This window comes from Streptomyces sp. 130 (assembly GCF_007096885.1).
Classification (GTDB): domain Bacteria; phylum Actinomycetota; class Actinomycetes; order Streptomycetales; family Streptomycetaceae; genus Streptomyces.
On record NZ_VJNO01000008.1, the window covers coordinates 169,681 to 215,919 of the forward strand.

At 72.0% G+C, this 46,239-nt stretch carries 43 protein-coding genes (1 of these 43 only partly in view); 16 read left to right on the forward strand and 27 right to left on the reverse strand.

What is annotated here, in order from left to right; genetic code table 11:
• Window positions 1-1,626, forward strand: the 3' portion of a protein-coding gene (locus tag FKN01_RS10110) for a phospho-sugar mutase (RefSeq protein ID WP_143618706.1). It extends 21 nt beyond the left edge of the window; only the last 1,626 of its 1,647 coding nucleotides appear in the window; the start codon falls outside the window, past its left edge; it ends in the stop codon at window positions 1,624-1,626.
• A 42-nt stretch (window positions 1,627-1,668) separates the two neighbouring features.
• On the opposite strand, the gene FKN01_RS10115 is transcribed toward FKN01_RS10110, so the two are convergent.
• From FKN01_RS10115 to FKN01_RS10160, 10 genes are all read right to left on the reverse strand, one after another.
• Window positions 1,669-2,493, reverse strand: a complete 825-nt coding sequence (locus tag FKN01_RS10115) for a phosphate ABC transporter ATP-binding protein (protein ID WP_143618708.1) — start codon at window positions 2,491-2,493, stop codon at window positions 1,669-1,671.
• A gap of 24 nt (window positions 2,494-2,517) precedes the next feature.
• Complete coding sequence (locus FKN01_RS10120; protein WP_221939361.1) at window positions 2,518-3,453, reverse strand: sortase; 936 nt, start codon at window positions 3,451-3,453, stop codon at window positions 2,518-2,520.
• A 75-nt stretch (window positions 3,454-3,528) separates the two neighbouring features.
• Window positions 3,529-4,914: an Ig-like domain repeat protein gene (locus FKN01_RS33540; RefSeq protein ID WP_143618710.1), complete on the reverse strand. Its 1,386-nt coding sequence runs from the start codon at window positions 4,912-4,914 to the stop codon at window positions 3,529-3,531.
• Window positions 4,915-5,008: 94 nt separating this feature from the next.
• The gene (locus tag FKN01_RS10130) at window positions 5,009-5,977 is read right to left on the reverse strand and encodes a substrate-binding domain-containing protein (RefSeq protein ID WP_221939362.1); all 969 of its coding nucleotides are present in this window, start codon (window positions 5,975-5,977) and stop codon (window positions 5,009-5,011) included.
• A gap of 214 nt (window positions 5,978-6,191) precedes the next feature.
• Window positions 6,192-8,645 (reverse strand): hypothetical protein, encoded by a 2,454-nt coding sequence (locus FKN01_RS10135; protein WP_143618712.1) that lies wholly within the window; start codon window positions 8,643-8,645, stop codon window positions 6,192-6,194.
• Window positions 8,642-10,351 carry a phosphate ABC transporter substrate-binding protein PstS gene (gene pstS, locus FKN01_RS10140; RefSeq protein ID WP_221939363.1) on the reverse strand — a complete coding sequence of 570 codons (1,710 nt, stop codon included), beginning with the start codon at window positions 10,349-10,351 and terminating at the stop codon, window positions 8,642-8,644. The genes FKN01_RS10135 and pstS overlap by 4 nt, the downstream gene beginning before the upstream one ends.
• The gene (gene pstA, locus FKN01_RS10145) at window positions 10,348-11,571 is read right to left on the reverse strand and encodes a phosphate ABC transporter permease PstA (RefSeq protein WP_143618714.1); all 1,224 of its coding nucleotides are present in this window, start codon (window positions 11,569-11,571) and stop codon (window positions 10,348-10,350) included. Before pstA ends, pstS begins: the two co-directional genes overlap by 4 nt.
• Before the next feature lie 13 nt (window positions 11,572-11,584).
• Window positions 11,585-12,586, reverse strand: coding sequence for a phosphate ABC transporter permease subunit PstC (gene pstC, locus FKN01_RS10150; RefSeq protein WP_143618716.1), 1,002 nt, complete (start codon window positions 12,584-12,586; stop codon window positions 11,585-11,587).
• 61 nt (window positions 12,587-12,647) lie between these two features.
• On the reverse strand, window positions 12,648-13,019 hold the full coding sequence (locus FKN01_RS10155; protein WP_143618718.1) for a hypothetical protein: 372 nt from the start codon (window positions 13,017-13,019) through the stop codon (window positions 12,648-12,650).
• A 168-nt stretch (window positions 13,020-13,187) separates the two neighbouring features.
• Window positions 13,188-13,826, reverse strand: coding sequence for a PH domain-containing protein (locus FKN01_RS10160; RefSeq protein ID WP_143618720.1), 639 nt, complete (start codon window positions 13,824-13,826; stop codon window positions 13,188-13,190).
• A gap of 135 nt (window positions 13,827-13,961) precedes the next feature.
• Here FKN01_RS10160 and deoC point away from each other — a divergent pair, with 135 nt between their 5' ends.
• The 3 genes from deoC to FKN01_RS10175 are packed head-to-tail and all read left to right on the forward strand — an operon-like array spanning window position 13,962 to window position 17,237.
• On the forward strand, window positions 13,962-14,909 hold the full coding sequence (gene deoC, locus FKN01_RS10165) for a deoxyribose-phosphate aldolase (RefSeq protein ID WP_143618816.1): 948 nt from the start codon (window positions 13,962-13,964) through the stop codon (window positions 14,907-14,909).
• A gap of 5 nt (window positions 14,910-14,914) precedes the next feature.
• On the forward strand, window positions 14,915-16,354 hold the full coding sequence (locus tag FKN01_RS10170) for an aldehyde dehydrogenase family protein (protein ID WP_143618722.1): 1,440 nt from the start codon (window positions 14,915-14,917) through the stop codon (window positions 16,352-16,354).
• Complete coding sequence (locus FKN01_RS10175) at window positions 16,344-17,237, forward strand: aldehyde dehydrogenase family protein (protein ID WP_143618724.1); 894 nt, start codon at window positions 16,344-16,346, stop codon at window positions 17,235-17,237. The genes FKN01_RS10170 and FKN01_RS10175 overlap by 11 nt, the downstream gene beginning before the upstream one ends.
• A gap of 70 nt (window positions 17,238-17,307) precedes the next feature.
• Here FKN01_RS10175 and FKN01_RS10180 read toward each other — a convergent pair whose 3' ends face one another.
• Window positions 17,308-17,724: a hypothetical protein gene (locus FKN01_RS10180; RefSeq protein WP_143618726.1), complete on the reverse strand. Its 417-nt coding sequence runs from the start codon at window positions 17,722-17,724 to the stop codon at window positions 17,308-17,310.
• A 141-nt stretch (window positions 17,725-17,865) separates the two neighbouring features.
• On the opposite strand from FKN01_RS10180, the gene FKN01_RS10185 reads away from it, so the two are divergent.
• Window positions 17,866-18,495 (forward strand): uridine kinase, encoded by a 630-nt coding sequence (locus FKN01_RS10185; RefSeq protein WP_260696837.1) that lies wholly within the window; start codon window positions 17,866-17,868, stop codon window positions 18,493-18,495.
• Between the two features lie 129 nt (window positions 18,496-18,624).
• Window positions 18,625-19,251 (forward strand): hypothetical protein, encoded by a 627-nt coding sequence (locus FKN01_RS10190; RefSeq protein WP_143618728.1) that lies wholly within the window; start codon window positions 18,625-18,627, stop codon window positions 19,249-19,251.
• 227 nt (window positions 19,252-19,478) lie between these two features.
• On the opposite strand, the gene FKN01_RS10195 is transcribed toward FKN01_RS10190, so the two are convergent.
• Window positions 19,479-20,222, reverse strand: coding sequence for a SigE family RNA polymerase sigma factor (locus FKN01_RS10195; protein WP_143618730.1), 744 nt, complete (start codon window positions 20,220-20,222; stop codon window positions 19,479-19,481).
• A gap of 221 nt (window positions 20,223-20,443) precedes the next feature.
• Between FKN01_RS10195 and afsQ1 the strand changes: the two genes are divergently transcribed.
• The 5 genes from afsQ1 (at window position 20,444) to FKN01_RS10220 (ending at window position 24,244) form a co-directional block, all read left to right on the forward strand.
• On the forward strand, window positions 20,444-21,121 hold the full coding sequence (gene afsQ1 / locus FKN01_RS10200; RefSeq protein WP_026171255.1) for a two-component system response regulator AfsQ1: 678 nt from the start codon (window positions 20,444-20,446) through the stop codon (window positions 21,119-21,121).
• On the forward strand, window positions 21,118-22,659 hold the full coding sequence (locus FKN01_RS10205; RefSeq protein WP_143618732.1) for a HAMP domain-containing sensor histidine kinase: 1,542 nt from the start codon (window positions 21,118-21,120) through the stop codon (window positions 22,657-22,659). Before afsQ1 ends, FKN01_RS10205 begins: the two co-directional genes overlap by 4 nt.
• The gene (locus FKN01_RS10210; protein WP_143618734.1) at window positions 22,656-23,267 is read left to right on the forward strand and encodes a hypothetical protein; all 612 of its coding nucleotides are present in this window, start codon (window positions 22,656-22,658) and stop codon (window positions 23,265-23,267) included. Before FKN01_RS10205 ends, FKN01_RS10210 begins: the two co-directional genes overlap by 4 nt.
• Before the next feature lie 134 nt (window positions 23,268-23,401).
• On the forward strand, window positions 23,402-23,950 hold the full coding sequence (locus FKN01_RS10215) for a VanZ family protein (RefSeq protein WP_143618736.1): 549 nt from the start codon (window positions 23,402-23,404) through the stop codon (window positions 23,948-23,950).
• Between the two features lie 90 nt (window positions 23,951-24,040).
• Complete coding sequence (locus FKN01_RS10220) at window positions 24,041-24,244, forward strand: PspC domain-containing protein (RefSeq protein ID WP_143618737.1); 204 nt, start codon at window positions 24,041-24,043, stop codon at window positions 24,242-24,244.
• An 86-nt stretch (window positions 24,245-24,330) separates the two neighbouring features.
• On the opposite strand, the gene FKN01_RS10225 is transcribed toward FKN01_RS10220, so the two are convergent.
• Entirely contained in the window at window positions 24,331-24,645 is a 315-nt protein-coding gene (locus tag FKN01_RS10225; protein ID WP_143618739.1) for a hypothetical protein, read from the reverse strand.
• 134 nt (window positions 24,646-24,779) lie between these two features.
• The gene (locus tag FKN01_RS10230; protein ID WP_143618741.1) at window positions 24,780-25,934 is read right to left on the reverse strand and encodes an adenosine deaminase; all 1,155 of its coding nucleotides are present in this window, start codon (window positions 25,932-25,934) and stop codon (window positions 24,780-24,782) included.
• Between the two features lie 222 nt (window positions 25,935-26,156).
• Between FKN01_RS10230 and FKN01_RS10235 the strand changes: the two genes are divergently transcribed.
• Window positions 26,157-26,837 (forward strand): alpha/beta hydrolase, encoded by a 681-nt coding sequence (locus FKN01_RS10235; protein WP_143618820.1) that lies wholly within the window; start codon window positions 26,157-26,159, stop codon window positions 26,835-26,837.
• Window positions 26,838-26,841: 4 nt separating this feature from the next.
• Here the strand turns inward: FKN01_RS10235 and FKN01_RS33095 are convergent, their stop codons facing one another.
• Window positions 26,842-30,714 (reverse strand): hypothetical protein, encoded by a 3,873-nt coding sequence (locus FKN01_RS33095; RefSeq protein WP_260696838.1) that lies wholly within the window; start codon window positions 30,712-30,714, stop codon window positions 26,842-26,844.
• Here FKN01_RS33095 and FKN01_RS10255 point away from each other — a divergent pair, their 5' ends adjacent.
• Complete coding sequence (locus FKN01_RS10255; RefSeq protein WP_143618745.1) at window positions 30,715-30,897, forward strand: hypothetical protein; 183 nt, start codon at window positions 30,715-30,717, stop codon at window positions 30,895-30,897.
• Window positions 30,898-31,036: 139 nt separating this feature from the next.
• Here FKN01_RS10255 and FKN01_RS10260 read toward each other — a convergent pair whose 3' ends face one another.
• The 6 genes from FKN01_RS10260 to FKN01_RS10285 all read right to left on the reverse strand — a co-directional run bounded on the left by FKN01_RS10260 (window position 31,037) and on the right by FKN01_RS10285 (window position 37,526).
• Window positions 31,037-31,759 carry a type I-E CRISPR-associated protein Cas6/Cse3/CasE gene (locus FKN01_RS10260; RefSeq protein WP_143618747.1) on the reverse strand — a complete coding sequence of 241 codons (723 nt, stop codon included), beginning with the start codon at window positions 31,757-31,759 and terminating at the stop codon, window positions 31,037-31,039.
• Window positions 31,756-32,604 (reverse strand): type I-E CRISPR-associated protein Cas5/CasD, encoded by an 849-nt coding sequence (gene cas5e / locus FKN01_RS10265; RefSeq protein ID WP_143618749.1) that lies wholly within the window; start codon window positions 32,602-32,604, stop codon window positions 31,756-31,758. Before cas5e ends, FKN01_RS10260 begins: the two co-directional genes overlap by 4 nt.
• Window positions 32,601-33,947 carry a type I-E CRISPR-associated protein Cas7/Cse4/CasC gene (locus FKN01_RS10270; protein WP_143618751.1) on the reverse strand — a complete coding sequence of 449 codons (1,347 nt, stop codon included), beginning with the start codon at window positions 33,945-33,947 and terminating at the stop codon, window positions 32,601-32,603. Before FKN01_RS10270 ends, cas5e begins: the two co-directional genes overlap by 4 nt.
• The gene (casB, locus tag FKN01_RS10275; protein ID WP_143618753.1) at window positions 33,944-34,513 is read right to left on the reverse strand and encodes a type I-E CRISPR-associated protein Cse2/CasB; all 570 of its coding nucleotides are present in this window, start codon (window positions 34,511-34,513) and stop codon (window positions 33,944-33,946) included. Before casB ends, FKN01_RS10270 begins: the two co-directional genes overlap by 4 nt.
• Entirely contained in the window at window positions 34,510-36,147 is a 1,638-nt protein-coding gene (casA, locus tag FKN01_RS10280; protein ID WP_260696839.1) for a type I-E CRISPR-associated protein Cse1/CasA, read from the reverse strand. Before casA ends, casB begins: the two co-directional genes overlap by 4 nt.
• A 425-nt stretch (window positions 36,148-36,572) precedes the next feature.
• The gene (locus FKN01_RS10285) at window positions 36,573-37,526 is read right to left on the reverse strand and encodes a LysR family transcriptional regulator (RefSeq protein ID WP_143618755.1); all 954 of its coding nucleotides are present in this window, start codon (window positions 37,524-37,526) and stop codon (window positions 36,573-36,575) included.
• A gap of 63 nt (window positions 37,527-37,589) precedes the next feature.
• On the opposite strand from FKN01_RS10285, the gene FKN01_RS10290 reads away from it, so the two are divergent.
• The 3 genes from FKN01_RS10290 (at window position 37,590) to FKN01_RS10300 (ending at window position 40,823) form a co-directional block, all read left to right on the forward strand.
• Window positions 37,590-38,888, forward strand: a complete 1,299-nt coding sequence (locus FKN01_RS10290; RefSeq protein ID WP_143618757.1) for an MFS transporter — start codon at window positions 37,590-37,592, stop codon at window positions 38,886-38,888.
• Between the two features lie 103 nt (window positions 38,889-38,991).
• A complete protein-coding gene (locus tag FKN01_RS10295) occupies window positions 38,992-39,708 on the forward strand; it encodes a L,D-transpeptidase (protein WP_143618759.1) in 717 nt (238 codons plus the stop codon).
• A gap of 98 nt (window positions 39,709-39,806) precedes the next feature.
• Entirely contained in the window at window positions 39,807-40,823 is a 1,017-nt protein-coding gene (locus tag FKN01_RS10300) for a sigma-70 family RNA polymerase sigma factor (protein WP_143618761.1), read from the forward strand.
• A gap of 89 nt (window positions 40,824-40,912) precedes the next feature.
• Here the strand turns inward: FKN01_RS10300 and FKN01_RS10305 are convergent, their stop codons facing one another.
• The 6 genes from FKN01_RS10305 to FKN01_RS10335 form a co-directional block, all read right to left on the reverse strand.
• A complete protein-coding gene (locus FKN01_RS10305) occupies window positions 40,913-41,473 on the reverse strand; it encodes a DUF4265 domain-containing protein (RefSeq protein ID WP_143618763.1) in 561 nt (186 codons plus the stop codon).
• A gap of 281 nt (window positions 41,474-41,754) precedes the next feature.
• Entirely contained in the window at window positions 41,755-42,228 is a 474-nt protein-coding gene (locus FKN01_RS10310; RefSeq protein WP_143618765.1) for a DUF4265 domain-containing protein, read from the reverse strand.
• A gap of 163 nt (window positions 42,229-42,391) precedes the next feature.
• Window positions 42,392-43,234 (reverse strand): FG-GAP and VCBS repeat-containing protein, encoded by an 843-nt coding sequence (locus FKN01_RS10315; protein ID WP_143618767.1) that lies wholly within the window; start codon window positions 43,232-43,234, stop codon window positions 42,392-42,394.
• A 323-nt stretch (window positions 43,235-43,557) separates the two neighbouring features.
• The gene (locus tag FKN01_RS10320) at window positions 43,558-43,860 is read right to left on the reverse strand and encodes a lipid asymmetry maintenance protein MlaB (RefSeq protein ID WP_143618769.1); all 303 of its coding nucleotides are present in this window, start codon (window positions 43,858-43,860) and stop codon (window positions 43,558-43,560) included.
• A gap of 54 nt (window positions 43,861-43,914) precedes the next feature.
• Window positions 43,915-44,511, reverse strand: a complete 597-nt coding sequence (locus FKN01_RS10325) for a Uma2 family endonuclease (protein WP_143618771.1) — start codon at window positions 44,509-44,511, stop codon at window positions 43,915-43,917.
• A gap of 260 nt (window positions 44,512-44,771) precedes the next feature.
• On the reverse strand, window positions 44,772-46,049 hold the full coding sequence (locus FKN01_RS10335) for a thymidine phosphorylase (RefSeq protein WP_143618775.1): 1,278 nt from the start codon (window positions 46,047-46,049) through the stop codon (window positions 44,772-44,774).
• Between the last annotated feature and the right edge of the window lie 190 nt (window positions 46,050-46,239).

Below are 46,239 nucleotides of genomic sequence, written 5' to 3' on the forward strand. Positions count from 1 at the left end.
CTCGCCCGCGCCGGCGCCTGGCTGGCGGAGGATCCCGACCCCGACACCCGCGCAGAGCTCGCCGGGCTCATCGCCGCCGAGGACACCGACGAGCTCACCGCCCGCTTCGCGGGCACGCTGCAGTTCGGCACCGCCGGGCTGCGCGGCGAGCTCGGCGCGGGCCCGATGCGCATGAACCGCTCCGTGGTCATCCGCGCCGCCGCCGGCCTCGCCGCGTACCTGAAGGGTCAGGGGCAGGCCGGCGGGCTGGTCGTCATCGGCTACGACGCCCGCTACAAGTCCGCCGACTTCGCCCGGGACACCGCCGCGGTGATGACCGGCGCCGGCCTCCGCGCGGCGGTCCTCCCCCGCCCGCTGCCCACCCCCGTGCTCGCGTACGCCATAAGGCACCTGGGCGCCGTCGCCGGCGTCGAGGTGACCGCCAGCCACAACCCGCCCCGCGACAACGGCTACAAGGTCTACCTCGGCGACGGCTCGCAGATCGTGCCGCCGGCGGACGGCGAGATCGCCGCGGCCATCGCGGCGGTCGGCCCGCTGGCCGCCGTGGACCGCCCGGAGACCGGCTGGGAGACCCTGGGCGACGAGGTCCTGGACGCCTACCTGACCCGTACGGACGCCGTGCTCGGCGCCGGCTCGCCGCGCACCGCCCGCACCGTGTACACCGCGATGCACGGCGTCGGCACCTCGGTCCTCACCGCCGCGTTCGACCGGGCCGGCTTCCCCGCGCCCGTGCTCGTCGCGGAGCAGGCCGAGCCGGACCCCGCTTTCCCCACCGTGGCCTTCCCCAATCCGGAGGAGCCCGGGGCGATGGACCTCGCGTTCGCCACCGCGCGCCGCGTGAACCCGGACCTCGTCATCGCCAACGACCCGGACGCGGACCGGTGTGCCGTCGCCGTGCCGGACCCGGCGGCGGACGGCGGCTGGCGGATGCTGCGGGGCGACGAGGTCGGCGCGCTGCTCGCCGCGCACCTGGTGCGCCGGGGCGCGACCGGCGTGTTCGCGGAGTCCATCGTCTCGTCCTCGCTGCTGGGCCGGATCGCCGGGAAGGCGGGCCTGGGTCACGAGGAGACCCTGACGGGCTTCAAGTGGATCGCCCGCGTCGAGGGGCTGCGTTACGGCTACGAGGAGGCGCTCGGCTACTGCGTGGACCCGGAGGGGGTCCGCGACAAGGACGGCATCACGGCCGCGCTGCTCGTCGCCGAGCTCGCCTCCGTACTGAAGGAGCAGGGGCGTACGCTCCTGGACCTGCTGGACGACCTCGCGCTCGAACACGGGCTGCACGCGACCGACCAGCTGTCGGTGCGGGTCGAGGACCTGTCCGTCATCGCGGACGCGATGCGCCGGCTGCGCGAGCAGCCGCCGGCCGCCCTGGCGGGGTTGCCCGTGACCTCGGCCGAGGACCTGTCGCGCGGCGCGGACCGGCTGCCGCCGACCGACGGGCTCCGCTACCGGCTGGACGGCGCCCGGGTGATCGTCCGCCCGAGCGGCACCGAGCCGAAGCTGAAGTGCTATCTGGAGGTCGTGGTGCCGGTCGGCTCGGCCGCCGGGCTGCCGGCCGCCCGGGCCCGGGCGGCGGAACTGCTGAACGGCATCAGGCGCGACCTGGCGGCAGCGGCCGGGATCTGATCCGGGCGGCCGGACCGCCCGGACCGGGCCCCGGGCGCGGGGTCATCCGAAGCGGCCGTTGACGTAGTCGGCGGTCCGGCTGTCCTGCGGGCGGTGGAACATGTCGTCGGTCAGACCGTGCTCGACGATGACGCCCGGGGTGCCCTGTTCGGCGAGGAAGAACGCGCAGCGGTCGGAGACCCGGGCGGCCTGCTGCATGTTGTGGGTGACGATCACGATGGTGACGTCCTCGCGGAGTTCGGCGATGGTCTCCTCGATGCGCCGGGTGGAGGTCGGGTCGAGCGCGGAGCAGGGCTCGTCCATCAGCAGCACCCGGGGCCGTACCGCCAGCGACCTGGCGATGCACAGGCGCTGCTGCTGGCCGCCGGAGAGCGCACCGCCCGGCTGGCGGAGCCGGTCCCTGACCTCGCGCCAGAGCCCGGCCCTGGTCAGGCACTCCTCGACGAGGTCGTCCTTGCCGCCCTTCGCGGCCTTGATGCCGTTGAGCTTCAGTCCGGCCAGGACGTTGTCGTACAGGGACATCGCGGGGAAGGGGTTGGGCTTCTGGAAGACCATGCCGATCTCGCGGCGGGCCCGGGTGATGCGGCGGCCCCGGTCGTAGATGTCGTCGCCGTCGAGGAGCACCCGCCCGGCCAGGGAGGCGGAGCCGACCAGTTCGTGCATCCGGTTGAGGATGCGCAGGAAGGTCGACTTGCCGCAGCCCGAGGGGCCGATGAGAGCGGTGACCTGTCGGGCGGGCATCGCGAGCGAGACCCGGTCCAGGACCTTGTGGTCGCCGAACCAGGCCGAGACCTCCTCGGCCTCCAGGGTGGCGGGCGCGGCGGTGACGGTGCGGGCGACGGCGGTCCGGTACAGCGCTTCGGTCATGGCGTTCGGTCAACTCCTGGAATTTCAGAGCAGGTTGGGGAGCAGGCGGGTGGCGGCGCCGGAGACGGCGAGGCCGAGGGCGAGCAGCACGGGCCCGGCGGCGATCCAGGTCTGCCAGCTGCCCCAGACGCGGTACAGCCAGACGGTGAGGAGCGCGGCGATCAGCAGGGCCTGCGACCAGAGGAAGACCGCGAGCCAGGCGCCGGTCTCCCGGCCGAGCGCCTCTTCCGCCGCGCCGGTCCAGCCGAGGCGGAGGGCCCGGGGCGGGTTCGGCTGGACCGGGGTGGTGAGGTCGGCGTCCACGTAGAGCACCCCGCTGGGGGTGTACGGGCCGCCGGAGGCGGTGACGAGGGTCAGCCGGCCCCGGGTGCCGGCGGGTTCGGGGAGGGGGTCGCCGGACCGACGTACGCCCAGCACCCGGTAGACGGCCTTGCCCTGGCCGGTCGTCACCTCGATCGTCGCCCCGGCGGGGAGCTTGCCGAGGGCGTGGAAGGGGCTGCCGTAGCCCCACTGCCTGCCCATGACGACGCTGGTCCCGGCCTGGCCGGGCAGCGGGGTGTCGCGGCGGTGCCCGGGCCCGGACATGAGGACCCCGGAGGTGGTGCCCTCGCCGACGACCTCGCGCAGTCCGAGCGCCGGGATGCGCAGCAGGGCGACGGGGGCGCCCGGGGCGAGGGCCTTGCCGTCGTAGGTGCGCTGGCCCACCGGTGCGGTGCCGAGGGCGAGTTGCTTGCGCAGTTCGGCGTAGCCGGTCCGCTGGTCGCGGGCGTGCTGGAGGTGGCCGACGACGGTGAGGTTGGCCGCGAAGCCCAGGAGTACGGCGGCGAGCACGCAGAGCGCCGCTCCCGCCAGGGCGAGGCCGGGACGGGCGGGCGGGGTGGCGGGCCCCGTCGCGGGCGGGGGTGTGGCGGGCGGGGCGGGGGTCACCGGTGGGGGCGGCGGAGTCAGCACGGTGGTCACGGCGGATGCGCTCCTCGCAGGACGGGCACGGGGTGGGCGGGGGGGGGGCGGAACCTTGCCCCGCCCCCCGGGGTTTCAGAACCGGAGCAGGCCCTTGCGGCGGGCGTGCGTCACGAACGCCGTGCCGAGCCCGCAGAGCGCGAGTGCGGCGGCACCGAGTGCGAGGGCGCTGGTGCCGGTGGAGGCGAGCGAGCCGGTGGCGCCGCCGCCGCCCGTGGAGCCGCCGGAGTCCGCGCCGCCGGAGCCCCCGCCGTCCGCCCCGTCCGTCGTACCGCCGTCGGCGGAGGTGGCGGAGCCGCTCGGATCGGCTCCGGGGTCCGGGGCGTCGCCGACGCTGTACATGAACTCGACGGTGTGGCCGTCCGCCTTGTCCTCGGTGAGGCTGAGCGTGTACGAGCCGTCCTCGCTGTCCTCCGGCACGGTGAACGCGTAGGCGGTGACGGTCCCCTGGCCGTCGGCGGTGGCGTCGGGGAAGGCGGCCTCGCTGTCGGCGAGGGTGACCTTGACCGTGGCACCCCCGGTGTAGCCGCGCGCGGTGAGCAGGACCTTCTGGCCCGGGGTGAGCGTCGGGTTGACGTCCAGGGCGGTGCCGTCCGCGTCGGTGGCGTCGAGGTCGGGGGACGCGGTGGGGGTCGGGCCGGGGCTGCCGGTGTCGTCCGGGTCCGGCGAGGGCGAGGAGCTGGGCGCGGTCACGGTGTACGCGACGGCCTCGGAGACGGACGCGGCGTACGCGGCCGTGTCGGCCGGGGCGAAGGAGGCGGTGAGGGTGTGGGCGCCCTGGGCGAGCGCGGCGGTCTTCAGCGTGGCGGTGCCGGAGGCGGTGTCCGCGGTGCCGAGCTCGGTGGTGCCGTCCAGGAAGGTGACCTTGCCGGCCGCCGCGGCGGGCGTGACGGCCGCGGTCAGGGTGACCTCGGCGCCGGCGGGCGCGGTGGTGGCGGGGGCGGCGGTGAGGGTGGTGGTGGTCGCGGCGACGGGCGCCTGCACGGCCCAGGAGTCACCGGTGACCACGACCTTCGCGGCGAAGTACTGCCCGCCCACGTTGCCCGTGGTGCGGCACATCAGCCGGATGTCGTAGGTGCCGTCGAGCGACCCGGTGGGAATCCAGGCGCGCACCAGCGACTCCAGTGACTTGCCCGCCAGGATGTCCGCGCCGAACGGCCCCTGGTCGAAGGGGGCCCCGACCGTCGTCTTGCCCAGCGTGACGGTTCCGCCGGTCGGCTTGGCCAGGACCAGCGACACCTGTGCGGCGTTCGTGGACGGGCAGGGGCCGTCCGTCGTCACCCGGGGGAACGTCGGGTTGTCGGCGATCTTGCCGGACGTCACGGGAAGGGTCAGCTTGCCCAGCACGTCCTCGGCGTGCGCGGACGGCGCGAGCCCGAGGACGGTCGCGGCGGCGGCGAGCAGGAGAGAGCAGCACAGCAGCAGCGCCGCGGGCGTTCTCGGTGGTGCGAGGTGTCGCATGGTGGTCGGTCCCCCCAAGGGATGTGGTGGTGGATACGCCGGGGGGCCGGGCACCCACGGGGTGCCCGGCCGTCGCGCGGTGGTGAGGTGGTGGTCAGCTCTCGCCCTTGAGGGTCGTGGCGCCGCAGGTGGCGATGGTGCCGAAGCCGTAGGTGTTGATCACGGCGGACTGCAGGCAGACCTTGGACGAGGTCCCGACGAAGGCGGCGGCGATCACCGGGTCGCCGAGCTTCGCGGTCGGGACGACGTTGTAGACGTCACGGTTGAAGGGGAAGGCGGTGTTGAGCGTGCCGTCGGCCAGCTGGGGGTCCACACCGTCGATCGAACCGAGCACGGCGGAGCCGCGCCGGTCGACGACGCCGTCGATCTCGTTGCCCTGGGCGATGTACTGGGCGATGGAGTACGGGGCGATGTCGCCCGCGCTGTCCAGCGCCTCGCCGTTGTGCTCCTGGACCGTGTCGTCGACGCAGGAGCCGAAGGTGTCCTCGGTCAGGCCGAGCTGGGCCAGGAAGAAGGAGCGGGTGCCGGAGCCCGCCTGCGGCAGCAGCGGGGTCAGCGCCACACCGTTGAGGGTGGTCGTGTCACAGGTGTAGATGGAGACGAGCTGGGCCTTCGTGAGCGCCTTGGGCAGGGCGCTGTCGGAGCGGACGGCGAAGGTGACCGCGTCCTTGGCGAACGGAATCCAGGTCAGGTCCGTCGAGGAGGTGTCCGCGACGCCGCGCGAGGAACGCGCGAAGTCCAGGCATCCGGTGTTGTTGTCGACGGCGTTGCGCAGCGCGTTGATACCGGCCGAGGAACCGTTCGGCCGGGGGATCTGACAGCCCGTGGCACGGGTCTTGATGGTGGCCGAGCCGGTGGCGTCGTACGAGGCGATCAGCGTGCCGCTGTCGACCGCGTCGCCGAGGCCGTTGACGACGTCCTGCGTGGTGTCGGAACCGACACCCGCGAGGACCCGGTACTGGCCGGCGGGCGGGTTGGCGAAGGCCGGGGCGGCCATGGTGCCGAGGGCGATGGCTGCGGCGCCGGCGACGGCACCGATGCGTGCGCGGGACTTGACGTTCACTTCTGTTCTCCTCCGTGGTTACGGATACGAGGAATGGAAGGAATGGACGTTCAAGAAATTCGAGCAGGGTTCGGAATTCTGCAGAATTCGAATCCCTTTGCCGCCGACCCGTCGGCCGGCCACCGATTACCTTTCCGGATTCTCATATCGGCGACCACCAACGGCGACGGTTGATCAGGTTACGAATTCCTGTACGAGGTGACACCGGGGGAACTCAGTCCGCCCGGACGGCCTTCCGCAGCGAGAGGCGCAGCAGGACCGGGCCGCAGAGGGCGGCGGCGCCGCCCGCGACCAGGACGCCGAGCAGGACCCAGCGGATGATGCCGAGGACCGTGGCGGGTGTCAGGCCGGCGGACCGGGCGGCGACGTTCTGCTCGGCGGGGTCGCCCGGTCCGCCGGCCGCCTGGGCCGGTGCCCGGGACGCGTCGGGGTCCGCCCCTCCCCCGCCCGCGTCCGCCGCGCCGCCCGCGCCGCCGCCCGCTCCCCCGGAGCCGCCGGACGAGCCCGACGAGCCCGTGGCGCCCGAGGTACCGCCGGTGCTCCCCGGGCCCGACGCCGGGCCGGTGTCCGGGTCACCGGCCGCCGGCCCCGGGTTCTGGAGCCGGTCGGCGGCGGCGAGCGCCCGGGTGCGGAGGGCGGCGGGCAGGGGGGCGTAGCCCGGTGGGAGCTGGCCGGGGGACAGGCCCGGGGTCTGGCCGGCGCCGGCCGCGTACCGGATGAGGGCGGCGTAGTCCTCGCGGTCGGCCGCCGGGAGGGTCGGGTAGGCCGCCGCGTAGACCACCGCGGCGAGCGGGTAGGCCGTTCCCCGGGCGACGCCGGGTGACGGGTCGAGCACGCCCGGCACGGCGGAGTCCTTCATCGCCGCGACGCCGGCCAGCACGGACGCGTCGGTGGGCGCCACGAAGCGGCCGTCGGCGTTGCGCAGGGCCGCCGTCTGCAGCCCGTAGCGCTCGGCCGAGGCGAGGTCGACGAGGGCCAGGACCATGCGCTGGCCGGCCAGGGGCTGGGTGTTCACGAGCTTGGCCGGGGTGCCGTTTCCGCCCAGCGCGGCGGTCGTCGTGGCCCCGTTGTTGCCGCGCCGGGCGCGCAGAGCGCCCTCGTGCATGTCCTGGACGTACGGCGCGACCTCCGTGGTCCCGTACTCCAGCACCTCGTCTCCGATCGTCACCGATGTGCGGGTCGGATCGGCCTTGGGGAAGTCGGACACGGTGGTGTCCGTGGCCAGCCCCAGCTCCTCGAAGTACGGGTTGATCTTCGTGCCCCAGGGGTCCGGGGTGCCGGAGAGGAATTCCCTGGCCTCGGTGTCGGACCTGAGCCATTCCCAGACCAGTGCGGACGTGTCGGAGCTCTCCAGCTGCACCATGAGACTCATGGGCGCGGGCGAGTTCGTCTTCCAGTCCGCGAATGCGGGATTCAGCTGCTGGAATTCCGGGTCGTGGAAAAGGCTGAGGGGATTCTTCGCGATGTGCTCGGGAACCGTTCTCCGGCCCCGGGTCACATCCTTCTGGTAGGAGGAGGTGAGCATTTTCGCGACGAGCCGGGGAGTGAGTTTCATGCTGGCGAGCTGCCCGCTGCCCGGCATCTCGACGAAGAAGCCGATGGCGAGTCCGCCGGCGGCCAGCGGTGCGTGCACGGGGGTCCCGGCCGCTCCGCCGCCCTCGGCCGGTGCCACCGTGAACGCCAGTCCGGGCGCTCCGGAGCGCGGCTGGGCGATCGTCTCCCGGGCGTACTCCTCACCGCCCTGGGTGAAGGCGAACTTCGCCCCGCCCTTCGCCGAGCAGACCGCCGGCTGCCAGGAGCTCATCGCGTCGGTGACCAGTTCCGATCCGATCACCCGCCGCTCGGCCCGGTCGGCCGGGCAGGTGTCGCCGACCGGGAGGAAGTCCAGCGGGACGACCATGCGGGTCGCCCAGTTGGAGGCGCTCAGCGGGGAGGAGCGCAGCTCCGTCGTCGCGCTGTGCACGCCGTCGGTGTCCGTGTCGCCGCGCGGCACGATCACCAGCCAGCAGGACCGTCCGGTGACCTTGCCCTGCTTCGTCACCGGCTCGCCGCAGCCGAGCTGGGACGCCTCCCGCAGGGTCTGCACCGCGAAGGTGAACTCGCCGGTGCCGTCCTGGTGGGTGATGGCGTACGGCTCCTCGTTGGTGTCCAGCGAGCTGAAGTAGGTCCAGTCGCGCGAGCCCGTGGTCGGCTTCCCGCCGTCCGCGGGCCGGAAGGGTACGTAGGACTCGAAGGTGCCGTTGTCGACGTACTGCGTCTCGGCGGGGTCGGCGACCGAGAGCTGGCGCAGATTGGTGAAGCCGGAGGAGGCTCCCGGGTTCTGCGCCGCGCCGAACTGGCACTGCTCGCGGGTGGGGCCGGTCTCGTCGTCGCCCCAGCACTGCATGAGCTGGAGGTAGTCGCCCCGGAAGCCGGTCTGCGTCGGCTTCCCTCCGGTCCAGGTGATCCGTATCCCCTGGGCGCGCAGGTTCTTCGTCTGCCCCACCGTGACCCTCAGGTCCGAGAAGTCGTTGAACTGCCCCTTCTTCCCGCTCACCGTCACCGCTGAGTCGGAGTCGGAGCCGGAGTCGGCGCGGGCGGGGGCCGTGGTGGCCGGCAGCGGCAGCAGGGCGATCACCAGCGCTGCGAGCAGGGCGCCGATCCCGGTCGTGACCCGTATGCGGTTCATCGCCCTCCTCCCGTGCGGCGGCCACGCGCGGCGAGGGCCCGCGCGACGAGGGGTGGTCCGACGACCACGCCGAGGAGCAGCAGGCCGGAGAGCGCCATCAGCGCGCCGCGCAGCCCGAGCGAGTCGCCGGCGGCGAGGGTGACGGGGTTGCCGACGACGGAGGCGTCGCCGCCCTGGCCGCCGCCGGTGGCGTCGAGGAGTTCCCCGGTGTCGGGGTCGACCGCGCCGGTGGCCGCGCCGCCCGCCGCCGCACCGCCGTCGGCCGCCGCCCCGCCGGTCGCCGTGCCGCCCGTGGAGCCGCCGCCCGTGACGCCGCCCGTACCGCCGGTGCCGCCGGAGCCACCGCCCGTACCACCGCCGGTGCCGCCGCCTCCGGAGGCGCCGCCGGTCGCGGAGGAGCTGACCCGGGTCTGCTGCTTGGCGCCCGCCGTGCCGTCCGAGCACTGGGTGCGACCGCGCTTGTCGCAGTCCTTGGGATACGGGGCCTTCTTGGCCAGGGTGTTGGAGCCGTCCGCGGAGAACGTGGGGTTGCGGCACTTCGTGATGTCGACGCTCGACGCGGGCGCGCCGGGGATGCGGCGCACCTGGTTGAAGCCCGCCTGGACGAGGTTCTTCGGCAGCGGCGAGTATCCGAGCTCCTCGGCCTGCTGCTGGCCCTCGCAGAGGAAGTAGTTGGCGAAGGTGCCGAGGGTGCGGCCCTTGGCCGTGGTGAAGGGGGCCTCCGCGGCCGTGGGCACGATCATGTAGCTGTACGAGGAGAGCGGGTAGGCGCGGCGGTCGCCGGAGCGGTAGACGCCGTCGAGGATCTGGGTGAGGTAGTTCTCGGAGCCCTTGTCCTCGTTGATCCGGGCCTTCAGCAGGGCGACGGCGACGCTGGAAGCGGTCGGTTCGACGTAGTAGCCCGAGGCGTTGAGCATCTTGGCGACCGGGAAGCCGGTCTTGATCGCGTACGAGTACTCGACGTAGGTGATCGCCCCCTCGGCGTGCCCCTGCTTGGTGTAGCCGGAGACGCCGAGCGAGCCGGACTTGGCGATGGTGGAGGAACCGGGCACCACGGGGAAGTACGAGGTCATCCCGCAGGGGGTGGAGCGCCCGGCGCGCCGGCAGTACGCGTCCCACAGCCCGGCGTGCTCCTTGGCCAGCCAGGTGGTGAGCTGGGCGGTCGTCCCGGAGCCGTCGGAACGCACCACGGGGATGATGCGGCGGGCGGGCAGCGCGAGCCCCGGGTTGTCCGCCTTGATCTCGGGGGCGTTCCACATGGTCAGCGTCCCGGTGAAGATCTTGGTGATGACCTCGCCGGAGAGCCGCAGGTTGGTGACCTTCTTGCCGCCGATCTTCAGGTTGTACATGAAGGCCGTGCCGCCGGCGACGATCGGCATGTACGCGTATCCGCGCTTGGGCGGGGCGTCGCGCATCCCGGCCTCGGTGAGCCCGTACGGGATCTCGGAGACGGCGAAGTCGGCGGTGCCGTTCTTGAACTGCTCGCGGCCCACGGAGGAGCCGACCGCCGCGTAGTTGACCGTCATGCCGTTGTTGGCGGAGACGTTGCGGCGCCACTGGTCGAGCGCGTTGGAGCTCCAGGTGGAGCCGCCGCCGCTGATCTTCGTGTATCCGGCCGCCTGGGCGGGTGGCTGGTGCAGGGCGAGCAGCGCGCACACCAGTGCCGCCACCGCCGTGGTCAGTCGGGAGACGGTTGCCGGTCTCACTGGTCACTCACTCCTGTGTCGGTGGATATCGGCCGGGCCGGGGCCGGGGGCTCGGGGGACCGGGCCGCGAAGCGCTCGGCGTCCCGGCGCGACGCCAGGACCCGGCGGTGTTCCTGGCGCCTGCTCAGCTGGCCGGGGCCGCGCCCGCCGATGACGCGGGCGATGACGAACAGCACGAGGACCAGGGCCATCAGGACGGCCGCCGTGCCGAAACCGCGGGCGATCATGGTGGGTTCGGGTGACTTGACGAACTCGAAGGTGGCCAGCGGCAGCGAGACCTGGGGCCCGGAGAGCGGATCGCCGTTGATCTCGGCGGTGAATCCGGCGGTGAGCAGCACGGGCGAGGTCTCGCCGACGCCGCGTGCGGTGCCGAGGATGACGGAGGTGGTCAGTCCGGACCGGGCGGTGGGCAGCACGACGTGCCAGACGGTGCGCCAGCGGGAGGTGCCCAGCGCGTACGCGGCCTCCCGCAGGGTGCCCGGGACCAGCCGGATCACCACGTCCGCGGCCCGGATGATGATCGGCAGCATCATCACGGCGAGCGCGAGGGAGGCGGCGAGCCCGGACCGGTCGAGCCCGAGGGCCAGGATCACCGTCGCGTAGACGAAGAGCCCTGCGACGACGGACGGCAGCGCGGTCATCGCCTCGACGACCGTGCGCACGAAGCGGGCGAAGCGGCCCGGGACCTCGTTGAGGAAGACCGCGCAGACCATGCCGCTGGGGACGGTCAGGGCCAGGGCGATCGTGATCTGCTCCAGCGTGCCGAGAATGGCGTGCAGGATGCCGCCGGCGGACAGCGGGTCCAGCGGGCCGGCCTTCGCCATGTCCTCGGTGAAGAAGTTGAGGTGCGGCAGCGCCTTGCGGCCCTGCCACAGCGTGAACACGATGACGAAGCCGAGCGCCACGACCATGACCAGGCCGAGGCTCTGCACGACGACGGCGGCCAGCCGGTCGCGTACGGCGGGGCCGTTCTCGTCGAAGGACACGAGCAGCGCGTACAGGCCGAGGAAGAGCAGGTAGGCGACGACGAGGAAGCCGACCGCGCCGCTGAACGGCAGCAGCCGGGTGAACAGCAGCGCGGTGACGGAGAGCGCGGCGGCTGCGGCGCCCAGCAGGGCGTACACGTCGGTGGCGCGCATCAGGTGCGTGGAGCGGCGCCGCTCCCCCGCCGGCTGCGTCCGCTCCACGGCGGCGGCGGGTCTCTCGGGTGCGAGGGTCATGGGTCTCCAGCCTCTATTCGCTCGCCGCGCCGGAGCGGCTGCGGGCGACAACGGAGGACGCGGCGAAGTTGACGACGAGGGTCATGAGGAAGAGCGCGAGGCCCGCGGCCATCAGGGCGGACATGCCGAACTCGCTGGCCTCGCCGTACCGGAGGGCGATGAGCGCGGCGACCGAGCTGGTCCCGCTCTGCAGTACGTGCCACTGGATCTCGAAGACCGGCGAGATGATCAGGTAGACGCCGATGGTCTCGCCGAGCGCCCGGCCGAGTCCGAGCATGGTCCCGCCGATCATGCCGCCCTTGCCGAACGGGAGGACGACGCTGCGGATCATGCCCCAGCGGGTGGCGCCCAGCGCGTAGGCGCCCTCCCGCTCGCCGACGGGCGCCTGCGAGAACACCTCGCGCATCACCGAGCAGGCGATGGGGGCCACCATCAGCGCGACGACGACTCCGGCGATGAAGGTCGAGGAGGTGTAGACGGTCTCGGGGGCGAGCGGGTCGTCCGGATCGGCGCCCTTCACATGGAGGAAGGGAATCCAGTCCAGGTAGGTCGCCATCCAGCGGGCCGTGGGCAGGATCTTCCCCTCGAAGAAGAAGAGCCCCCACAGCCCGTACACCACGGACGGCACGGCGGCCATCAGGTCCACGACGCTGATCAGGGTGCGGCGCAGCCGGGCGGGGGCGTACTCGGAGATGTACAGCGCGCCGCCGACCGCCAGCGGTACGGCGACGCCGATCGCCACCACCGCGATCAGCACGGTCCCGACGAGCACCGCGGCGATCCCGAAGCGTCCGGCGTCCGGCTCCCAGGTCTCGGTGGTCAGGAACGACCAGCCGGCCCGGGTCAGCGCCTGCCAGGCGCGGTACAGCAGGAACCCGCCGACCAGCAGCATCACGGCGAGGATCAGTCCGCCGCCGCCGCGCGCCACCCCGCGGAAGACGCGGTCTGGCAGCCCGGAATCCGCGTACAGCCGCCGGGGCACTTCGACCTCGGCCCCACTCGTATCTCTCGTCACGCGGCAGACGGTCGCGGGATGCGGTGGCCGGGCTCGCACTGGTGTGTGAACGAGGGGTTCCCTAAGGGCAACTTCCGGTGACGCCGCCCAGCTCGCCCAGGAGCAGCCGGAACCGCTCGCAGGCGGCCCGGCAGGTCGAGTACCGCTCGTACGACCGGGCGGACGCGGCCACGGACCGCCCGTCCGCGTCGCGCAGCACCCAGATCCAGCCGTTGCCGCCGGGGGCGTGCTGCACCCCGCCGCTCAGCTGCCCGGCCCGCGCGCAGACCTCGCCGAATTCGGCCAGACACCGGGCGTACGTGTCCTCGGTCCCCGCGGACACGGCGACCACACGGCCGTTCTGCGCGATCAGCCGCCACTCGTAGCCGCCGTCGGCCCCCACGTCGACCCGGCACCGTGCCCCGCCGGCCTCGGCTCTCGCGCCGTCCGTCATCGCAATCCACCCCCCGCCGCCCGGTCGGTTGCCGGTGCGGCAGGCGCAATGTAAGGAGACGGAGGTGACCGGGGCACCGGAAAACCGCCTACCCGGTCGGGTTTCACCCGTTGGTTGCGCCTAGGCCGCCCGGCATACATCCGGGCGTCGTCCTCGGGCGCCCGTGGCTCAGCCGAGCGCGCCCAGCACCACGAGCAGCACCGCGCCGACCACGGCCGGGGCGATGACCTCGTACGCCCAGCGCACCGAGGCGGCGGGGGCGCCGGCCGCGGGCTTGTCGCCCGCCCGCTCGGACAGCTCGCGCAGGTCGGCGACGGTCTGGTCGGCGACCGCCGTGCGGGCCTTGGCGTCGCGTACGTCGGCGATCGTGGACGTACGGCGGTAGGGGTCGTCCATCGCCTGCCGGGACTGCTGGCGGGCGGCCTTCTTGCGCTGCCGCAGCGACACGGGCACGGACCAGAGCTGGAACTTCTTGCCGTCGTGGGTGAACAGCTCGCTCGAATACCCGGCGCGGACGTCGGCGACGTCGCTCCACGGCAGCGTGATCGTGCGGAACGGGTTGCGGATGCGGATGCGCAGGTCGTTGACGGCCACCACCGGGCGCAGCGTGAAGGCGACGACCAGCGGCACGGCGAGAAGCATCCCGGCGAGCGCCATCCACGGCGTCCGCCCGCTGCCCCGGACCACGGCGTCGCCGCCGATCAGCAGGACGAGCAGGAGCAGCAGGGCGCCCCCGGCCAGCCCGGCGGGCGACCGGAAGGTCCGGTCGGCGTAGGTGGGCTCGTCGGCAGGCGTGGGGCTCGTCATGAGCCCGATTGTGCCTGACGCGGCACGGGGGCGCCGGGGCGGCCGGGCGGACAGCGGGGGCCGGGTGCGGCGCCCCTCGGTGACCTGGGTCCCTGTACAGGCTGCTACGCGCGTAGATATGCTCCTCTGGTGACCATGCCCACCACCCTCCCCGCATTCGCCGACGCGACGGCGTCCGACAGTGCGCTGCGCCGCTTCCTGCACGGGCTGCCCGGCGTCGACCCGGTCGGTCTCGAAGCGCGCGCCGCCGCCCTCGGAACCAGGTCGGTCAAGACGACGGCCAAGGCGTACGCCATCGACCTCGCCATCTCGATGATCGACCTGACGACGCTGGAAGGCGCGGACACCCCCGGCAAGGTCCGGGCCCTCGCCGCCAAGGCCGTCAATCCCGACCCCACCGACCGCACGACGCCGCGCACCGCCGCGGTCTGCGTCTACCCCGACATGGCGGCCACCGCGGCCGCCGCCCTGGCCGGCTCCGGCGTGAAGGTGGCGTCCGTGGCGACGGCCTTCCCCGCCGGGCGCGCCGCGCTCGACGTGAAGCTCGCGGACGTCCGGGACGCCGTGGCGGCCGGGGCCGACGAGATCGACATGGTGATCGACCGGGGCGCGTTCCTGGCCGGCCGGTATCTGAAGGTGTACGAGGAGATCGTCGCCGTGAAGGCGGAGTGCGGGTCCGCCCGGCTCAAGGTGATCTTCGAGACCGGCGAGCTGTCCACGTACGACAACATCCGGCGGGCCTCCTGGCTCGGGATGCTGGCGGGCGCGGACTTCATCAAGACCTCGACCGGCAAGGTGGCGACGAACGCCACGCCCGCGAACACCCTGCTGATGCTTCAGGCGGTGCGCGACTTCCGCGCGCAGACCGGCGTGCAGGTCGGCGTGAAGCCGGCCGGGGGCATCCGGACCTCCAAGGACGCGGTCAAGTTCCTCGTGCTGGTCAACGAGACGGCGGGCGCGGACTGGCTGGACAACCACTGGTTCCGCTTCGGCGCCTCCAGCCTGCTGAACGATCTGCTGATGCAGCGCCAGAAGCTCAGCACCGGCCGTTACTCCGGCCCCGATTACGTGACGGTGGACTGATACCCATGGCATCCGCATTCGATTACGCACCGGCGCCGGAGTCCCGCTCCGTCGTCGACATCGCCCCTTCGTACGGCCTGTTCATCGACGGTGAGTTCACCGACGCGGCCGACGGCAGGGTCTTCAAGACGGTCAGCCCGTCCTCCGAGGAGGTGCTGTCCGAGGTCGCCCGGGCCGGTGCCGACGACGTGGACCGGGCCGTGAGGGCGGCCCGCCGCGCGTTCGAGAAGTGGTCGGCGCTGCCCGGCTCCGAGCGCGCCAAGTACCTCTTCCGGATCGCCCGGATCATCCAGGAGCGCTCCCGCGAGCTGGCCGTGCTGGAGACCCTGGACAACGGCAAGCCGATCAAGGAGACCCGCGACGCGGACCTCCCGCTGGTCGCCGCGCACTTCTTCTACTACGCGGGCTGGGCCGACAAGCTGGACCACGCGGGCTACGGCCCGAACCCGCGTCCGCTGGGCGTGGCCGGCCAGGTCATCCCGTGGAACTTCCCGCTGCTGATGCTCGCGTGGAAGATCGCCCCGGCGCTCGCCACGGGCAACACGGTGGTCCTGAAGCCCGCCGAGACCACGCCGCTGTCCGCGCTGTTCTTCGCGGACATCTGCCGCCAGGCGGGCCTGCCCAAGGGTGTCGTCAACATCCTCACGGGGTACGGCGACGCGGGCCAGGCGCTCGTGGAGCACCCGGACGTGAACAAGGTCGCCTTCACCGGTTCGACGGCCGTCGGCAAGGCCATCGCCCGCCAGGTCGCGGGGACGGACAAGAAGGTCACCCTGGAGCTGGGCGGCAAGGGCGCCAACATCGTCTTCGACGACGCCCCGATCGACCAGGCCGTCGAGGGCGTCGTCACCGGCATCTTCTTCAACCAGGGCCAGGTCTGCTGCGCGGGCTCGCGCCTCCTGGTCCAGGAGTCGATCCAGGACGAGCTGCTCGACGCCCTCAAGCGCCGCCTGTCCACGCTGCGCCTCGGCGACCCGCTGGACAAGAACACGGACATCGGCGCGATCAACTCCGCCGAGCAGCTGGCCCGGATCACCGCGCTCGCGGAGACCGGCGAGGCGGAGGGCGCGGAGCGCTGGAGCGCGCCGTGCGAACTCCCCTCGGCGGGTTACTGGTTCGCCCCGACGCTGTTCACCAACGTCACCCAGGCGCACACGATCGCCCGCGACGAGATCTTCGGCCCGGTGCTGTCCGTGCTCTCCTTCCGCACGCCGGACGAGGCCGTCGCCAAGGCGAACAACAGCCAGTACGGCCTGTCGGCCGGCATCTGGACGGAGAAGGGCTCGCGCATCCTCGCGGTGGCGAACAAGCTCCGTGCGGGCGTCGTCTGGGCCAACACGTTCAACAAGTTCGACCCGACCTCGCCGTTCGGCGGCTACAAGGAGTCGGGCTTCGGCCGCGAAGGCGGCCGTCACGGCCTGGAGGCGTACCTCGATGTCCGATAACCGACTGAGCGTCTTCAAGACCTACAAGCTGTACGTCGGGGGCAAGTTCCCCCGCTCCGAGAGCGGCCGGGTGTACGAGGTGACGGACTCGAAGGGCAAGTGGCTGGCGAACGCGCCCCAGTCCTCCCGCAAGGACGCGCGCGACGCGGTCGTGGCCGCGCGCAAGGCGTTCGGCGGCTGGTCCGGCGCGACCGCGTACAACCGCGGCCAGGTCCTCTACCGCGTCGCGGAGATGCTGGAGGGCCGCCGCGAGCAGTTCGTACGCGAGGTGGCCGAGGCGGAGGGCCTGTCGAAGTCCAGGGCGGCGGCCGTCGTGGACGCGGCGGTGGACCGCTGGGTCTGGTACGCGGGCTGGACGGACAAGATCGCCCAGGTCGTGGGCGGCGCGAATCCGGTGGCGGGCCCGTTCTTCAACCTGTCGACGCCCGAACCGACCGGTGTGGTCACGGTCCTGGCACCGCAGGAGTCCTCGTTCCTCGGCCTGGTCTCGGTCATCGCCCCGGTGATCGCGGCCGGCAACACGGTGGTCGTGGTGGCCTCCGCGAAGTCCCCGCTGCCCGCCCTGTCGCTGGGTGAGGTGCTGGCCACCTCGGACCTGCCGGGCGGTGTGGTCAACATCCTGTCGGGGAAGACCGCGGAGATCGCCGCCCCGCTCGCCGCCCACCAGGACGTGAACGGCATCGACCTCACGGGGGCGGACGCGGAGCTGGCGAAGGAGCTGGAGATCGCGGCGGCGGACAACCTGAAGCGCGTTTCGCGCCCACAGCCTGTGGACAGCGACTGGACGGCCGACCCGGGCACGCACCGCCTGACGGCCTTCCTGGAGACCAAGACGGTCTGGCACCCGACGGGCGCGCTGGGCGCCTCGGGCTCCTCGTACTAACCGCACACGGCGACGGCCCGTTCCCCGGAGGCGCCTCCGGGGAACGGGCCGTCCCGCCGCCGGCGGAAGCTCAGCCGCGCAGCCCCTCCACGGCCGGGCCCACCACGGGCAGGTCCTTGATGGCGCCGCCGCTCGTCAGCGGGTCGGTGACCAGCGCGGTGGACAGCGGCTTGAAGTCGGCGACCTGGGCGCCCACCTCGTTGTCCAGCGGGTCGGTGCCGGTGTCGGCCAGCGGGTCGAGCCGCAGATGGGTGACGGGCGCGACGCTGTGCTTCAGCGACTGCCCGAGCGCCCCGGTGACCGCGCCGCCGGCCGCCTCGGTGGCCTCCGCGAGGCCGACGTCGGCCCCGGTCTCCTGGACGACGGGCAGCGGGGCGGCCTGCGCCGCCGCACCCCCCGCGCCGAGCGCGGCGCCGACCGCGGTGACGGTCAGGCCTGCGCGCAGCAGGGTGCGCCGCCGGGACTTGGAAAGTGCGTGACGTGCCATGGATTTCCCACCTGATCGGGACGATCGGACCATCGGTCGGGTAATCAACCGGACGCAAAGAGTAGTTGAGGTGTGCGGAGTGAGACCAACAGGACCTCCGGGGGGTCCCTTGTTCGGGTCAATGCCTCACACTGGTGTCCTGTGAGTTCCCAAGCGCTTTCGACCCGCGTCGTCCTGTTGACGGGCCCCTCCGGCTCCGGCAAGTCGTCCCTCGCCGCCCGCACCGGCCTTCCGGTCCTGCGGCTCGACGACTTCTACAAGGAGGCCGGCGACCCCACCCTGCCGCTGGTCGAGGGCAGTACGGACATCGACTGGGACTCCCCGGACTCCTGGGACGCCGACGCGGCCGTCACCGCGATCACGGAACTCTGCCGGACCGGCCGCACCGACGTCCCGGTGTACGACATCGCCACCAGCTCCCGCACCGGGCACGAGGTCCTGCACATCGGGCGTACCCCGCTCTTCGTGGCCGAGGGCATCTTCGCGGCCGACATCATCGACCGCTGCCAGTCCCTGGACCTGCTGGCCGACGCCCTCTGCCTGCGCGGCCGCCCCTCCACGACCTTCCGCCGCCGCCTCCTGCGCGACCTGCGCGAGGGCCGCAAGTCGGTCCCGTTCCTGCTGCGGCGGGGCTGGCGCCTGATGCGTACGGAACGCCGCATCGTGGCCCGCCACGTCGCGCTGGGCGCGCACGCCTGCGCGAAGCCGGAGGCGCTGGGCCGCCTGGCGGCGGCGGCCGCGGGGCGGTGCCGTTTGCCGGCGGCGCGGTAGTCCCGGGGCGCTTTCCTCGCGGAGCGGTGCGCCGCCGGTGTCGTCGGACCAGAAGCCGTGCGCCTGGTGGCGGGCCGGGTGACCGGAAACGGTTTGCCCGGCGGTGGAGTTCGGTGTGAAGTCCTGGGCATGCCTGTGGTGTTCTGCGAGCCCGACGCGCTCGACGGTCCGCACAGCACGGTGCGCGGCCACCGTGCTGCTGGTTTCTACGCGGCTCTGGCGGCCCAGTGTGCCGGTGACGGCCCGGAGGGCCTGGCCGAGCCGTGGCGTACTAGCGCACGGCGGGCCGCCGCCCGGATCGCTGAACGAGCCCGGACCGAGGAGGCGTTCAGGGCCACGGTGGTGGCTCCCGATGCCGCTGCCGAACGGCTCCGGCAGGCAGGGCGCCTGCTGTGGGACGGGCCGGAGCAGATCCGTGACGTCGTACGGCGGGCCGTCCGACTGCTGGGGTTCGAGGTGGAGGCCGAGCGGCGGGTCGTGCTGGGCGAGGCCGGGGTCGGGGCGGTCTACGGCGGGGCGGCCACCACCGTGGAGTCCGGGCGGGTCCGCGCCGGCCTCATGCACCACCCGGCCTCCGATCCCGTGGAGGTCTGGCTGCTGTCAGGGCGGCAGGACCCGTGCGTGCTTCAGTGGTGGCAGACGTACGCCCGGCACATGCTCGTGGACCGCGAGCCCGGCGAGCACCCGCCGCGGAACCTGGTCCACGTGTGCGACGGGCCGGACGCCGCCTACCTCGCCGGCCTGCTGTACGGCTGACCGCACCGGCCGGTGAGGTCCGAACCCGGGCCGGGCGGGTAACGAGGCCGGAAACGCCGCGGGGCCGGAAAGGCCCCCCGGCCCGTCCGACCCCGCAGCTTCCCCGTATCCCCGTTGTCCCCCGAGATACCCCCGTATCCCTCGGGCCCCCCGTAGCCTCCCCCGTGACAACACCACCGCGTCCCCCCGGCGCGGCAGCGCCCCCGCCCCCGTTTCCCCCTCAGCCTTCAGGCCACCAGCTCGCCGAAGGACTCCTCCTCGTCACGGCCGAAGCTCAGGACCTCGTCCTCGCGCAGCCGGCGGAGCGACCGCCAGATGCTCGACTTCACCGTGCCGACACTGATGTCGAGGATGGACGCGATCTCGGGGTCCGTACGACCCTCGTAGTACCGCAGGACGAGCATCGTGCGCTGCAGCTCGGGGAGGCGCGCCAGCGCCTGCCAGAGCACGGCGCGCAGCTCCGTACCGCGCATCGCGTCCGTGTCGCCCGCCGTCTCCGGCAGCTCCTCGGTCGGGTATTCGTTCAGCTTGCGCCTGCGCCAGGCGCTGATGTGCAGATTGGTCATCGTGCGGCGCAGATAACCGCCGACAGCGGCCTTGTCGCTGATGCGGTCCCAGGCCCGGTACGTCGAGAAGAGGGCGCTCTGGAGCAGGTCCTCGGCCTCGAACCGGTCACCGGTCAGGTGGTAGGCGGTGGCGTACAGGGAGGCGCGGCGCTCCCGGACGTAGGCCGTGAACGCCGCTTCGGCGTCCCCGGACCGCTCCGGTGCCTTCCGCTCCCCCGAGCCCTCCCCGTACGCGCTTCCCCCGTTACCCGCGTCAACCACCGTCATGAATGACGTGTGCTGACGCCCGGCGCCTCGAACGCACCCCCGTCCGTTCACCGCGGCGCCGGACTTCTCGGTGCTCCGCCCGACATCGTGCAGACGCGTGACAACTGCGCTTGCGTTGATGCTGTGAGTTGCGTTCATCTCGCGCCCCCCATCGGTGGAGTCCGTCCGTTCCTTGTGCCAACGAGCTTGCCGGGGCAGTTTCATGGCGCTGTCCGCCGACTGTCACAGGGCTGTCACAGGGCCCGGCGGTGGCACGAATCCGCGCTTCCGGATGCATGAGGGACGTAAGGGGCACATCTCGGGGGCATCCGGGGGGACCGACTGTCGAACTGGGAGGCCCCATGGGTCAGAATGACCAAGTGCCTTTCCTGTTGCTGATCGAGGACGACGACGCCATCCGCACGGCCCTCGAACTCTCGCTGTCACGCCAGGGCCACCGTGTGGCCACCGCGGCGACGGGAGAGGACGGCCTCAATCTGCTGCGCGAGCAGCGCCCCGACCTGGTCGTGCTGGATGTGATGCTGCCCGGGATCGACGGTTTCGAGGTGTGCCGGCGCATCCGCCGCACCGACCAGCTGCCGATCATCCTGCTGACCGCCCGCAGCGACGACATCGACGTCGTGGTGGGTCTGGAGTCCGGCGCCGACGACTACGTGGTCAAGCCCGTGCAGGGCCGGGTGCTCGACGCCCGTATCCGCGCGGTGCTGCGCCGCGGCGAACGGGAGTCGACCGACTCCGCGACGTTCGGGAACGTGGTGATCGACCGCTCCGCCATGACCGTCACCAAGAACGGCGAGGACCTGCAGCTCACCCCGACCGAGCTGCGCCTCCTGCTGGAACTGAGCCGCCGGCCCGGTCAGGCCCTGTCCCGCCAGCAGCTGCTGCGTCTGGTCTGGGAGCACGACTACCTGGGCGACTCGCGGCTGGTCGACGCCTGTGTCCAGCGGCTGCGCGCCAAGGTGGAGGACGTGCCGTCGTCGCCGACCCTGATCCGTACGGTGCGGGGCGTGGGTTACCGGCTGGACTCGCCGCAGTGAGCACGGCTGTGCGGCGGGGCCTGCGTGCCGGGCTCCGCTGGACCAGCCTGCGGCTGCGGCTCGTCATCGTCTTCGGCCTCGTCGCGCTGACCGCCGCCGTCTCGGCCTCCGGCATCGCCTACTGGCTCAACCGCGAGGCCGTGCTCACGCGTACGCAGGACGCGGCGCTCGGGGACTTCCGCCAGGAGATGCAGTCCCGGGCGGCCTCGCTGCCGCTGCGTCCCACCAAGGAGGACCTGCAGACGGCCGCCGTGCAGATGGCGAGCAGCAGCGCCGGCTACAGCGTGCTCCTGATCGACGAGCGCGACCCGGGCAAGCCCATCGTCGGCAACAGCGACCTGGACACCTTCACCCGCGACAACGTACCGCTGTCGCTGCGGGAGCAGGTGGACCGCAAGCAGCCGGTCAAGGCGGGCAACAAGTACGAGTACCACCTGTTCTGGCAGCGCACCTCGATACGCGGCACGCCGTATCTCGTCGCCGGTACGAAGATCATCGGCGGCGGGCCGACCGGCTACATGCTGAAGTCGCTCGACCAGGAGCGGCAGGACCTCAGCTCGCTCGCCTGGTCGCTGGGGATCGCCACGGCGCTCGCCCTGGTCGGCTCGGCGCTGCTCGCCCAGGCGGCGGCGACGACCGTGCTGCGGCCGGTGCAGCGGCTCGGGGACGCGGCCCGCAAGCTCGGCGAGGGCAAGCTCGACACCCGGCTCGTGGTCTCCGGCACCGACGAACTGGCCGATCTGTCGCGGACGTTCAACCGGACCGCCAGTTCGCTGGAGAAGAAGGTCGCGGACATGAGCGCCCGCGAGGAGGCCAGCCGCCGCTTCGTCGCCGACATGTCGCACGAGCTGCGCACGCCGCTGACGGCGCTCACCGCGGTCACGGAGGTGCTGGAGGACGAGGTCGACAGCCTCGACCCGATGATCGCCCCCGCGGTGAACCTGGTGGTCAGCGAGACCCGCCGGCTGAACGACCTCGTGGAGAACCTCATGGAGGTGACCCGCTTCGACGCGGGCACCGCCCGTCTCGTCCTGGACGACGTCGACGTCGCCGACCAGGTGACCGCCTGCATCGACGCCCGCGCCTGGCTGGACGCGGTCGAACTGGATGCCGAGCGGGGCACGATGGTCCGCCTCGACCCGCGCCGGCTCGACGTGATCCTGGCCAATTTGATCGGCAACGCGCTCAAGCACGGCGGTTCGCCGGTACGGGTCTCGGTGCGCATCGAGGGCGATGAGCTGGTCATCGAGGTCCGGGACCACGGCCCCGGCATCCCCGAGGACGTCCTGCCGCACGTCTTCGACCGCTTCTACAAGGCGAGCGCGTCCCGGCCGCGTTCGGACGGCAGCGGGCTCGGGCTCTCCATCGCCATGGAGAACGCGCACATCCACAACGGCGACATCACCGCCCGCAACTCCCCCGACGGCGACGGCGCGATCTTCGTGCTGCGCCTGCCGCGCGACCCCGGCGCGCCGAGCCGTACCGCCGGGGATCACGACGCACCGATACCGGACCACCAGGAGGACGACGCGACGTGAGGCGCAGCGAACGCCGGGGACACCGAACCGCCGCCGCCCTGGCAGGTGCCGCACTCTGTGCCGTACTGGCGGCGGGCTGCGGCATCCGTACGACCTCGGTGCCGGTGGACGCGGGCGCCGCCCCGTCCCGGGTGCCGTGCGCGATGCCCGCCGAGGACGCCGCGGCCCAGGCCCGGCGGGGCATCCCCGTGCAGGTGTACCTGATCTGCGCCTCGCAGCTGGTGACGGTGGACCGGACGGTGCGGGCGCGGGAGGCCGGGTCGGACCGGCCGGCGATCGCCACGGATCTGCTGGACGAGCTGCGCAGGCAGCCCACGGCGGACGAACGGCAGGCGGGCTTCTCCACCGAGGTGCCCGCATCGCTCCGCGTCTTCGGCCCCCGGGTGGGCGACGCGAAGGACGCGCTGCGGCTCAACGAGCAGCCGGAGGACCTGTCGGCCGAGGCCCTGGCCCAGGTCGTCTGCACCTTCGCGGACAGCGAGTCCCTGACCCCCGGCGACACGGTGACCCTGGGCGGCCCGGGCGACTACCCGGCCCGCGGTTACCTCTGCACGGCGGAGACGAAGGCCAGCCCGAAGGCGGTGCCGAGCACGGTGGGGGTGCCGTAGGGGGCGGTCGTTGGTGAGGCGGCCGTGGCGGGGCGGCCCGTGGCGGGGCAGCCCGTGGCGGGGCGGCCCGGGGTGAGGCAGGTCTCCCCGGGGCCTGCGGAACCGATCCTGCCGCCGCCCGCGTCTAGGGCTTCGTGCGTCAAGGTACGGACGGCCGGGCCGTCATCCGCTTCCGCGCGACCGGGGTGTCGCTGCTCCTCGCGCATCTGCTGCTCGTCGGGTGGCTCACCCTGCGCCCGCTGGACGTGCCGTGGATGGACGCCGCCAATCTGTCACCGTTCGCCGGTATCAGGGCCGACCTGTCGCTCGGCCCCGCCGCCGCGTTCCGCCGGATCGGCGGCGGGCTGTTGCTGCTGGCGCCGCTGGGCGTCCTGCTCCCGATGGCCGGGGGCCGGCTGTACGTGTCCCCGTGGCTCTCGCTGGCCCGTACGGTCGCGGCCGGTTCGCTGATCTCGCTGGCCATCGAGCTGGGGCAGACCGGGGTGCCCGGCCAGGTGGTGGACGTGGACTCGCTGTTCCTGAACACGACGGGCGTCGCCCTCGCCCATGCCTTGGTGGTCCCCGCGTGCCGGGCGCGGCTGCGCCGGCGCGTCGGTCCGGAGCCGCAGGTGGTGCCGCGCGGCGGGCACGAGGCCCCTCAGGGTTCGACCCCGACGATTTCCGGGGTCGGGATGGCCCCGTAGAGCGACGCTTCGCCCGGTTCGCCGCGCGACGATGGAGGCATCGGGAGCACAACGGACTGCTCCCCGCAACGGTTCGCGAAGGAGCTCACCATGGCCGCACTTGCCCGCCCCCGTGACGGACGCATGATCGGCGGAGTGTGCGCGGCGCTGGCGCGGCGTTTCGGCACGTCGGCGAGGACCATGCGCGTCATTTTCCTGGTCTCGTGCCTGCTGCCGGGCCCACAGTTCCTGCTGTACCTGGCGCTGTGGCTGCTGCTGCCCCAGGAGCGGCCGTCGTCCTCGGCCGCCTGGTAGCCGTTCCGGTGCACATGCCTGTGGGCGGGCCCCCGGTCAGGGTGCCCGCCCACAGGGCGTGTTCCGACTTCGGCTTCGGCTTCGGCTCAGCGGCCGATCGGGAGACCGTTGGCGGACAGGCCGCTGGTGGTCAGACCGCCGGCCGGCAGGCCGCCGAGGAGGCCCTTGACGGGGGTGGTGGCGTCGCCGATGACCTTGGTCTGGCTGGTGCCGAGGAGCTGGTCGGCGGTCTCCTGGACCGGCAGCGTCGAGGTGGCGTCGGCCACGGCACCGGCGACGGGCACGACGCTGGTCGCGGTCTCCAGCGGCAGCACGGAGGCGGACGCGGTTCCGGCGGCGGCAGCGGCGAAAGCGGCACCGAGAGCGGCGACACCGAGAGTCCTGGCGGCAGACTGCTTCATATGACATTCATCCTTGGGGAAGGGGATGTGAGCGGCTTCGCAACGTAGTCAGCCGCTACCCCGCTCCGCAAACATCCGCCGCCACGGAAAACGGCCGGGGAAAACTTCCCCCGGCCGTTCCCCATACGCCGTCGTCAGCCGGCCAGCGAGGAAGACATGCTGGTCGCAGCGGTCTGCTCGAAAAGCCATTCGGACTTCAGCTCGGCGTACCCGGGCTTGATGACGTCATTGATCATCGCCAGACGTTCATCGAAAGGAATGAATGCCGACTTCATTCCATTGACGGTGAACCACTGCATGTCATCGAGCGTGTATCCGAAAGCCTCGGTCAGCTTCTCGAATTCCTGGCTCATGCTCGTCCCGCTCATCAGCCGGTTGTCCGTGTTGACCGTGGCCCGGAAGTGCAGCTTGCGGAGCAGCCCGATGGGGTGCTCGGCGTACGAGGACGCGGCGCCGGTCTGGAGGTTGGACGTCGGGCACATCTCCAGCGGGATGCGCTTGTCCCGTACGTAGGAGGCGAGCCGGCCCAGCTTCACGGAGCCGTCCTCCGCGACCTCGATGTCGTCGATGATGCGGACCCCGTGCCCGAGCCGGTCGGCGCCGCACCACTGGATGGCCTGCCAGATCGACGGCAGCCCGAACGCCTCGCCCGCGTGGATCGTGAAGTGGTTGTTCTCGCGCTTGAGGTACTCGAACGCGTCCAGGTGCCGGGTGGGCGGGAACCCGGCCTCGGCGCCCGCGATGTCGAAGCCGACGACGCCCTGGTCCCGGTAGCGGTTGGCGAGTTCGGCGATCTCCAGGGAGCGCGCGGCGTGCCGCATGGCGGTGAGCAGGGCGCCGACGCGGATGCGGTTGCCGTCCTGCCGGGCCCGCCGCTCGCCCTCGCGGAACCCCTCGTTGACGGCCTCGACCACCTCTTCCAGGGTCAGCCCGGCCTCCAGGTGCTGCTCGGGGGCGTACCGCACCTCGGCGTAGACGACCCCGTCGGCCGCCAGGTCCTCGGCGCACTCGGCGGCAACCCGGACCAGCGCGTCACGGGTCTGCATGACGGCGCAGGTGTGGGCGAACGTCTCCAGATACCGTTCCAGCGAACCGGAGTCCGCGGCCTCCCGGAACCAGACGCCGAGTTTGTCGGGCTCGTTCTCGGGAAGCGCGTCGTAACCGGTCGCCGCCGCCAGATCGACGATCGTTCCGGGACGCAGACCGCCGTCGAGGTGGTCGTGCAGAAGGACCTTGGGGGCGCGCCGGATCTGGTCCGGGCCGGGCACGTGAAGGGTCTGGCTCATCATCCAGGCACTGTAGCGCCTACGCGCGTAGAGCGGGCTTGTCGTTGCATAACGGTACGGTCGAGCCTTCCCGCGCCCCGCTCCGTAACAGACCCCGCGAACAGGGGTGGCGTGCCCGCGCTCGTCTGCCACTGTTACGCCATGGCACAGCGCGCACTTCCCCAGCCGGCGGCACGGCTGGGACGGGCCGTCACAGCGGCGGCCGGAACAGCAACGGTCGGCGGCGTGGTCCTGCTGCTCCCGGACGGCGAACCCCACTCGCACCGCCGCCCCTCCGCCCTCTCCCACGCCCGCCTGCTCCCGCTGGCCCGCGCCCTGGCGCACGCGGGCCGCGCCGACGGCCTCACCGCCCATGTGGTGCGCTACCGCTGCCGCGGCTGGAACGAGGACGACGCCCACCTGGCGGCGGATGCCGAGTGGGCGGTGGACGAGGCCGTACGCCGCTACGGCGACGTCCCCCTCTGCCTGGCCGGCCACGGCATGGGCGCCCGAGCGGCCCTCCGCGCGGGCGGCCACCCGGCGGTCGGCGCGGTCCTGGCCATGGCCCCCTGGCTCCCCGGCGACCCGTCCGCCGCCCCCGAACCGGTCAAGCACCTGGTCGGCCGCCCGGTCCTGCTGGTCCACGGCACCAACGACGCCCGCTGCGCCCCGGACCTCTCCTTCCGCCTGGCCGAACGCGCCAAGAAGACCAACCGCGACACCTGCCGCTTCGAGGTCCACTCGGACGGCCACGCGCTACGCCAGCACCGCGCGGAGGTAGCGGCATTGGCCGCCGACTTCGTACGCGGCACGCTGTTCGGCCACGCGTACGCCCGCCCGGTCACGGACGCACTGGCGGCACCGCCGCCGCTGGGCCTGCGGATGCCGCTGGCGGCGGGGTTCGGGGAGTCGTTGGGGGCGGGGTGAGGGGCTAGCGATTCCCGGCTTCGCCTGCTGTGCACAGGTGCGTCTTCGTGATGCCGCCGATGGTGGCGATGGTTTCGGGAGCGATGTGGGACAGGGCCGGGATCGTGTGATGCCAGCCAGGTGTGGTCAGGGCGTGTCGCAGGGCTCGCGTGGCGGGTTGCACGGCGGCCGGTACGGCCGGGGTCGTGTGGAGCGCCAGGTACTGGATGGTGTGTGTGAACGCGTCCGTGCCGATCGGGTCAGGGACGGGGCAGGGGCGGCAGGGTACGCGGGCGTGGTGTGCGGCCACCGCTGTAAGCGCCACGGCCCTGCGGTGCGGGGCGGAAGGGAGCATGGCCACGCGGTGCGCGGCGGTGTGGTCGCCCAGGGTGGCGTGCAGCACGGCCAGTGCGGCGGTGGGGAAATGGGCTGCCCCGCGACTGCTCAAGTCCCGCGTCAGCCACTCCAGCTGATGTACGGGCTCTTCCCCGTCACCGATGCGCAGGAACGCCTGCACCAGGACATCTCCGGGGCGCCAGGTGGCCGGATCGCTCCGCGTCGCCTGCTCCCGCTCGGCTGCCATGACCTCGTGGAACAGCTGCTGTTGGTGGGGCGGCAGATCTGCGACGGCGGGGAGGAGTTCCGCCAGCGCGGGCAGCAGCCCGAGGCTTCGGATCGCCTTCCGGGACGCGTGCAAGCGTTCCAGCACCGGACGGACGAGTTCGTACGCTGCTTCCGGGTCGTGTGAAGCGAGTTCGGCGGCGACGGCGGCCCGCGCCGCCCGGTCCGCCGTCCGCCAGGCGGCCCGTCCGCCCGGGCTCTGCGGTTGCCGGTGCCGTTCGACGTGGTCGACGGCGGCCGCCACCTCCCCTACCCGGGCGAAAGCCTGCGCGACAAACGCCCAGCTCCTGCCGACAGCCCCACGGGCCGCTTCCCGGGCATGACGGCGCGCCTCGGCCGGCCGGTGGCGGTCCGCATGGGCCAGGGCCATGGCCGCGTGTACGCGCACCCGCTCGTCCGAGTGTCGCGCCAGGCCGAGCAGTTGCTCGGGATCGGCGGCCGCGTCGGTTCGGACGAGCGCGCCCGCCAGGTCCGGCAGCCAGACGGGCCCCCGGTCGCCGGACCCCGCCAGGGGCAGGAGGGCCAGCGCCTGCTGCAGATGGTGCTCCGCGTCGTCCACGGCTCCGCGTCCGGCGAGGAGGACGGCTTGTTCAGCGAGCACGGTGGCCTCGGTGAACGCGTGATCCTCGGCGGCGGGCTCTTCCGGGGCGAGCACGGGCTCAGGAGCCACGGCGCGCTGCCCGAGCTCCAGAATGCGGGTGGCTTCCTCCGGCGTCCTCACGTCGGTGAGTGCCTGGGCGAGCACGGCGAGCGTGTGTTGGAAACCGAATTCCAGGTGGAAGGCGTCCGCCGGCGAACGCTCCCCGGCATCCGCGCGCAGTACGCTTTCGAGGTGGTCGCGGGCGGTGGCCGCGAGTTGCCGGGCCTGCGCAGGACGGGTGGGTGCCACGAACGACGCGGTGGCGGCGAGCGTGGCCACGGCCTCCAGTGAGGGGGCCTCCTGCCACACCCTCGTTACGTGCTCCAGCGCGAGGTCGTGCAGACGGCCGGCGCGGTCGGGGTCCGCGGCCGCCACCGTCTGCCAGACCTGCACCGCGACGGCCACGCCGCTGCCGTCCCCAGGCTCGGCCCGCTGTTCCAGTTCGTCCAGGAGCCGTGCCGCGTCCTGCGGATGCTCCGGTGCCAGCAGGGCAGCGGCCGATGCCCATGCGTCGATGCGGGCCGATCCGGTGCCCCGGGTGGAACGGAGCAGGGCGAGACCGTCCGCGTGCTGCTTCTGCTGGTCGCGGCCTGTCGCCGTCGTCAGCAGGGCGAGGGCCGCCCGCGCTGCCGCACCCTCCGCCTCATCGGTGACGTAGCCGCCCCGGTCCGCCTCCCGCAGTGCCGTACGCGCCCACCGCTCCGCCTCCCGGGCGGTGGCGGCGGCCTCCTGAACATCCGTCACCCGCACCGTCTCCGCGAGGTCGGCCAGCCGCAGCGCCTTGTCCACGGCACTCCCCGACGCGGCCGCCAGCGCTCGCCCCCGCCCCGGGTCCCCGAGCCGGGCAACGGCCTGCGCGACGGCCCCGGGCATCGGCCGCACCTGGCCCAGCAGCATCTCCCGGGAAACGGCGGCCGCGACGGCCGGGCCCAGGGGCGCCTGCTCCCTGTGACGGTGGGCGAGCAGGCACAGATGGGCGAGAGCGACATCGGCGCCGGAGCGGTCGGCGAGGCGGAGTTGGAAGCGGGGGTCGAGGACGAGAGCGTCGAGACGCGCGGCGTCCGAGGTGTCCTGGAGGAGGCGGATGTAGCCGGTCAGGAGGTAGTTGGGTGTGCTCTCTGGCCAGCCCTGGTCCCGGTACACCAGCGCCCAGCGGTGCAGGCTGTGGATGCTCCGGGCGAGAAAGGGCTTTCCCAAGTCCTGGCACGCGGATTGGAGCAGAACGTCGTGGGCCAGTACGAGAGTCTGTCGACCGGCTCGCGCCTCCTCCGCAGTCCTGACGTCCAGGGGCAGGAGGTCGGCGCGTGTCGGCGCCAGAGAACGGCTGACGACGGTACGGAGTCTGTCCTCGACATCGCATGCCGGGATCTCAAGGAGTTCCCCCAAATCCTCTGCGGTGAGGGCACCTCGCGCGGCGGCCAGCAGACCCAGCAGTGGGCGACCGATGGCGCGGTCGTCGCGAAGGACGCGCAATTCTGCCACGGCCATGTCGCGGATGATCTGCGCCGCAGGTGAGGGGGTGAGCTGCCGGACGATGGCAGGGTCCCGTAGGCAATGGTCCGGAGCCAGGTTCACCGGCACCCGTGGGTGAGGACGCCCGGTGACGATGACACGCATGTTGTGCGGGGGAGCCTTCGGCAATAGCCCGGCGATGCCTGTGCTGACCACATCCACGTCGGCGTCCTCGTCGAGCCCGTCAACGATCAGCACGAGCCGCCGTTTACGCTGCTCACATTCTTGGGCCGCTGCCTTGTACAACGGCTCAAGGTTCGGCTTCTGGACGGACACTGAGGGGTAGCGCCTCTTCCCCGCCGCGACGGCCAGCTGTTCCTTGACCGCCTGTACGAAGCCGTCTCGGTGGTCGGTGGCCAGGCGGCGCGAGATGACGTAGTGCGCGACATCCACCCCAGCGGGCAGTGCATGGATTGCGAACCAGCTCACCAGGGCCGTCTTCCCGGCCCAGGGGCCCGCCTGCCACCACAGGTAGGAGGGTGCACCGTCGGGCGCCTTCACAAATGCCTGGAGTGCCGCCAGTTCCTCGTCCCGGCCGTCGAGAACGCCGGGAAGCACCTGGAGCAGGGCAGGCGACGCTCCACGGAGCAGACGGCCCCGGGAAGACCCGTGAACGCGCGGCCCGGGGCCGCCCCTCCCGCTGTTGCTGAGGTCCTTTGCCGCCGTCAGCCAGGCGGCCCAGAAGCCCGGCGGTGCCTTGCGGTACCCCGGTGAAAGCCCTTCCGCACGGTCCTCCAAGAAGGGGATCAGCACGTCCCGGACGCACTTGGCGTACTCCGCCTTCGTCGGGGGCGTCTCGTTGAACCAGTCGGTGAAACGCCTCTTGTCCACCTCGTAGCCGTGCTTGGCGGCGTGGCTCACGAGGCGCGCATATCCCACCCCGGAATGGCCGCCCGCGGCCTCGTACAACTCCTTGAACTTGCTCATGAAGGTGGGCCCCTGTGCTGGCTCGCCTCGTCCGTCGCCCGCCGAAGACTTCACCGGACACATATTCATTCCCCTCTGACCTGCGGATACTGCACTGTTTCGCGTCAGCGGACTTCGCCGGATACTGGGTTCATGGCCGATATCTGAGGCACGCCGCCCGGCGGAGAAGCCCCGGGCGACACCCGTGAGGAGATCCACATGTCCGGCCTGCCGCCCGTCCTCGAATCCGTCCTGCAAGGAACTGCCGCCACCGGCCTCGCCTACGTCGGAGCCGTCGTCACCGTCGCTGCCTCCTCCGTGCTCTTCCGCAGCCCGGAGCGCCGGCGCGACGCGCGGGCGACGCTGACGATCCTGCTGCGGCGTGGCGGTGGGAAGCGGTGATGCCCGCAGGGCTGGTCGCGGTGGGGGCCAAGGGCCTACTCTCTGCCCTTGCCGGAGGTTCCCCGCAGGCGCGGGGGATGACCCCCGTTAGGAGCAGCGCCTCCTTGGCCCCCGCGTGCGCGGGGATGCTCTCCGCCGGTCAACGCGCCAATATCAGCCCGCAGCTGTACGCCCGGGCATGGCCCAGGCCGTTCGACAGGGACGCCACCAGGGTTTCCGGAGCGGTGACCGTCAGGGTGCCGCGGATTTCGGCACGGCCGATGCGGACGGGTTTGGAGCGGTGGGCGCTGGACACCGTCGGCAGCATGCGGATGCCCAGGGTCTCCGGGTCCGCCGTCGCGCCGATGCGGGTGACGCCGTCCTCGGCGGCCGGGGGCTCGTCGACGGCCTGGAGGCGGCGGGCGAACCAGCGCTTCACGTGTTCCGGGGTGGTGTGGGCGGTACGGGTGCCACGCACCTTCTCAGCGGGTGGGCGGCCCGACGGCCTGCTGCGTGTGGGGTTCACGACCGCGCGGAAGCCGAAGGTGTCGCCCCGCTCGAAGGTGCGGTCGACGGTGATGATGTGCGGTGCCGTCGTCAAGGCTTCGCGGGGGATGCGGGTCCAGTCGCCCGGGACCCGGGACTGGACGACCAGGACGAGGGCCCCCGCCTTCAGGTCCACCGACCAGGTGGACAGGACGCCCATCTGGGCGCGCGCCTCGGGCGCCCCGTCCTCGACCCAGCCCCGGAAGCCGCTCATCACCGTGCGGTGCATCTCCTGGGCGTCGACCAGGGACTTGGCCACCAAGGGGTGGCGGGCGTTCAGGGAGAGAACGGAGTGGGTGGCGACGAAACGGGCCGTCGAGGCCCCGGGGCTCTTCACGGGATGATGTCCCATCCGGTTGCGGTCGGTGCGATGGTGATGCGCGTACGGGTCTCCCAGCGGGTGACATGGGCCCGCCGGTCCGGGTCGAAGCTGACCGGCTGGTCGTTGACCTGGAGCGCGCCCCGGGTGCCCGGCGGAGCCTGGATCCAGGCCCAGGGACGACGCCCCGAGGTGTCGGGTCCCTCGGGCCCGGGAAGCAGGAGCTTGCCCGTGAACGCGGTGGCGATCGTGCCGGGCAGGATTTCCGCGGCGAGGGTGCCGGAGGGCGGGCAGGACTTCCTGCCGAGCCACAGCAGCCGCTTCGGGTGTTCGAGGGCGTACGCGATGGTCTCCAGCAGCGCCCGTTCCTCGTGCTGGAGACCGACGACGAACGCGGCGTCCGACAGATACCAGCGCTCGGTGATCATCGCCGTACGCGACAGCTCGGCCGATACGAGCGCCCCAGAGACGGGATCGGCGGTGATCTTCTTCGGCGCCCCGTACCAGCCCGCCAGTTCGTGGTGCCCGAAGCCCTCGCCGTCGGCCGCCTCCATGCTCGCGGCGACGGCCGCGGCCCGACGGTGGTCGGTGATGATGTCCCGGGGCCGCAGCGGAAACCGGCCCGCGCCGACCGTGTGGTAGTCGCGCACAGGTGTCCCGGGATGGTCGGCGCGTACGCCGAAGACGAGCGCGGCCAGGTCGTCCACAGGGTCGGTGCGTTCCCGGCCGAGGGCTGCCGCACACATGCCGATGACCGCCGATTTGGTGGGGCGGGCATGGGTGTCTCGGTGCGAGAACCGGGACGCCACCCCCCAGGACTGGAGGGGCGCGGCGAGCCGTACGAGCAAGACGTGCGTGGTCACGCCGTCAGCTCCTCGGCCGAGGTGACGGCGAGGGCGCCGGTGTCCTCAAGGGTGCCGAGGAGTTCGTCGATCCGGGGATCGTAGGTGAGGACACGGCCGGTCCTGATGTCGGGACGACGGCGGCTGACGAAGGCGTGGTGCTTCAGCAGCCGCCGCACCGCGGCCGGTCCCGCGGGTCCCTCGCCGTCCTTGTCGACCGGGTTCTCGTCGATGGGTGCCTGGAAAGCGGCCGCGTAGTTGTAGGGGCGCTCACCCTCGAAGGCGAGGACGAGGGCGGGCAGCGAACCGGTGGAGGCGGTCGAGTTCTTCTTCGCCTCGGGGAAGGCGTCGATGAAGGCGGTGACGAACTCGGCCTCGGCCGCGACGGACGCCTCCTCCGCCTCCTCGGCGGACATCCCCGCCGCGCGGAGGTTGTTGCGCAGCTTGACGCGGTCGAGGACGGCGTGCCGGTAGAACGTGCCGGTGATCAGGGACTGGTAGCCGGTCATGCCCGCCCCGGCGTCGTCCGCCGCATCGATGAAGTCCAGCGCGTTGGCCTTGCGGTCCAGCTTCGCGTCGTCGGCGGCGGCGTAGAAGTCGTCCACCTGCTCCGCCTCGTGCACCGTGAAGGCGTGGCTGCTCTGCACGGCACCGTCGACGTTCGGGGAGTCCGCGATCTCGGCGAGGAAGCGTCCGTACAGCGCGATGTCGACGGCGTCGCGCGGGGCGAGCGCGGTGAGGACCGCCGCCCGGGTCGGGCCGGGCAGCACGGGCAGCTTCGCGTCGGCCGCCGAGGTGTCCGTGCCCTCGACCGGCTCGTCCTGGACGGCGCCCTTGCGGGCGCCCTTCTTCGCCTTGGCGGCGGCGGTCTGCGCCGTCACGTACTCCTCGGTCCAGGGCCGGAGCGTCGCGGCCTGCTCCTCGATGTGGGCGGCGATGCGTGTGCCCGCGTCCTCGGGGGCGAACAGCAGCACCTTGGTCAGATTGGCGACGGTCTTCTTGGCGGGGTCCCCGAATCTCAGGCCCGTAGCCTCGATGACGGCGCGGGCGGTACGGACGGCCTCGTCCCACTCCCAGCCGTGCGCGGAGACCAGTTCGCGCGCGGTGGTGAGCGCCCACTCACGGGTCCGGACACCGGTGCGGTGGCCGGCCAGGGCGCCGACACCCGCGTTGGCCCGGTTGCGGGTGTGGACGCGTTCGGCCCTGCGCCGCGCCTGACTCGTGATCATGTGGCGTTCATAGCCGCCGTACACGATCGATTTGGGCGCCCCGTTCTCGTCACGCACGGGCAGAACGGCCACCAGCGTCTCCAGAAGGTGCAGGGAGAGGAACTGGCTGCCGGAGGATGCGGCGTTGCTGGTCATGCGAGGGAGTCCTTCTCGAGGTCGGCGGCGGCAGTCGACGGGGCGGTCCGGGCGGGCGGCATGTAGAAGGCCGCGCCCCACTCGTAGGAGATGCGGGCCTTGCGGTCGTGCCACAGGGAGAGGTCGTCCACGAGCCGCGCCCAGGACGGCGGATGCCGGTCGCAGGAGCGCAGGCGTGCGACGGCATGCTGCAGATGGCGCCACGGGATACGGCGGCTGGACACGATGCGGTCCACGAGCCGGGCCGCGCCGGGATCGTCGGGACCGCGTCCGGCCGCCCCACCGATACGGCGGGCCGCTTCGCCGAGACTGCCGTACCCGAAGTCGGGCTTCGGCCGGCCCTGGTGGTACACCGCGAAAAGGAAGGCGACCTGGCTGTAGATCTCGTGCTGAGCCTCGGTCGGGCTGTACCAGAGGGCCCGGAACTGGGGCTCCCGCTGGGCGCGGGGGCGTCGCAGTTCGGCGAGGCTCGCGTAGTCGTTGTTGTGGACCAAGCTGGCGAGCCAGGCCGTGAGCGCGGCGCCGCTCTCGCTGGTGCGGGCGTCGGCGCCCGTGCGGGTGGTCATGTCGTTCCTCCCCCTCGGATTTCGGCCGGGGCTTTCGGCGCGCTCAGCTCGGCGTCGAACCGCCTCAGCGCGACTGCCCGGGTCTTCGCCCCCTGCGCGCTTCTGGGCAGCGCGTCGAGGCGTTCGGCGAGGAACTGGCGGGCGGCGGCGGTGACGGTGGCGGCGTACTCGCGCAGGGAGGCGTGGACGTCCTCGCCCAGCGTCGTTTCCTCCATCAGCAGATCGAACGGCTCCCGGGTCGCCGCCCAGTGCTGGGCGCGGGCGTCGAAGCGGTCGAGCTGGGCGGCCTTGTCTGCAGGCTTGGGATTCGGGTACGCCACGGTCCAAGCCGCGTAGGCCGCCTTGGACAGAGCGGACGCCACGTACTCGGCGATCTCCGAACCCTCGCGGGAAGCCGTGTACAGCCTGGCCTCAAGGCCCGGCGCGAACGGGAAGACGCCGTCGACCCAGGCGATGGCCGTGGTCTGCCTGGCCACCAGCCCTACCGCCCACAGGTCGATGCGACGTGCGGGCTGCTGTCCGGGCTCGGGCGCGACGTCCTGGGCCGGGAAGAGCGCGAGCCGCCGGTACAGGGTGCCCCCGTCGTTGCCGCCCGCCGGGTGCGACCGCGCTTCGGCCACTGCGGCGTAGAGGGCGTGCGCCTCCCGCCAGACGGCCCGGGTCGCGGAGGCCCACAGCGGCTTCCTGATTCCGTCGGCCCGCTTCGCGTAAACGGCGTCCTGCAGATGCTCCTCACTCAGTGCGAGCAGTTCGCCCGCCCCGAGGAGCACCCGGTCCACGTGGTCCCCGGTGCGGGTGGGGCGCAGAAGGACCGACCGGCCGAGGCAGCTGTGCAGATCGGCCGGACCGGTGACCGCCCGGCCGCTCGGCTTGGCGGTGAACCCTCGGCGCTCCTTGCCCCTGGTCCACGTGCGATTCAGTTCGCCGGGCGGACCCGGGACCGGGGCGAGGTTGAGGCGCAGCGTCTCGCCGAGGGTGTCCCCGAGGGCGATCACGCGAATGCGTGTGCCGAGGCGGGTGGCAGCGAGGTTGGTGAGGGTCGGCCCGAGCGTCTTCTTGCCGGAGACCCGGGCGCGTCCGGCCGGACCGTACACGTGCTGGGTGAGCATGGCCCGGAACGCCTCGGCGACCGGGAGCGGAGCCGGGTGCTCCAGGTGGTGGTGGTCGAAGAACTGGTTGTAGTCGCCCACCCGCTCGATCACCAGCTGCGCCGGACCCGCCCCGTGCTCCTCGATGTACGGGCGCAGCAGCGCGTTCTGCCCCAGGGGTTCCTCGGGGTGGAAAAGATCCCAGACCTCGCCCTCCGGGCGCTGGGCGAGCCAGTCGGCGACGGGCCGGAGCGCGTCCTTCCGGTCCACCCAGGCGGGCCACTGCGCGGCCGACTCCGGATACGTACCGGAGGCGTAGCAGATGGCCAGCAGGAACTCGATGACGGCGACCCTCTCCCCCGGCGTGCCGCCTTCCAGACTCCGGAGGTCATCGGCATCGTGGAACAGCTCCACCAGGCTCAGTTCCACGAGCCGGCCGTCCAGGGTCAGGACCGGAACGCAGGGCGATTGCCGGGGGTCCCATCGGGGTCGTAAGTCCGTCTCGGACAAGGCACTTGATCCGGCCACGCTCCACCGTCTCCTCATGCTCTTAACGGTTCCCTGCTCGAACGAGACAGGACGCTAGCAGCCGGACGCCCGCGCGGTTCGAGGTTTGGGACATCCTCAACGAGCTTGCGCGACGGTCCAGTTGCCGCCCGAGGCGCATGACTCCCCGCACGCGCGGGGCCGACCCCCACGAGAGCCGTTCCGATTCCCCGGACCAGCCTGCTCCCCGCACGCGCGCGGCGATGCCGCCGCGACGACTGCGGGCTGGTCGCCGGGGCACAGCTTCCACTGCGCGGGCGACGTCCCCCGCCCACCTCCCCGCCGTCGGTCTCCGTACGCACCGCCCGCTGTGAACCATCCGCAGCGGGCATGCCGACGGCCGCCGGCCGGCCCTGGGCGTGACGGACGAGGGCCGCACCGCCCTCGCGCTCGCCGAGGAACCGGCGCCCGCGCCGGAGACCCCCTCACCCCGGCAGCAAACTCCCCCGCCGCCCCAGCAGGAACCGTTTGAACGCCGCCACCGGGGCCGTGTCCGGGTGGCCGTCCAGCCAGGCCACGCCGATCTCGCGCACCGCGCGCGGCGCCGTCACCGTCAGCTCCACCACGCCCGGGCGGGCCACCGCCGGAGGTGGGAGGAGGGCCACGCCCAGGCCCGCCGCGACCAGGCCGCGCAGGGTCTCCGCCTCCTCGCCCTCGAAGGCGACGCGGGGGACGAAGCCGGCCTGGGCGCAGAGGTCGTCCGTGATGCGGCGGAGGCCGTAGCCGGGTTCGAGGGTGACGAACGTTTCATCGGCGGCTTCGGCCAGGCGGATGCGGCGGCGGGTGGCGAGGGGGTGGTCGTCGGGGACGACCAGGCGGAGGCGTTGTTCGTCGAGGCGGCGGGTGACCAGGTCGGGGGCGTCCGGGACCGGGGAGGTGAGGCAGAGGTCGAGGCCGCCGGCACGGAGGCGTTCGATCATGGCCTCGCCGTAGTTCTGGACGAGCTGGAAGCGGACCCGGGGGTGGTCGGCCCGGAAGGCGCGGATGAGGGCGGGGACGGTTTCGGAGCCCATCGTGTGGAGAAAGCCGAAGGCCACCTTGCCCGCGGTGGGGTCGGCGTCGGCGCGTACCGAGTCGGCGGCCTTCTCCACCTCCGCGAGGGCGCGCTCGGCCGAGCCGAGGAAAGTGCGGCCGGCGGGGGTCAGGGAGACCGTGCGGCCCTTGCGCGCGAACAGGGCGACGCCCAGGTCGTCCTCCAGCCGCACCATCGCCCGGGAGAGCGTGGACTGCGGGACGCCGAGTTCCTGCGCGGCGCGGGTGACGTGTTCGTGCCGGGCCACCGCCTCGAAGTACGCGAGCCGCGGTGCGAGGACCGCGCGGATGTCTTCTTCGTAACTGCTCGGTGACAGCCGGGGCTGTGAGCTGCGTTGATGCGCCATGGGATTGATTATTCGCTGTTTGTGCATTGGACGCATGAATCGCCTGCGGCATACGTTCCCTGCATGCCTCCTGCCAGTACCGGGGCGTCCACCCTCACCGTGGCCGCCTCGACCCAGTCGTCCCCCGTCGCCGACACCACCGACCGCCTCGAACCCGGGCGCCCCGGCTACCGCCGGATGAGCTTCGCCCTCTTCGCCGCCGGTGTCGCGACCTTCGCGCTCCTCTACTCCACGCAGGCGCTGCTGCCCGCCGTCTCCGCGTCCTTCGGCGCGACGGCCGGACAGGCGAGCTGGACGGTGTCCGCCGCGACCGGGGCGCTGGCGCTGTGCGTGCTGCCGCTGAGCGCGCTGTCCGAGCGGTTCGGGCGGCGGCAGATGATGACCGCCTCGCTGGTGGTCGCGGTGACGGTCGGCCTGTTCGTTCCGTTCGCCCCCTCGCTGGGCTGGCTGATCGCGCTGCGCGCGGTCCAGGGCGCCGCGCTGGCCGGACTGCCCGCCTCCGCGATGGCGTACCTGGCGGAGGAGGTGCGGCCCAAGGCGCTCGTCGCCGCGATCGGGCTGTTCGTGGCCGGCAACAGCATCGGCGGGATGAGCGGCCGCATCCTCACCGGCTGGATCGCGCAGCTGTGGGGCTGGCGGGCGGCGGTCGGCGCGGTCGGGCTGCTGGCCGTGGCCTGCGCGGTCGTCTTCCACTTCATGATCCCGCGCGCCCGGAACTTCACCCCCGGGACGCTGAACCCGAAGGCGCTCGCGCGTACCGTCGGTTCGCACCTCGCGAACCCGCTGCTGCGGCGGCTGTACGCGATCGGCGCGCTGTTCATGACGGTGTTCGGGGCCGTGTACACGGTCATCGGGTACCGGCTGGTCGAAGCCCCGTTCAACCTGCCGCAGGGCATCGTCGGTTCGATCTTCCTCGTGTACCTGGTCGGTACGGTCTCCTCCGCCGCCGCCGGACGGTTGGTCGGCCGGCTGGGGCGGCGGGGCGCGCTGTACCTCGCGGTCTCGACCACGGCCGCCGGGCTGCTGCTCTCGCTGGGCGACGCGCTGGCCGCCGTGCTCCTCGGCCTGGTCCTGATCACGGCCGGCTTCTTCGCCGGGCACGCCGTCGCCTCGTCCTCGGTGAGCCGTACGGCGACGACGGGCCGCGCCCAGGCTTCGGCGCTGTACCAGTCGGCGTACTACCTCGGCTCCAGCGCGGGCGGCACGCTCGGCGCGGTAGCCTTCCACGCCGGCGGCTGGGCGGGCACGGTCGCGCTGGGTCTGCTCGCGGTCCTCGGAGTCGTATCCATCACGCTGTACGGGACGCGGGCCGCCCGCGCCGAACGGCTGCGGCCCGCCGCCGTGGCGCCCGTACAGAACTGAGACATTCGGCGCACAACCAACCGCTCCCCTTCGCGCATCTAGCAGGCGGAATCACCGCGGTGCGCGCGAAGGGGAGTTGGCGTACATGGGAGTCAGGAAGAACATGCGGGATATAAGGGGCATTGCGGGCGTACGGGTGCGAAGGGGGCTCGTCATGTCCGTCGCGGGTCTGACCGCGATACCGGCGTTCGTCCTCGGTACGGGCACGGCCGCGCAGGCTGCGTCCTGCACGACGTCCACGGGCCCGTACCAGAAGCAGGTCGAGAAGTACCTGCACCTGAAGGTGGACGGCAGGCAGTCGGCGGCGGACTGCAAGAAGATCCGGTCGTTCCAGAGCACCTACGGCGTCACTCCGACCATCGGTTACGCGGGACCGGTCACCTGGCGCACGATGCAGACGCTCACCGCGCAGAAGGCGGCCGGCAAGAACCCGAACAAGGCCGGGAAGTGCCCGACCAACAAGGGGCGCATCGCCTGCGTCGACCTGACGCGGCAGATCAGCTGGATCCAGGACGGCAAGAAGCTGAAGTTCGGGCCGGTGCCGGTGCGGACGGGGCGGGACAAGTACGAGACGCGGACGGGCGCCAAGAAGATCTACTGGCGTCACAAGAACCACGTGTCGTCGATCTACCACGTGGCCATGCCGTACTCGCAGTTCTTCGACGGCGGCCAGGCGTTCCACGCGGTCGGCGTGAAGATGTGGAATCCGCCGGGATCGCACGGCTGCGTCAACATGCGCACCTCGGACGCGAAGTCATACTGGAATCTGTTGAAGAACGGCGACGACGTCTACGTGTACGGCCGCAAGCCGGGGACCTGACGGCTGCCGCTCGCCCGCCCCGTTGTCAGTGCCCCGCTGTAGCTTCCGAAGTGCTGGACGAAGTGAGCGGTGTCACGGCACGACAGGGTGGATCGGCGATGACTGAACTGACAGCGGCGGCAGCGGGTCCCGGCACGGGCACCGGCGCCCCGGGCGACATCGACAGCCGTCTGGAAGGACACCGGGTCGAGCTGACCGGTTACTGCTACCGGATGCTCGGCTCGGCGTTCGAGGCGGAGGACGCGGTCCAGGACACGCTGGTACGGGCCTGGCGCGGCTTCGACAAGTTCGAGGGCCGGTCCTCGCTGCGGTCCTGGCTGTACCGCATCGCGACCAACGTCTGCCTGGACATGCTGAACGCCGGCAAGCGGCGGGCCCGGCCGGTCGATCTGACCGGGCCGACGCCGCTCGCCCAGGCGGCGCTCAATCCGCTGCCGGAGAACGCCTGGCTGGAGCCGATGCCGGACGGCCGGATCATCCCGACGACCGACGACCCGGCGGAGGCGGCGGTGGCGCGCGAGTCGGTGCGCCTCGCGTTCGTCGCGGCGCTCCAGCACCTGCCGCCGAAGCAGCGGGCGGTGCTCATCCTGCGCGAGGTGCTGGCGTGGAAGGCGGCGGAGGTCGCGGAGCTGCTCGGCACCTCGGTCGCCTCGGTCAACAGCGCCCTCCAGCGGGCCCGGGCGACCTTGGCCGACCACGAGTCGGTGGCGGCCGACGCGGCGGACCCGCTGGACGCGGAGCAGACGGCCCTGCTCGAACGGTACGTGGCGGCGTTCGAGGGCTACGACATGCAGGCGCTGACCGCCCTCCTCCACGAGGACGCGGTGATGACGATGCCGCCGTTCGACCTGTGGCTCCGGGGCCACGACGACATCACCGGCTTCATGACGTCCCTGGGCGCGAGCTGCGCGGGCTCCCGCCTCCTCGCGACCTCCGCCAACGGCGCCCCGGCCTTCGCCCAGTACAAGCCGGACCCGGAAGGCCCGGGCTTCGTCCCGTGGGCGCTCCAGGTCATCGACATCACGGACGGCGCGGTCACGGGCCTGCACTGCTTCCTGGACGCGGACCGCTGGTTCCCGCTGTTCGGGTTCCCGGAGCGGTTGGGGGCGGCCTGACCGTGGCGTTCCGACTGCGAGGGGGCACACCGTTTCCTTCAGATCAGTCACTGACCCAATGAAGAACTCCTAACGGAATGAGCTTCGCGTCAGGAGTCGATCTCCCAGTGGAGGGCCCCGGCCTGAGCAAGGGGTTCCAGCGCCTCGACGAAGGACGCCTCATCCGTTCCGGGCGAGAGGTCCACCGCGAGGTAGGTGCCCTGAAGCCACTCGTGTGGCAGGCCGACGTCGACGGCCTTGCCATGCAGGAGCTCATGTACCTCGTCTCGGTCCGCATGTTCCACGACGAGTGCGACGCGAAGGGTCCGGTGGCCGGACTTGCGCACGATCCTGGTCAACAGGTGGTTGCTGTCTGTGGTCACGACGTCGCGATAGCAGATTCCGTAGGTGAAGAACGGCAGGCAGGCCACCTCGAACGTGCCGTCGGTGAGCTGACGGGTCCACAGCTGCTCGCGCCAGCCGTCCTGCCGGTCCGACAGGTCGGCGTGGATCATGTAGTTGGTGGGGCCCCGGCCGATCGGGTCCTCGTGCGGGATGATGGCGATGGGGTGCCTCCCGGAGCTGGGTCCCGACTCCCAGATCCTGCAACAACCGCCGCGGCCTCGATGCAGCGGGGCGTGTTCAGGCGTCGCCAGCAGATCAGTGCGCATCCGAAGGTAGCGGGGTGCGGCACTCAACCTTCGGTAGCAGCGGTTCGATCACCACCCACAGCGCGTCGTCGACATGCCACGGCTTCGGCCGAGCCACCCCACACCCCCGGATCGCGGATCGCCACTTCCGGAGCGATCCAACCACCTCGAAGCTCATTCCGTTAGGAGTTCTGAGCCCCCCGGAACAAGCCTTATTTCAGTTCTGATGTGACCTGAGTGAAGCCTGGTGGCGGCCCACCGAAGCACCTGCCGGACCGCCACCAGGGACGTTACCTCAAGACTCATTTCCACCAGTTCAGCGGCGTCACGCCATCCTTTTCGTACACGTTCCCATAGAACCACTCGACCCCGGAATTCTCTTCGGCCACGGAGTTCAAGACGTTCTCCACCTCGCTGAAACCGCGCACCGCCGGAAGGGTGAAGACGGTGAGCTTTGATGCTCTCCCATCCCGCCACCCGCCGAGTGACTCAATCGCCTGGGCTACGGAATCGCCAACAGGTGGCGGCCCATACAACTGAATGCAAAGGTTCCCTCCACGGAGGAGAACATCAAATTCTCCTGTAGTGGAGTCCACACGGACAACGTCGCCGCACGCCACACCAAGGACCAGACCTGGCGACGCCAACAGCCGGTACTCACCAGGTGGAGTCAGTTCTTCGACGGGAACCTCTTCGAAAACGGGTTCACCTGAAGTCTTCTTGCCCGCCAGCAATCGGATAGTCGGTTGCAACGCCGACGGCTCCACCCTAATCACCCTTCCCTAGTCCTTCCTTCCGTACGGCGCCCCACAACTACCTCGGTCAGCACACGACCTACCCGCACCCGGCGCCCCTCGGTTATTCGCGCTGAGGTTACAGGCAGCGTGCCCGAGGGCTGGGATCTGTGTTGTAGGTACGGGTTCGACGGGCGGTAGTTGGTCATCGACAGCGCGGACCCGAAGCGGTCACCGGATTCGATGACGCCGGTGAGCCCTTCGCCCTGGTCGATCCAGGTGAGCGGGGTGGGCATGCCTCGGTGAGTGTGTGGCTGAAGATTGTGACTCCGCCCGTGGCAGCGGCATCTTCCAGGGTCTCCCCCGGTTCTCCGACGGCGAAGTAGCGGTTGGTCCCTGCCAGCGCGGCACCGAACTGGTCGCCGCTCTCCACTCCTTCGGGCACACCGGGGCTGTCCTGCGTGATCGTGACCGTGGTTCCGCCCTGCATGTAAGCGACGGCACCGGCGCCGGGGTGACCGACCCCGTCCGCGGCGACGTTCTCGCCGGGGGCGCCCACAGCGAGGTAGGGCTGCCCGGACGCGGTGGTGCCGGCCTGCAGGGCGTAGCCGAACAGGTCACCGGCCTCACTCGTACCCGGTGAGAAGGTCGCCTGGTTGTACAACGCCGACGCCTGGCCCGCCCCCAGCCCGGAGGGCGATCCGTAGATGATGTGCAGGATGCCGGCGTCCTTGATCGCGGTGCCGCCGTCCCCGGTGTCCTCGCGCGGGGTCCCCACCGCGAGGTCCGTACAGCCGTCGCCGTTGAAGTCCGTCCAGGCTATGGCCGATCCGAAGCGGTCACCCTGCTCGGGTGCCACCGCTCCCATGTTCGGGGAGGCCTGCGAGATTTCCGTAGCGGGCACATCTCCCGCGTAGATGACCCGGATGAGGCCGGCTTCCTTGGCACCGGATACCGTCGCCTGCGGGTCCGTGACTACGTTGTCGATCAGCCCGTCACCGTTGTAGTCCGAGCCGACACCCGCGCACGCCGCCGCAGCGGCCGGCACGGCATCTGTGAACACCGGGCCCGAAGCCGCTACGAGCAGAAAAAGGTCGATTGACGGCGGAGTTACCGAGACTCCCTTTTTGCAGCAAACCCCTTTCGTTACGCAGCGCGATGGGCGCCTGCGGAATGTAAGGGCTACTACCGCTAAGAACAGGCCACTGATGCCATAGGCGGGCACAAAGAAGCGATGAAGCGGAGGAGCCAGGATGCTTCGATCGTGCACCGCGAAAGCATAGTTGTAGACGGAAAACGCTTGCGGACCTCCACGGGACCGACCTGTTTCCCGCAGGACCCGTCGGCTGAAAGCGCGCACTCGCTCGTCAACTAACCGTCACCCTGCGTGAGGGGCACCTCCAGCCCCACCAGCTCCAGCAGCACCCGCAGTTCCGGCGGGGTCCCGCACAGGCGCAGCCGGCGGGCGCCCGTCCTGCGGGCTGTCAGGGAGAGGCGGGCGATCGCCTCGACCGTCGTCAGGTCCGGGTGGACGACGCCGCTCAGGTCGCAGTACACCGTGGTGGGGTCCGGCGACGTGCGCAGGAGGGCTTCCAGGTCGGCGCAGAGGCGGGGGACGGCGTCGCGGGTGAGGCGGCCGGAGACGATGAGCGCGGCCGGGGGCGGGGGTTCCATACCCTGGCAGACCCGGGGCCGCGCCGGAACTCACCGCGTCCGAGGCGGCCCTTCTCAGCTGACCGGGAAGATGCCCGTGTCCAGGTCCAGCCCGAAGGGGTCGGGCAGGGCCAGCTTGTCGCCGTACTCGACCGTGGCCAGCTGGCGGTACGTGCCGTCCTGCGGCTCCCCGTACAGCGTGGCGGTGGGGCGGCCCGAGTGCCACGGGTCCAGCAGGAGGAAGAGCGCGACGCCCGCCTTCGCGTAGCCGTGCACCTTGCCGATGCGGTCGTGGTTGGCGTTGTGCTGCGACGTGATCTCGACGACCAGCAGCGCTTCCTCGGCGGGGACGCGGTTGCCCGGTCCGGTCGCCACGGCTCTGGGCACGACCACGAGGTCGGGGATGTACAGCCCGGCCCGGCCGGGGACCGAGACCCCCAGGGTCTGGAAGATCTCCAAGTCCTCCGGGATCACGGAGTAGAGCCTGCGCTGGAGCAGGGCTGCGGTGAGATTGTGGTCCTTGGACGGTGGCGGCGACACAGTGACGATCCCCTCGATGATCTCCACCTTGCAGCCCTCGGGTGCGTCCGTCCCCTCCCAGATCCGGACGAGGTCGTCCCACTCCTGGCCCTGTCCCGGGCCCGGCGCGGGATCGACGGTGAGTGCGCTCATGGCGGTCTCCTCTTATCGGTGCGTCGCCCAGGGGGTGTCTGACCCATCCCCGCGGCGTCGCGACGCCTGGCACGCACGCTCGCGGCGTTGCCGAAAAGCCCTGGTAGCTCCGCTACAAGGCCTTCCCGGCGCCTTGCGATCGCACGCACCAGACGCCGCTCCTTCCTCCACGGGGATGGGTCAGACACCCCCGTCCAGCATGCCGAACGGGACCGGCGGCAGTCCACCGGTCCCGTTCACCCGTATGGGGAAGCCGCAGGTCAGGCGATACGTTCCCGCACCACCGGGGTCGCCGTGTACGGCGTGCCCGCGGGTTCGATGTCGTACGCGTCCGGGAGCGCCTTCAGGGCGTAGTCGAACTTCTCCGGGGTGTCCGTGTGCAGCGTCAGCAGCGGCTGGCCGTCGGTGATCGCGTCGCCGGGCTTGGCGTGGAGCTCGATGCCCGCGCCGGCCTGGACCGGGTCCTCCTTGCGGGCGCGGCCCGCACCGAGGCGCCAGGCGGCTACGCCGATGTCGTAGGCGTCCAGGCGGGTCAGGATGCCGGAGGACGAGGCCTTGATGACGTGCTGCTCGCGGGCGACCGGGAGCGCGGCGTCGGGGTCGCCGCCCTGGGCGGAGATCATGCGGCGCCAGACGTCCATCGCGGAGCCGTCCCTCAGGGCCTTCTCCGGGTCGGCGTCCTTGAGGCCCGCCGCGTCCAGCATCTCGCGGGCGAGGGCCAGGGTGAGGTCGACGACGTCCTTGGGGCCGCCGCCGGCCAGGACCTCGACGGACTCGCGGACCTCCAGGGCGTTTCCGGCGGTGAGGCCCAGCGGGGTGGACATGTCGGTGAGCAGGGCGACCGTGCGGACGCCGCTGTCGGTGCCGAGGGCGACCATCGTGGAGGCCAGCTCGCGGGCGTCGTCCAGGGTCTTCATGAAGGCGCCGGAGCCGACCTTGACGTCGAGGACCAGGGCGCCGGTGCCCTCGGCGATCTTCTTGGACATGATCGAGCTGGCGATGAGCGGGATCGCCTCGACGGTGCCGGTGACGTCGCGCAGCGCGTAGAGCTTCTTGTCGGCGGGCGCGAGGCCGTCGCCCGCCGCGCAGATGACCGCGCCGGTGGTGTCGAGGACGTCCAGCATCTCGGCGTTGGACAGCCGGGCGCGCCAGCCGGGGATGGACTCCAGCTTGTCGAGGGTGCCGCCGGTGTGGCCGAGGCCCCGGCCGCTGAGCTGGGGGACGGCCGCGCCGCAGGCGGCGACCAGCGGGGCGAGCGGCAGGGTGATCTTGTCGCCGACGCCGCCGGTGGAGTGCTTGTCCGTGGTCGGGCGGGAGAGCGTACGGAAGTTCATCCGCTCGCCGGAGGCGATCATCGCGGCGGTCCAGCGGGCGATCTCCGTACGGTTCATGCCGTTCAGCAGGATCGCCATGGCCAGTGCGGACATCTGCTCGTCGGCGACCTCGCCGCGGGTGTACGCGTCGATGACCCAGTCGATCTGCTCGGGGGTCAGCTCGCCTCGGTCCCGCTTGGTGCGGATGACGGAGATGGCGTCCATGGTCTGGCGTCCTTCCGGCCGGTACGTACGGTGCGCGTGGGCCCTGTTGACTCTACGCGCATAGAGGGGGGAAGAGGCGCCGGGGGGGGGGGGGGGGGGGGGGGGGCCCCCCCGGGGCCCGGGCGCGCGGGGGGCGGGGCGCGCCCGCCCGGGGGGCGGGCGGGGGGGGGGGGGGGGGCGGCGGGGGGGG

What these genes read in the sequence shown, in the direction of transcription:
- FKN01_RS10285 (WP_143618755.1), bottom strand. Translation starts at nt 37,526, where the DNA reads ATGGCGCATCAACGCAGCTCACAGCCCCGGCTGTCACCGAGCAGTTAC.
- FKN01_RS10270 (WP_143618751.1), bottom strand. Translation starts at nt 33,947, where the DNA reads ATGACCAGCAACGCCGCATCCTCCGGCAGCCAGTTCCTCTCCCTGCAC.
- FKN01_RS10155 (WP_143618718.1), bottom strand. Translation starts at nt 13,019, where the DNA reads ATGACGGACGGCGCGAGAGCCGAGGCCGGCGGGGCACGGTGCCGGGTC.
- FKN01_RS10295 (WP_143618759.1), top strand. Translation starts at nt 38,992, where the DNA reads ATGCGGGATATAAGGGGCATTGCGGGCGTACGGGTGCGAAGGGGGCTC.
- pstA (WP_143618714.1), bottom strand. Translation starts at nt 11,571, where the DNA reads ATGACCCTCGCACCCGAGAGACCCGCCGCCGCCGTGGAGCGGACGCAG.
- FKN01_RS10305 (WP_143618763.1), bottom strand. Translation starts at nt 41,473, where the DNA reads ATGCGCACTGATCTGCTGGCGACGCCTGAACACGCCCCGCTGCATCGA.
- casB (WP_143618753.1), bottom strand. Translation starts at nt 34,513, where the DNA reads ATGACCACCCGCACGGGCGCCGACGCCCGCACCAGCGAGAGCGGCGCC.
- FKN01_RS10180 (WP_143618726.1), bottom strand. Translation starts at nt 17,724, where the DNA reads ATGGCACGTCACGCACTTTCCAAGTCCCGGCGGCGCACCCTGCTGCGC.
- casA (WP_260696839.1), bottom strand. Translation starts at nt 36,147, where the DNA reads ATGAGGAGACGGTGGAGCGTGGCCGGATCAAGTGCCTTGTCCGAGACG.
- FKN01_RS10325 (WP_143618771.1), bottom strand. Translation starts at nt 44,511, where the DNA reads ATGAGCGCACTCACCGTCGATCCCGCGCCGGGCCCGGGACAGGGCCAG.
- FKN01_RS10220 (WP_143618737.1), top strand. Translation starts at nt 24,041, where the DNA reads ATGGCCGCACTTGCCCGCCCCCGTGACGGACGCATGATCGGCGGAGTG.
- FKN01_RS10230 (WP_143618741.1), bottom strand. Translation starts at nt 25,934, where the DNA reads ATGATGAGCCAGACCCTTCACGTGCCCGGCCCGGACCAGATCCGGCGC.
- FKN01_RS10255 (WP_143618745.1), top strand. Translation starts at nt 30,715, where the DNA reads ATGTCCGGCCTGCCGCCCGTCCTCGAATCCGTCCTGCAAGGAACTGCC.
- FKN01_RS10160 (WP_143618720.1), bottom strand. Translation starts at nt 13,826, where the DNA reads ATGACGAGCCCCACGCCTGCCGACGAGCCCACCTACGCCGACCGGACC.
- FKN01_RS10170 (WP_143618722.1), top strand. Translation starts at nt 14,915, where the DNA reads ATGGCATCCGCATTCGATTACGCACCGGCGCCGGAGTCCCGCTCCGTC.
- FKN01_RS10225 (WP_143618739.1), bottom strand. Translation starts at nt 24,645, where the DNA reads ATGAAGCAGTCTGCCGCCAGGACTCTCGGTGTCGCCGCTCTCGGTGCC.
- FKN01_RS10135 (WP_143618712.1), bottom strand. Translation starts at nt 8,645, where the DNA reads ATGAACCGCATACGGGTCACGACCGGGATCGGCGCCCTGCTCGCAGCG.
- FKN01_RS10195 (WP_143618730.1), bottom strand. Translation starts at nt 20,222, where the DNA reads ATGAACGCAACTCACAGCATCAACGCAAGCGCAGTTGTCACGCGTCTG.
- FKN01_RS10320 (WP_143618769.1), bottom strand. Translation starts at nt 43,860, where the DNA reads ATGGAACCCCCGCCCCCGGCCGCGCTCATCGTCTCCGGCCGCCTCACC.
- FKN01_RS10190 (WP_143618728.1), top strand. Translation starts at nt 18,625, where the DNA reads ATGCCTGTGGTGTTCTGCGAGCCCGACGCGCTCGACGGTCCGCACAGC.
- FKN01_RS10290 (WP_143618757.1), top strand. Translation starts at nt 37,590, where the DNA reads ATGCCTCCTGCCAGTACCGGGGCGTCCACCCTCACCGTGGCCGCCTCG.
- FKN01_RS33540 (WP_143618710.1), bottom strand. Translation starts at nt 4,914, where the DNA reads ATGCGACACCTCGCACCACCGAGAACGCCCGCGGCGCTGCTGCTGTGC.
- FKN01_RS10115 (WP_143618708.1), bottom strand. Translation starts at nt 2,493, where the DNA reads ATGACCGAAGCGCTGTACCGGACCGCCGTCGCCCGCACCGTCACCGCC.
- FKN01_RS10335 (WP_143618775.1), bottom strand. Translation starts at nt 46,049, where the DNA reads ATGGACGCCATCTCCGTCATCCGCACCAAGCGGGACCGAGGCGAGCTG.
- deoC (WP_143618816.1), top strand. Translation starts at nt 13,962, where the DNA reads ATGCCCACCACCCTCCCCGCATTCGCCGACGCGACGGCGTCCGACAGT.
- FKN01_RS10175 (WP_143618724.1), top strand. Translation starts at nt 16,344, where the DNA reads ATGTCCGATAACCGACTGAGCGTCTTCAAGACCTACAAGCTGTACGTC.
- FKN01_RS10300 (WP_143618761.1), top strand. Translation starts at nt 39,807, where the DNA reads ATGACTGAACTGACAGCGGCGGCAGCGGGTCCCGGCACGGGCACCGGC.